Origin of the sequence: Marinobacter xiaoshiensis (assembly GCF_031631795.1) — a bacterium.
In the GTDB taxonomy this organism is placed as follows: Bacteria; Pseudomonadota; Gammaproteobacteria; order Pseudomonadales; family Oleiphilaceae; genus Marinobacter; species Marinobacter xiaoshiensis.
Genome location: NZ_JAVMBO010000017.1, coordinates 286460 through 342816 on the forward strand (window position 1 = coordinate 286460; position 56357 = coordinate 342816).

General features: G+C 55.2%; 55 protein-coding genes (1 of these 55 cut by a window edge). 24 read left to right on the forward strand and 31 right to left on the reverse strand.

Annotation, left to right across the window (positions count from 1 at the left end; genetic code table 11):
• Nucleotides 1–154: 154 nt before the first annotated feature.
• Nucleotides 155–583 (reverse strand): OsmC family protein, encoded by a 429-nt coding sequence (locus RKA07_RS13135; RefSeq protein ID WP_200202239.1) that lies wholly within the window; start codon nt 581–583, stop codon nt 155–157.
• Between the two features lie 264 nt (nt 584–847).
• On the opposite strand from RKA07_RS13135, the gene crp reads away from it, so the two are divergent.
• Nucleotides 848–1489, forward strand: coding sequence for a cAMP-activated global transcriptional regulator CRP (gene crp, locus RKA07_RS13140; protein ID WP_100638015.1), 642 nt, complete (start codon nt 848–850; stop codon nt 1487–1489).
• Here the strand turns inward: crp and RKA07_RS13145 are convergent.
• The 7 genes from RKA07_RS13145 to RKA07_RS13175 form a co-directional block, all read right to left on the reverse strand.
• Nucleotides 1486–2358: an alpha/beta fold hydrolase gene (locus tag RKA07_RS13145; protein WP_200369773.1), complete on the reverse strand. Its 873-nt coding sequence runs from the start codon at nt 2356–2358 to the stop codon at nt 1486–1488. The genes crp and RKA07_RS13145 overlap by 4 nt on opposite strands.
• Before the next feature lie 101 nt (nt 2359–2459).
• Nucleotides 2460–3539: a molybdenum ABC transporter ATP-binding protein gene (gene modC, locus RKA07_RS13150; RefSeq protein ID WP_310966747.1), complete on the reverse strand. Its 1080-nt coding sequence runs from the start codon at nt 3537–3539 to the stop codon at nt 2460–2462.
• Entirely contained in the window at nt 3539–4216 is a 678-nt protein-coding gene (modB, locus tag RKA07_RS13155; RefSeq protein WP_200202237.1) for a molybdate ABC transporter permease subunit, read from the reverse strand. The genes modC and modB overlap by 1 nt, the downstream gene beginning before the upstream one ends.
• Before the next feature lie 20 nt (nt 4217–4236).
• Nucleotides 4237–5016, reverse strand: a complete 780-nt coding sequence (gene modA / locus RKA07_RS13160) for a molybdate ABC transporter substrate-binding protein (RefSeq protein WP_227714719.1) — start codon at nt 5014–5016, stop codon at nt 4237–4239.
• A 95-nt stretch (nt 5017–5111) separates the two neighbouring features.
• Nucleotides 5112–5474, reverse strand: a complete 363-nt coding sequence (locus RKA07_RS13165) for a winged helix-turn-helix domain-containing protein (protein ID WP_310966513.1) — start codon at nt 5472–5474, stop codon at nt 5112–5114.
• Nucleotides 5467–6384: an alpha/beta hydrolase gene (locus tag RKA07_RS13170; RefSeq protein ID WP_200202235.1), complete on the reverse strand. Its 918-nt coding sequence runs from the start codon at nt 6382–6384 to the stop codon at nt 5467–5469. The genes RKA07_RS13165 and RKA07_RS13170 overlap by 8 nt, the downstream gene beginning before the upstream one ends.
• 47 nt (nt 6385–6431) lie before the next feature.
• A complete protein-coding gene (locus tag RKA07_RS13175; RefSeq protein WP_310966514.1) occupies nt 6432–7172 on the reverse strand; it encodes a glutathione S-transferase family protein in 741 nt (246 codons plus the stop codon).
• Nucleotides 7173–7348: 176 nt separating this feature from the next.
• On the opposite strand from RKA07_RS13175, the gene RKA07_RS13180 reads away from it, so the two are divergent.
• Nucleotides 7349–8326 carry an META domain-containing protein gene (locus RKA07_RS13180; protein WP_310966515.1) on the forward strand — a complete coding sequence of 326 codons (978 nt, stop codon included), beginning with the start codon at nt 7349–7351 and terminating at the stop codon, nt 8324–8326.
• Here RKA07_RS13180 and RKA07_RS13185 read toward each other — a convergent pair.
• The 4 genes from RKA07_RS13185 to RKA07_RS13200 all read right to left on the reverse strand — a co-directional run bounded on the left by RKA07_RS13185 (nt 8296) and on the right by RKA07_RS13200 (nt 12403).
• Entirely contained in the window at nt 8296–9135 is an 840-nt protein-coding gene (locus tag RKA07_RS13185; RefSeq protein WP_310966516.1) for a substrate-binding periplasmic protein, read from the reverse strand. The two genes, RKA07_RS13180 and RKA07_RS13185, sit on opposite strands and share 31 nt — an antisense overlap.
• A gap of 104 nt (nt 9136–9239) precedes the next feature.
• Nucleotides 9240–10271, reverse strand: coding sequence for an ATP-binding cassette domain-containing protein (locus RKA07_RS13190; protein ID WP_200202231.1), 1032 nt, complete (start codon nt 10269–10271; stop codon nt 9240–9242).
• A 9-nt stretch (nt 10272–10280) separates the two neighbouring features.
• Entirely contained in the window at nt 10281–11315 is a 1035-nt protein-coding gene (locus tag RKA07_RS13195; RefSeq protein ID WP_310966517.1) for an ABC transporter permease, read from the reverse strand.
• Nucleotides 11316–11437: 122 nt separating this feature from the next.
• Complete coding sequence (locus RKA07_RS13200) at nt 11438–12403, reverse strand: ABC transporter substrate-binding protein (RefSeq protein WP_200202229.1); 966 nt, start codon at nt 12401–12403, stop codon at nt 11438–11440.
• A gap of 342 nt (nt 12404–12745) precedes the next feature.
• On the opposite strand from RKA07_RS13200, the gene RKA07_RS13205 reads away from it, so the two are divergent.
• Nucleotides 12746–13363 (forward strand): glutathione S-transferase family protein, encoded by a 618-nt coding sequence (locus RKA07_RS13205; RefSeq protein ID WP_200202228.1) that lies wholly within the window; start codon nt 12746–12748, stop codon nt 13361–13363.
• Here the strand turns inward: RKA07_RS13205 and RKA07_RS13210 are convergent.
• Complete coding sequence (locus RKA07_RS13210) at nt 13335–14519, reverse strand: GGDEF domain-containing protein (protein ID WP_310966518.1); 1185 nt, start codon at nt 14517–14519, stop codon at nt 13335–13337. The two genes, RKA07_RS13205 and RKA07_RS13210, sit on opposite strands and share 29 nt — an antisense overlap.
• Nucleotides 14520–14615: 96 nt before the next feature.
• On the opposite strand from RKA07_RS13210, the gene RKA07_RS13215 reads away from it, so the two are divergent.
• The 7 genes from RKA07_RS13215 (at nt 14616) to RKA07_RS13245 (ending at nt 21433) form a co-directional block, all read left to right on the forward strand.
• The gene (locus tag RKA07_RS13215) at nt 14616–15230 is read left to right on the forward strand and encodes a DUF4202 domain-containing protein (protein WP_310966519.1); all 615 of its coding nucleotides are present in this window, start codon (nt 14616–14618) and stop codon (nt 15228–15230) included.
• Nucleotides 15231–15300: 70 nt separating this feature from the next.
• Nucleotides 15301–16005: a response regulator transcription factor gene (locus tag RKA07_RS13220; protein ID WP_200202225.1), complete on the forward strand. Its 705-nt coding sequence runs from the start codon at nt 15301–15303 to the stop codon at nt 16003–16005.
• Between the two features lie 123 nt (nt 16006–16128).
• Nucleotides 16129–18096, forward strand: coding sequence for a TonB-dependent receptor domain-containing protein (locus tag RKA07_RS13225; RefSeq protein WP_310966520.1), 1968 nt, complete (start codon nt 16129–16131; stop codon nt 18094–18096).
• Nucleotides 18097–18101: 5 nt separating this feature from the next.
• The gene (locus tag RKA07_RS13230) at nt 18102–19253 is read left to right on the forward strand and encodes an ABC transporter substrate-binding protein (RefSeq protein WP_227715228.1); all 1152 of its coding nucleotides are present in this window, start codon (nt 18102–18104) and stop codon (nt 19251–19253) included.
• A 20-nt stretch (nt 19254–19273) separates the two neighbouring features.
• On the forward strand, nt 19274–20344 hold the full coding sequence (locus tag RKA07_RS13235; RefSeq protein WP_310966748.1) for a FecCD family ABC transporter permease: 1071 nt from the start codon (nt 19274–19276) through the stop codon (nt 20342–20344).
• Nucleotides 20341–21126, forward strand: a complete 786-nt coding sequence (locus RKA07_RS13240) for an ABC transporter ATP-binding protein (RefSeq protein ID WP_200202222.1) — start codon at nt 20341–20343, stop codon at nt 21124–21126. Before RKA07_RS13235 ends, RKA07_RS13240 begins: the two co-directional genes overlap by 4 nt.
• Nucleotides 21127–21142: 16 nt before the next feature.
• Entirely contained in the window at nt 21143–21433 is a 291-nt protein-coding gene (locus RKA07_RS13245) for a DUF2218 domain-containing protein (protein WP_200202221.1), read from the forward strand.
• 1 nt (nt 21434) lies between these two features.
• Here RKA07_RS13245 and RKA07_RS13250 read toward each other — a convergent pair whose 3' ends face one another.
• From RKA07_RS13250 to rpe, 7 genes are all read right to left on the reverse strand, one after another.
• Nucleotides 21435–22802, reverse strand: a complete 1368-nt coding sequence (locus RKA07_RS13250) for an MATE family efflux transporter (RefSeq protein ID WP_310966521.1) — start codon at nt 22800–22802, stop codon at nt 21435–21437.
• A 21-nt stretch (nt 22803–22823) separates the two neighbouring features.
• Nucleotides 22824–23633 (reverse strand): indole-3-glycerol phosphate synthase TrpC, encoded by an 810-nt coding sequence (trpC, locus tag RKA07_RS13255; RefSeq protein WP_310966522.1) that lies wholly within the window; start codon nt 23631–23633, stop codon nt 22824–22826.
• Between the two features lie 15 nt (nt 23634–23648).
• Nucleotides 23649–24677, reverse strand: a complete 1029-nt coding sequence (gene trpD / locus RKA07_RS13260) for an anthranilate phosphoribosyltransferase (protein ID WP_200202219.1) — start codon at nt 24675–24677, stop codon at nt 23649–23651.
• A gap of 15 nt (nt 24678–24692) precedes the next feature.
• A complete protein-coding gene (locus RKA07_RS13265; RefSeq protein ID WP_200202218.1) occupies nt 24693–25274 on the reverse strand; it encodes an anthranilate synthase component II in 582 nt (193 codons plus the stop codon).
• A gap of 15 nt (nt 25275–25289) precedes the next feature.
• Nucleotides 25290–26777 carry an anthranilate synthase component I gene (gene trpE, locus RKA07_RS13270; protein ID WP_200202217.1) on the reverse strand — a complete coding sequence of 496 codons (1488 nt, stop codon included), beginning with the start codon at nt 26775–26777 and terminating at the stop codon, nt 25290–25292.
• 247 nt (nt 26778–27024) lie between these two features.
• Nucleotides 27025–27714 (reverse strand): phosphoglycolate phosphatase, encoded by a 690-nt coding sequence (locus RKA07_RS13275; protein WP_200202216.1) that lies wholly within the window; start codon nt 27712–27714, stop codon nt 27025–27027.
• Complete coding sequence (gene rpe, locus RKA07_RS13280; protein ID WP_200202215.1) at nt 27711–28412, reverse strand: ribulose-phosphate 3-epimerase; 702 nt, start codon at nt 28410–28412, stop codon at nt 27711–27713. Before rpe ends, RKA07_RS13275 begins: the two co-directional genes overlap by 4 nt.
• A 90-nt stretch (nt 28413–28502) precedes the next feature.
• Between rpe and RKA07_RS13285 the strand changes: the two genes are divergently transcribed.
• A complete protein-coding gene (locus RKA07_RS13285) occupies nt 28503–29450 on the forward strand; it encodes a DUF3530 family protein (RefSeq protein WP_200202214.1) in 948 nt (315 codons plus the stop codon).
• A gap of 14 nt (nt 29451–29464) precedes the next feature.
• Here RKA07_RS13285 and RKA07_RS13290 read toward each other — a convergent pair whose 3' ends face one another.
• The 3 genes from RKA07_RS13290 to RKA07_RS13300 are packed head-to-tail and all read right to left on the reverse strand — an operon-like array spanning nt 29465 to nt 31966.
• The gene (locus tag RKA07_RS13290; RefSeq protein WP_200202213.1) at nt 29465–30214 is read right to left on the reverse strand and encodes a co-chaperone DjlA; all 750 of its coding nucleotides are present in this window, start codon (nt 30212–30214) and stop codon (nt 29465–29467) included.
• A gap of 4 nt (nt 30215–30218) precedes the next feature.
• Nucleotides 30219–30926: an N-acetylmuramate alpha-1-phosphate uridylyltransferase MurU gene (murU, locus tag RKA07_RS13295; RefSeq protein ID WP_310966523.1), complete on the reverse strand. Its 708-nt coding sequence runs from the start codon at nt 30924–30926 to the stop codon at nt 30219–30221.
• Entirely contained in the window at nt 30923–31966 is a 1044-nt protein-coding gene (locus RKA07_RS13300) for an aminoglycoside phosphotransferase family protein (protein ID WP_310966524.1), read from the reverse strand. The genes murU and RKA07_RS13300 overlap by 4 nt, the downstream gene beginning before the upstream one ends.
• Before the next feature lie 354 nt (nt 31967–32320).
• Here RKA07_RS13300 and RKA07_RS13305 point away from each other — a divergent pair, with 354 nt between their 5' ends.
• The 9 genes from RKA07_RS13305 to slmA all read left to right on the forward strand — a co-directional run bounded on the left by RKA07_RS13305 (nt 32321) and on the right by slmA (nt 40908).
• Nucleotides 32321–34621 carry an LPS-assembly protein LptD gene (locus tag RKA07_RS13305; RefSeq protein WP_310966749.1) on the forward strand — a complete coding sequence of 767 codons (2301 nt, stop codon included), beginning with the start codon at nt 32321–32323 and terminating at the stop codon, nt 34619–34621.
• Nucleotides 34622–34696: 75 nt separating this feature from the next.
• Complete coding sequence (locus RKA07_RS13310; RefSeq protein WP_200202210.1) at nt 34697–36052, forward strand: peptidylprolyl isomerase; 1356 nt, start codon at nt 34697–34699, stop codon at nt 36050–36052.
• Nucleotides 36052–37077, forward strand: a complete 1026-nt coding sequence (gene pdxA / locus RKA07_RS13315) for a 4-hydroxythreonine-4-phosphate dehydrogenase PdxA (RefSeq protein WP_200202209.1) — start codon at nt 36052–36054, stop codon at nt 37075–37077. Before RKA07_RS13310 ends, pdxA begins: the two co-directional genes overlap by 1 nt.
• Nucleotides 37074–37937, forward strand: coding sequence for a 16S rRNA (adenine(1518)-N(6)/adenine(1519)-N(6))-dimethyltransferase RsmA (rsmA, locus tag RKA07_RS13320; protein ID WP_310966526.1), 864 nt, complete (start codon nt 37074–37076; stop codon nt 37935–37937). The genes pdxA and rsmA overlap by 4 nt, the downstream gene beginning before the upstream one ends.
• The gene (locus RKA07_RS13325) at nt 37930–38730 is read left to right on the forward strand and encodes a symmetrical bis(5'-nucleosyl)-tetraphosphatase (protein WP_200202208.1); all 801 of its coding nucleotides are present in this window, start codon (nt 37930–37932) and stop codon (nt 38728–38730) included. The genes rsmA and RKA07_RS13325 overlap by 8 nt, the downstream gene beginning before the upstream one ends.
• Nucleotides 38731–38773: 43 nt before the next feature.
• A complete protein-coding gene (locus tag RKA07_RS13330) occupies nt 38774–39148 on the forward strand; it encodes a DUF423 domain-containing protein (protein ID WP_200369936.1) in 375 nt (124 codons plus the stop codon).
• 7 nt (nt 39149–39155) lie between these two features.
• Nucleotides 39156–39356, forward strand: coding sequence for a sulfur carrier protein ThiS (thiS, locus tag RKA07_RS13335; RefSeq protein WP_200202207.1), 201 nt, complete (start codon nt 39156–39158; stop codon nt 39354–39356).
• An 84-nt stretch (nt 39357–39440) separates the two neighbouring features.
• Nucleotides 39441–40250: a thiazole synthase gene (locus RKA07_RS13340; protein ID WP_310966527.1), complete on the forward strand. Its 810-nt coding sequence runs from the start codon at nt 39441–39443 to the stop codon at nt 40248–40250.
• A 28-nt stretch (nt 40251–40278) separates the two neighbouring features.
• Nucleotides 40279–40908 (forward strand): nucleoid occlusion factor SlmA, encoded by a 630-nt coding sequence (slmA, locus tag RKA07_RS13345; protein ID WP_200369754.1) that lies wholly within the window; start codon nt 40279–40281, stop codon nt 40906–40908.
• On the opposite strand, the gene RKA07_RS13350 is transcribed toward slmA, so the two are convergent.
• The 4 genes from RKA07_RS13350 to RKA07_RS13365 form a co-directional block, all read right to left on the reverse strand.
• A complete protein-coding gene (locus RKA07_RS13350; protein ID WP_200202205.1) occupies nt 40875–41699 on the reverse strand; it encodes an inositol monophosphatase family protein in 825 nt (274 codons plus the stop codon). The genes slmA and RKA07_RS13350 overlap by 34 nt on opposite strands.
• A gap of 56 nt (nt 41700–41755) precedes the next feature.
• Nucleotides 41756–43051, reverse strand: a complete 1296-nt coding sequence (locus RKA07_RS13355; RefSeq protein ID WP_310966528.1) for a pyridoxal phosphate-dependent aminotransferase — start codon at nt 43049–43051, stop codon at nt 41756–41758.
• A 91-nt stretch (nt 43052–43142) separates the two neighbouring features.
• Nucleotides 43143–44492 carry a substrate-binding domain-containing protein gene (locus tag RKA07_RS13360; protein WP_310966529.1) on the reverse strand — a complete coding sequence of 450 codons (1350 nt, stop codon included), beginning with the start codon at nt 44490–44492 and terminating at the stop codon, nt 43143–43145.
• Nucleotides 44493–44610: 118 nt separating this feature from the next.
• A complete protein-coding gene (locus RKA07_RS13365) occupies nt 44611–44925 on the reverse strand; it encodes a DUF3301 domain-containing protein (RefSeq protein WP_200202202.1) in 315 nt (104 codons plus the stop codon).
• Between the two features lie 295 nt (nt 44926–45220).
• On the opposite strand from RKA07_RS13365, the gene RKA07_RS13370 reads away from it, so the two are divergent.
• Nucleotides 45221–46909 (forward strand): putative bifunctional diguanylate cyclase/phosphodiesterase, encoded by a 1689-nt coding sequence (locus RKA07_RS13370; RefSeq protein ID WP_310966530.1) that lies wholly within the window; start codon nt 45221–45223, stop codon nt 46907–46909.
• Between the two features lie 108 nt (nt 46910–47017).
• Here the strand turns inward: RKA07_RS13370 and RKA07_RS13375 are convergent, their stop codons facing one another.
• Together RKA07_RS13375 and RKA07_RS13380 are read right to left on the reverse strand one after the other, a co-directional pair.
• Nucleotides 47018–50095 carry an efflux RND transporter permease subunit gene (locus RKA07_RS13375; protein WP_200202200.1) on the reverse strand — a complete coding sequence of 1026 codons (3078 nt, stop codon included), beginning with the start codon at nt 50093–50095 and terminating at the stop codon, nt 47018–47020.
• On the reverse strand, nt 50095–51204 hold the full coding sequence (locus RKA07_RS13380; RefSeq protein WP_310966531.1) for an efflux RND transporter periplasmic adaptor subunit: 1110 nt from the start codon (nt 51202–51204) through the stop codon (nt 50095–50097). Before RKA07_RS13380 ends, RKA07_RS13375 begins: the two co-directional genes overlap by 1 nt.
• 172 nt (nt 51205–51376) lie before the next feature.
• Here RKA07_RS13380 and RKA07_RS13385 point away from each other — a divergent pair, with 172 nt between their 5' ends.
• On the forward strand, nt 51377–51871 hold the full coding sequence (locus RKA07_RS13385; RefSeq protein WP_310966532.1) for a J domain-containing protein: 495 nt from the start codon (nt 51377–51379) through the stop codon (nt 51869–51871).
• A gap of 3 nt (nt 51872–51874) precedes the next feature.
• Here the strand turns inward: RKA07_RS13385 and RKA07_RS13390 are convergent, their stop codons facing one another.
• Nucleotides 51875–52663: a secretin N-terminal domain-containing protein gene (locus tag RKA07_RS13390; protein WP_310966533.1), complete on the reverse strand. Its 789-nt coding sequence runs from the start codon at nt 52661–52663 to the stop codon at nt 51875–51877.
• A gap of 366 nt (nt 52664–53029) precedes the next feature.
• Between RKA07_RS13390 and RKA07_RS13395 the strand changes: the two genes are divergently transcribed.
• Nucleotides 53030–54082 carry a 3-deoxy-7-phosphoheptulonate synthase gene (locus RKA07_RS13395; RefSeq protein ID WP_200369750.1) on the forward strand — a complete coding sequence of 351 codons (1053 nt, stop codon included), beginning with the start codon at nt 53030–53032 and terminating at the stop codon, nt 54080–54082.
• Here the strand turns inward: RKA07_RS13395 and RKA07_RS13400 are convergent.
• Nucleotides 54027–54698, reverse strand: a complete 672-nt coding sequence (locus RKA07_RS13400) for a LysE family transporter (RefSeq protein ID WP_200202195.1) — start codon at nt 54696–54698, stop codon at nt 54027–54029. The two genes, RKA07_RS13395 and RKA07_RS13400, sit on opposite strands and share 56 nt — an antisense overlap.
• A 236-nt stretch (nt 54699–54934) precedes the next feature.
• Between RKA07_RS13400 and RKA07_RS13405 the strand changes: the two genes are divergently transcribed.
• Nucleotides 54935–56357 carry the 5' portion of a dihydrolipoyl dehydrogenase gene (locus tag RKA07_RS13405; RefSeq protein WP_310966535.1) on the forward strand. It continues 20 nt past the right edge of the window, so only the first 1423 of its 1443 coding nucleotides appear in the window; its start codon is at nt 54935–54937; its stop codon lies off the right edge, out of view.

Genomic DNA, 56357 nt, shown 5'->3' on the forward strand with positions numbered 1-56357 from the left:
TCCGATCTATGGAGATGAATGACGGCAGGGCGGTAGTAACACGCTCTGCGCAGGCCGCCGCCGACAAGGGTTCAGGTTGTTCACCTTTTGCACTAGCCGGCGGAGAAAGGGCGGTATTATGCACGCCCCGTTGTGCGTTGAATAGTGCTATGGGTCAGGCTTGATCCGCAGTGCGGATTTCGTGGCTGTGGGTGATTTCCACGCCGGCTTTTTCAAGCATGATCGAAGCAGAGCAGTACTTCTCGGCAGACAAACTGACGGCGCGTTTTACCTGGCTTTCTTTCAGGTTGTGGCCGGTCACCACAAAGTGCAGGTGAATCTTTGTGAACACCGAAGGCACGGCATCTGCACGCTCGGCTTCCAGCTCAGCATGGCAGGCAGTGACATCCTGGCGGCTTTTTTTCAGAATGCTCATCACATCAAAAGATGAACAGCCTCCGAGGCCCATCAGCAAAAGCTCCATCGGGCGGGGGCCCAGGTTTTCCCCACCGTGGTCAGGTGGGCCATCCAGCTGCACAGAGTGGCCAGTACCACTGGTAGCTCGGAAGCTGGCATTGCCGGTCCAGTCTACGGTTGCTTTCATCAAGGCTGTGCTCCTGTTGCGCGGTGGCGGGCAATGGCCCGCCTGGATAGTAGCGAATGGACAGGATGCTAGCATAACCGCTAGTCTCTGACAGTCGATGGCGAAAGCCCTTGATACATTTCGTATACTGTTTCCAGTTGCCCAGAGCTAACCTTCTTGTTATAAGTTGTTATGTTATTTGGCAAAAAAATAAACCCGCATGGAAAGCCGGGTGAACAACAAACATCGGATCCCGCCAGTATTTGAGGAGGCATAACCCGCACCATGGCCACAATCATTAAGCCAGTTGAGCAGAAAACAAAGCATCTCGACTATTTTCTTTCTCAGTGCCATCGCCGTCGCTACCCGGCCAAGAGCACCATTATTTACGCGGGCGACAAAAGCGACTCCCTCTTTTACATCGTTAAGGGTTCCGTCACGGTTATCATTGAAGATGATGATGGTCGTGAAATGATCATGGCCTACCTCAATGCCGGAGACTTCTTTGGCGAGATGGGGTTGTTCGATAATATGGATTCCCGCAGTGCCTGGGTGAAGGCAAAAACCGAGTGTGAGGTGGCTGAAATCAGCTATCCCAAATTCCGGGAAATTGCCCAGCAGGATCTTGGAGTTCTCTATTTTATTGGCGAGCAAATGGCGTCGCGCCTGCGTCAAACCACCCGTAAAGTGGGTGATCTGGCATTCCTGGACGTCACTGGTCGGGTTGCCCGTACCTTGCTTGATTTGTGCAAGGAGCCAGACGCCATGACTCACCCGGATGGCATGCAGATCAAGATCACACGTCAGGAAATTGGGCGAATTGTAGGCTGCTCCCGGGAGATGGTTGGCAGAGTGCTTAAAACCCTTGAAGATCAGGGGCTTGTGCGGGTAAAAGGCAAAACCATGGTGGTTTTCGGAACCCGTTAAGAGCGAATAAAGCTGCGTACTGCACTGGCAATGGCGTCTGGTTCTGTGAGCTGCGCCCAGTGCGGTGCGTTTAATTGCACTCGAGTAAGTTTGCCCACCCACTGGTTTAGCTGTCCGAACAAGTCGGCACCCACATAATTGTCTTGCTTCAGAATGATTAATTGCACCGGGCAGCTCGCGAACCTTGGTTGCGGCATGAGCAGACGGGACAGGAAGTTGGCCCGGTATAATCGCACTCCGTAACGTCCGTCATCCTTCTGAGTACTGCTGAAACAGGCATCTGCTACTCCCTCCCGCTTCTGCAATATGACCGGCCACTTTCTATCAAGCCCCAGGCTCCAGATAGCTTCCGGTACAACGGGTATCTGAAACAGAAATACGTACCAGGATTTAAGCAGCTGCCTGGTCATTCTCACTGGCCCACCACCGCTCAGGTTTGAAGACTGTGCTCTTAGCCAGGCCCCGACATGATCGAGACAGGGGCCGGAAATCGATGTGAAGGAGAGAATGCGCTTCTGAAGAGGGCCTGAGCCCACAGACTCCCAACTTTGTATGGAACCCCAGTCGTGGGCCAGCAGATGAAACCGGCGGTTAGGCAACAACTCATCCACAACGGCTTCAAGATCCTGCGCGAGCAACGACAAGCGATAGTCCCGTGTGCGAACCGGCTTGTCTGAAAGGCCTGCACCCCGAACGTCGTAGCGCACGAGAAAGAAGTCTGAAGCCAGAGCGCTAACAACCTTGTCCCACACGCGGTGGTTGTCCGGGTACCCGTGAACCAGCACCAGAGGTATGCCGTCAGGATTCCCCTCGGTCACGGCATGCAGTGAGATGTTGTTACTGGTGATGCGGTGGGTGTTGTACATCATTGCAGGCCCGTTATCAGGAGTTGAACGGTGTATGCAAGGAAGCTTACGTGTCTGAATCCCTAGAGGCTGTGGCCAAAAGGGCCATAACCCGGTCCGGTTGATCAATCGACAATGGCGACTGACTTGATCTGCATCCAGACTTGCTGTCCGGGCTCAAGGGCCAGAGTGTGTACGGCTCGGCTGGTAAGGCGAGAAAGAAAGGGGGTTTGCCCTGCCAGCAAGCGCACAATGGATGTGCCCGGGCTGACCTCGAAAGCTACTTCATCAACGATTGCAGGCAACAGATTCTGGATGCTCTGATCGGTTTGCTTGCTCCGGGCCAGGCTGATATCCCTTGCGAGCACCTGCAGCCGAATTTTATGCCCGATCATCAGGCTCTCATCTGCACGCAGCCAGAGGTGGCCGCCTCCAAAATCAGCACGGCACAGATGCCATTGCTCATCCCGTTCTGACAGGGTGGCATCGAGAATCACCCCGGCATCTTTCTCAAGCCCGAAGGGTTGGTTCGTGCGTGCCATGATCTGTTGCAGTGGGCCTTCAGCAACAACCCTTCCGCCATCCATCATCACGATGTGGTCTGCCAGTCGTGCAACTTCGGCTGTGGAGTGGGACACATAGAGCATGGGGATGGCCAGGGTGTCCCGCAAGGCTTCCAGGTAGGGCATGATGTCCAGTTTGCTGGCCTGGTCGAGGGCAGACAGGGGTTCATCCATCAGCAGCAACCTGGGGCTTGTGAGCAGTGCCCGGGCAATGGCTACGCGCTGACGCTCTCCGCCAGAGAGTTTTTCAGGCATACGGCCAAGCAGGCGCGAGAGCCCCAGCCATTCAACCGCCTGATCGAAGGATATTTGGCGGTCGCTTTGGGGAATGCGTTTGTACCCGTACATCAGGTTGCGCTTTACCGAAAGGTGGGGGAACAGGCTGGTTTCCTGAAACACGTAGGCCAGGGGCCGTTGATGGACGGGGCGGCTGCCAGTTTTGTTCTGCCATTCGTCACCGTTAACGCGCATGATTCCTTCTGCCGCCTGCAGGCCTGCCATGCAGCGCAGCAAGGTTGTTTTGCCGCAGCCTGAATGCCCGAAGAGGGCGGTGAGCCCGCTACCTGGCAGGTTCAGATCAACGTCCAGTTCAAATGTTCCAACCTTGCAGGCGAAACGTGCCTGTATTCCAGGTGCTGCCATCATTTCACCAGCCCCGACTGCAGCCGGCCATTGAGTGAATACAGGGTTACAAGTACAACAAAGGAGAAGACAACCATGCCCGCAGCCAACCAGTGAGCCTGGGTGTACTCCAGGGATTCCACATGGTCGTAAATGGCCACCGAGAGCACCTTGGTTTCGCCGGGGATGTTGCCGCCGATCATAAGTACAACGCCAAACTCGCCGATGGTATGGGCGAAGGTGAGCACGCTGGCGGTCAGAAAGCCCGGCCTTGCCAAGGGGATCACGATAGAAAAAAACTGGTCCCGGGGCGATGCCCGAAGCGTGGATGCGACCTCAAGAAGTTGCTGATTAATGGAAGCAAACGCATTTTGCAGGGGCTGAACGGTAAACGGCAGGGAATAGATTACCGATGCAATGACCAGACCTTCGAAGGTGAACGGCAACAAACCAAGCCCCAACTGCTCGGTGATCTGGCCAACCATGCCTTTCGGGCCCATCAGCACCAGCAGGTAGAACCCCAGAACCGTAGGCGGCAATACCAGGGGCAAGGCAACAATCGCTGCAATAGGCTGCCTTATCCAGTGATGGCTACGGGCCAGCCACCAGGCAATAGGTGTTCCTACAACCAGAAGTATGGCCGTGGTGAAACCTGCAAGCTTCAAGGTGAGCCACACTGGCTCCCAGTATATGTCCATGGAGTTGCCCGGTTTACGGTTTAATGATCGGTCTCATAACCAAAGCTTTCAATAATATTTCGGGCTTTGTCACCGCGCAGGAATTCAAGCCACTGATGGGCGGCATCGTTATTTTTGCTGCGAGTCAGAAGAATAGCCTGTTGGTTGATGGGGGAATAGTCGGCTTGCGGAATCAGCCATAGGGAGCCGCCTTTGTCATCCCAGGCGCGCACCTGTGAGAGCGCGACAAAGCCGGATTGGGCGTTGGTGGTTGCAACAAACTGGAAGGTCTGGGCAATAGAGTCGCCGCGTACCAGGCGATCCTGCAAGGCGTCCCAAACACCCATCTTGATGAGAACTTCCTGGGCCGCGAAACCGTAGGGCGCTGTTTTCGGGTTCGCAATCGCCAGGCGAGCAAACTCGCCAGACTCAAGCCAGGCCTTGGGGTCATCAAAGGTACCGGGTACCGGGCTCCAGAGCGCAAGTTTGCCGCGTGCATAGGTGAATCGTGTGCCTGCTACGCCTTGGCCATTTTTTTCAAGCAGTTCGGGGCGAAGGCTGTCGGCAGCAAGAAAAACATCGTACGGCGCGCCGTTATCAATTTGGGCGTAGAGCTTGCCGGTGGAGCCGTAGCTTGCAACTGCCTCCAGCCCGGTTGTTTCACCAAAGGCAGCAATGAGTTCACGTGTCGTGTCGGTAAAGTTGGCGGCCACGGCGATGCGCACATCGGCGGCGAAGGCAGTGCTGGCTGATGCCAGAGGTAGAAGGATTGTCAGGCATAGAGCTGCCAGCTGGCGATAGAGCTTTGTTTTCATGAGCATGGATCTTTCTCCTTGTATCCGCTCGGATATAACGCTGAGAATAATATAGTCGCCGTGGGTCGGATACAAGAGAATTAGCGTGTTGTCTGGAAAACTCAGGGCGCAGGCTTGTCTCTGAGTAAGGTCGCCAGCTCAACGAGTTCGGGGCGCTCTGCTACGGCTTTTTCGTACTGCCGATAGAGCATGAGCACCTTTAGCCCCTCTTCTGAAAGCTCAGCACCACCGCCCTGATTGCCACCTGTGGCGGTGAGTACCAAAGGCTTCTGGAAGCAGGTGTTCATGGTGTCTACCAGCAACCATGCGCGCCGATAGCTCATTTTTAAAGCTCGTGCGGCCGCAGAGATTGAGCGGTGCTGCTGAATCAATTCAAGCAATTGAGCCTTGCCAGGCCCGAGAGCGATGGCGTGGCCGGCTTTGAGTCTTAGCCTTGGAACCAGGCGTTCATTACTATCAGGCATCGGTTATATTTCTCCGGGTAAGCAGCGATAGCACGTGTTCCCGAACCTCTTCGGCGTTGGTTTCATTTAGCATCTCATGGCGGCCGCCTTCAAATAGCCGAAGGCTGGTATCTCTTACACCGGCTTGGCGAATGTCTTCAAAGTGCCGGGTAATGCCTTTGCTCATTTCCCCTACGGGGTCATCTGTGCCAGCAAACAGGTGAACCGGAAGATCTTTGCGCCACGCGGAAGGTCTGATTGTCAGCATCCCTTGAATGAAATCATGCCACAGGCCTGTGGTGCACTCGAATCCGCAGAGTGGGTCTGTAATGTATTTGTCTACCTGGGTAGTATCCCGGCTTAGCCAATCGCAGTCGGTCCGGTTGGGCTTGAACATACGGTTAAACTTGCCGAAGGACATTTTTGCAATCGTTGGGCTTCGGTGATGCTTGCCGTGGAATCGCCGGATGCCGTTAATCAGGATTCCGGATACCCATAGCTGTGGTCGGTGAATGCGGTTGGTGGCGCTGAGTATCAACATATCCAGAGAGGCCGGGTGTTGCTGTGCGCAACTTTGGGCTATGAACGACCCCATGCTGTGCCCAAGCAGGGCAAGAAGGATTCCGGGGAAGCGCACCCGGGTATCCAGTAATACGCGGTTCAGGTCGTCGACGACTTTCCCCCAGCCGTCTGTATCGCTGTAGTGCCCAAGCTGGTCAGGAGTGCAGCCAGGGCCATGCCCCCGGTGATTCATAGTCACAACGGCAATGTTCCGTTCTGTCAGCCACCGGGCGAAATCAGCGTAGCGCTCGGCGTGTTCTGCCATGCCATGGGCGATAACCAGGACTGAACGAGGCGTGTCCGGGGAAAAAATCGCGCCTGTAATGGTGTGGTTATTCTGGCCATTCAGGCTCAAAGATTGCTCTTGCATGGTGTGTACCGGATGCTATTGGGGGCAGTTAATGGTCTGCCACAAGGTTATCGGTGCTCATTATAAACCCGGTTGAGTATCAGCAACTGTGGCTGCCACTGGTTGAGCCAGGCTTTTATTTCTTTCGGTATTCTCGCTGGCTTTGGCCAGGGAACCGGGTAGGCCTCTGGTTGAAACAAAGGTGCAAACAGGGATGCGGCTGTCAGATCGGCGCGGGAGAACGCGTCGCCGGCCAGAAACGGCTGCTGACTGTAGATTTCTGCCAGTTCAGCGAGTAATTCTTCCAGTACCTTCCGGGATTGTTCGGCGGTTTTCTCATTGATCTTCATCCACTTCCGCATAACTTCGTTTACCCGGCTGAATGCCAGGCTTAGCAGGATGCGATTGTAGAAGGGGGTACCTGCAGCGAGTAACGGTACCACTATTTTCGGGCGCTGCAGAAAATGGTGGTAGGAATAGCAGCGCACGGCTGGCCCAGCCAGATCATCGAGGCGTTTTTCCCACGCCAGAGCCTGAGCTTTTGCCGGCTCATCAACTGGGGTAATGGGGTTGTCGGGGAAGGTGCGTTCAAGATAGTCGAGAATGTTGGAGGAACCCTGAATAACCTCACCCTCGTGGACCAGAACAGGTACAGATGCCCCCGCGCCTTTGGTGAGCTTTTGCATGGTTTTTATATGCTGCCCAGGCAGAAGGTTTGTGGTTTCATAATTGAGATTCTTGTAGTCCAGTGCCCAGCGGACTTTTTCGCAGTAGTGGGATATTGCAAATTGGTAGAGCCTGAGTGCCATGGGCTGCCTCCTGAGTGAGAAGGCTCAGCATAGCGTCGTGCCCGATAGATAAAAAGTGGAAAGGGGTACTCGGGTTGCGTGTTTTAATGGCTGCCGGGCCCCGGCAGTTGGTTTTTAGGCATATGAGACATTAAGATGCCACCATTCATTCACGATCTAACACTCAAGGTGTGTCTATGTATTTGCAGCGCTTTTTGAAGGCATCTGCCGTCGCCGCGACGGGGCTTTTTATCTCCGCGTGTGCCTCGGGGCCAAAGACCTCGGGTGCTATTGGCAGCTACCAGTGTGGTCAACTGGATGTCACGGTTGCCAACGCGGGCGATGGCGATTTACTGGGTGTTGATTACCAGGGCAAACGGCTACTCCTGAAACCAAAGCAAAGCGCGTCTGGTGAACTTTATGTGGCCACCGGAGATGATCAGACCCAGTTCTGGAGCAAAGGTGAGCGGGCCACCTTTACTGTAAAAGGCCAGACTTATCCCGAGTGTTTGCAGGCCGGAGCGCTGGAAATGCCGTTTGAAGCCACTGGCAATGAGCCTTTTTGGCACATCCGTGTAGATGGCGAGGAGCTGGTAATGAACCGCCCTTATGACACCGGAGAACCCGAAAGAGTTGCTCTGGAAACAACCGTTGCAAACCGCCACGGCCGGGAGTTTCGTGGCGAGCTGGAAGGCCAGGAACTTACGATGAAAGTTGCTCGCCAACTGTGTGAAGACAACATGTCGGGTGCCCAGTTTCCGGCTCAGGTTCGCCTTGAATTGAACGGTGAGGTGTTTCAGGGCTGCGGCGGTGATACGGACCGCCTGTTCCGGGGCGCTGAGTGGGTTGTTGAAGACCTCGCAAACGCGGGCATTATTGACCGCTCCCGTATAACCATCGAGTTTTTTGAGGACAACCGTGTTGCCGGCAGGGCTTCATGCAACCGTTACGGCGGGCAGTACGAACTCACAGCTGAAGGAGTGAGCTTTGACCACATGTTTGCCACGAAAATGGCTTGCGCGCCTGCTTTGATGAATCAGGAAGATCGTTTTCTGGAGCTCTTATCAAAAGTGAAGCGTGCTGCTATTGGGCGTAACGGTGAGTTGGTGCTGACAACGGACGCGGGCGAGACCATCACCGCGTTTCAGTCAACTGAGAGTAAAGGCACCCCGTAGCTGGCAAGAATGTCATCGAACTGACCTGATTGTCGCAGATTTCTGATGCCATCCGACAGGATGCGTGCCAGCTCGGCGGCTTTCGGGTTTGCAGGTGAAAACGCAATATAGAAGGGTGCGCGGTGGATTTCGCCGGCGTCCCGAGGCGCAGGCAACGCTGCCTGGTTCTGCAGTGCCCAGTTCATCACAAGCTCATCTTCTACAAAAATATCTGTCCGGCGTTGATCAAGTAGAACAACTGCACGGCTCAGGGGAGCGGGTCCGGACAATAGCCATACACTGCCCTGATTTTGGTGGTTGCGCTCAATGTAACTGTCCAGCTCAGGTGAGTAAGAGTAGCCGTTAATGGCCAGCAGTGTGCGCCCCTTCAAAGAAGCTATTCCGTTATAAACCCACTGGCTTTCAGCGTTGGTGTAGAGATGTGTTCGTGAAATTCCAATGGGTTCCAGAGGGAATATGAAATCCGGTACATCCCCCCTGAATGCGCCTACTACAGCATCTGCGTGATTTTCTTTGGCAAGCTGAATGGCTCTCGCCCAACCTGCATTCATGTATTCGACGCGGTACCCAGCGGAAGCAAAGACCGCTCTTGCTATATCTATGGCATAGCCCTCGCGGCCGGAACCAGCGATACAGTTGTGAGGACACCAAGGGTCTGCGGCAATGATAACGGTAAACTTGTCACGATTTGCAGACAGGGTTACATCAGGCGTGTCAGCGGATTGTGATGTAATGCTGGCTGGCTTTTCATCCGGGGGAGAACAGCCGGCCAGGCTGATAAATAAGACTGCAAGTATCGCTCGGAGCATGTCAGGGGCCAGAGTACTTTGGGCAGGAATATGGTGGAATAATAGACCACACACCCCATTTTGTATCGGCCCCGAATAATTAATCCAGGCTGTCGCGGCGTTTATTAGTCGCTTGAGGGCACCAGCGCTCTTGTCAGAGCTTTCATGCACAGGCTTCCGACTGCCTCGCCGTTGCGTACCACTCTGAATACCTTGTCAGTATCGCCACCAGACAGAGAAAGCACAGTTTCCAGATTGTCTTTTTCGGAAAGGTCTCCGGCATAATCTGTGTCCTTATCAACATCGCGGCTCATGATCGAGCGTACCCGAAGAACCCGTGCGCGATTTATGTCGTTTATAAAGGCGACTATGTAAGGGTCGTTGGGGTTGAGCAGGATGTCCTGGGGGTCACCTTGTTGCACTACTTCTCCATCTTTGAGTATCACCAGGTGGTCGGACAGCTTCAGTGCTTCGTCCAGATCGTGGGTGATGAACACAATGGTTTTTTGCAGTTCACCCTGCAGTTCCAGTAGCAGATCCTGCATGTCTGAGCGGATCAGTGGGTCCAGAGCCGAGAAGGCTTCGTCCATCAACATCACGGGCGAGTTGGAAACCAGCGCCCGGGCTATGCCTACCCGTTGCTGCATGCCGCCAGACAGCTGGTGGGGAAACTGGTTTTCGTTGCCCTCAAGCCCAACTCTGGCCAGCCACTTTACCGCCTCACTTTCGAAATCTGCGACTTTCGAACCTCGAATGTTGAGCGCCATACCGGCGTTCTCAAGTACCGTTTTGTGGGGCAGTAACGCGAACTTCTGGAACACCATGGACATCTGTTCCCGCCGCAGCTGGCGCAGTTCTTCCTCGTTCAAATCCAGAACGTTCTTGTCATCAAGGTGAATTTCACCGGCGGTAGGTTCAATCAGGCGGTTCAGGTGGCGGATCAGAGTGGATTTGCCAGAGCCCGAAAGCCCCATAATAACGGTGATCTTGCCACTGAGGATATCTACGTTGATATCCCTCAGTCCAAGAACATGGTTTTGCTGATCCAGAAGGTCCGCCTTGTTCATGCCCCGTTTTACATACTCAAGCGCCACGTCTGGCGTGGGGCCGAAGATCTTGTAGAGGTTTTTGATGGAAATCTTTATATCATTTGCCACGTGCTGTCCTCACTGCTTTTGGGTGGCATTGATGCGTGCCAGAGATGCTTTGGTAACCCGGTCAAGAACCACCGCCAGGATCACGATACCGAGGCCAGCTACCAGGCCAACGCCGAGTTCCAGGTTGCGGATACCGCGAAGTACCAGAACACCCAGGCCCGGTGCGGAAACAAGTGATGCAATAACAACCATCGCGAGACTCATCATGATGGTCTGGTTTACGCCAGCCATAATGTTGGGTAAAGCCAGGGGAATCTGAACCTTGAACAGCTTCTGTCTGGGCGTCATCCCGAAGGCATCCGCCGCTTCGATTACATCCTTGTCTACCAGCCGGATACCCAGGTTGGTCAGCCTCACCACCGGCACAATGGCGTAGAGAATAATGGCGATACCGTAAAGCTTGGATTCCGTCACACTGAACAGGAAGATCAGCGGAATCAGATAAACAAAAGGTGGCAAGGTCTGCAGCATGTCCAAAACCGGGATTGTCAGCCGTTGCAAGGTGTCACTTCTGGACATGGCAATGCCTATGGGCACACCAAACAGTACACAGAGGAAAGCGCAGACGAAAATGATGGCAAGGGTCTGCAAGGCGTATTCGTAGTAATCGATGAACGCCAACAGACAAATACTGACGCCCACAAACAGCACCAGTTTCCAGGATTTGGTGACCAGAAAAACCACCGCCAACATGATGGGGATGATGATCCACCAAGGCGTGTTGAGCATGCCGTAAAGGGCGCCATCAAGTGCCCAGCTTAGCGGCTGGGTTAGTGGGTCAAGCACCAGGCTCAGGTTGTCTTTTACTGCAAGGAAGCCCTCTTCAAGGCCTTTTGTAAGCTCTCTGGATTGGGGGAATGCGGCGCAGGAGTCGTTAAGCGCGTCCATCGACGGGAACGGAACGTCCCACAGGGATTCTGGCTCTGCATCTTTGCCCTTGGCTTTGGCGAGCAGATCAGCCATCGACATCGGGCCGTCTTCTTTACCTTTCGCGCACCAGTCTTTTAACCCAAGTGCTGAAAACAGGGAGTCGTAGGTTGCCATCTTTGTTTAGCCTCTTCTGCGCATGGGGAGCCATACGCCACAGATTCAGTTGTTCTCATTAACAGGTGTGCCCGGGGCAGATTTTTGCAAATGCTGCACCCGGGCAAGGGCGGGGCTGTCAGTTATTCAAGAATAGCAGCAAGCTTTGTTCTGGCTTCATCGTTCAGCCAGTCAGACCATTCTTCGCGGTGGGTGCTCAGGAAATACACCGCTGCTTCTTCCGCGGATGCGTTGTTGGAGTCCATCCATGCCAGAAGGCCACTCATGGTGTCTGTTTTGAACGTCATTTTGCTGAGCATTGCGGTCACTTCAGGCTCGCGTTTCTTGAAGTCGGTAGTGACTGATGTAAGAACCGTTGCCGCCGGGAACTCGGAAACACCCGGGTTGTCGGCGTTGGCGTTCTGGTTTTTCTCGTGCACCTTCTGCTTGTAATCGCCGAGCTTTACACGGGTCATGTCGTACTTGCCCATAGGCACGGTGGGGCCCCAATAATAGCCGAACCATGGTTCTTCTTTTTGTACGGCAGATGCCATTGAAGAAGCGAGGGTTTCGCCGGAACCATGGTTGAATACATCGATACCGGATTTTTCAAGATCCATGGCTCGAATCAGGTTGTCGTTTACAATTCTGCAGCCCCAGCCGTCCGGGCAGTTGTTGAAGCGCGAGCCTACCAGTTCGGGGTTGGCCATCACGCCCTCAATGGTCTTCAACTCAGGGTGTTTTTCAACCAGGTAGGTGGGCAGCCACCATCCTTCTTCGCCGCCGGGATCCAGTACTTTAGCCAGCCGCTCAATTTTGCCTTCTTCTTCGAGGCGCAGGTACGCCTCGCCGGCCGAGTTCAACCACAGTTCGGTGACAATGTCGGGTTCGCCGTTTTCTGCAACCGACGTCACAGCCGGGACTGTGTCTGACGGGATGACTGACACGTCGCAGCCATAACCTTGTTCCATGATGAACTTGGCTACGTTGGTGACCACTGTATTGGAAGCCCAGTTCATTTCTGTAATGGAAACTTCGCCACAGTTGGCTTGTGCCATGGCGGGCACAGATAGCGCACATAGCAGTGCAGCAGACGTAAGCTTTCGCATAGTCACTTCTCCGTTTGAGGGTTGGTGAAATCGGGTATCAGTTGTTTTATGGGTTGTTGTATTACTGATATGGAGTAACCGGGAACGGCTCTCTGGTTTGCAGTTTTCTGGCAAGGCCGGGAGTAGGGCAAAACGATTCATCTCGGTTACTACGTAGCTATAAGCATAAGGGTCCTGAGCTCAGTTACAAGGTTTTAACAAAAATGTGGCATTTATGAGGACGTATCCGGACCGCTGTTGGGGCTTCTGGCCAGTTGCTTGACGCAACCCTTTTTTCGGGCCAATCTCTCGAAGGCTTTTAACTTTGATTCATCCTGCTTTTCCGGAACGGAGCTGATAATAATGAAAATTTTCGAAACAAAAACCGCACCGAATCCTCGCCGCGTACGCATGTTTATGGCAGAAAAAGGGCTGCTTGAGAAAGCCGAATTCATCGAGATTGACCTGCAGAAGGGCGAAAACCTGACGCCGGAGTACGTGGCACGCAACCCTATGAAGAAAGTGCCGGTGATGGAACTGGACGACGGCACCTGCATTGCCGAAACCATGGCCATTTGCCGTTATTTTGAAGAAAGCTATCCGGAAACGCCCACTCTGCTGGGAGATACTCCACTGGAGAAAGCGCTGATTGAGCAGTGGGTCAGATGGGTGGAGTTCTACTTCTTTATGCCAACAGGCATGTGCTTTCAGCACACCAGTGGCTATTTCAAAGACAGAATGAACCCGATCAAGGAATGGGGTGAAGACTGCGGGAAGAGTGTTGGAAAGTTTATGGCATTTCTGAACAACCACCTCGCGGACAAGGAATATCTCTGCTGCGACCGGTTAACCGCTGCTGATATAAACGCGTTCACTACGGTAGCCTTCGCCCGTGTAGTGAATATCCGCATCCTGCCGGAGCATGCACATCTTCAAGCATGGTATGACCGTATCAAGGCGCGCCCGTCTGCGCAGGCTTGATATCGTCTGCGGTTACAGGCGGCTCCAAGCCAGGCGCAGCTATCACTTCAATGCGGTTGCGCCCATTTTCTTTGGCGAGGTACAAAGCATCATCGGCACGCTTTATGGCGCTTTCAATGTCATTGCCCCCCTGGCAGCTCGTCATTCCCAGGCTAATGGTTTGATGAATGCTGTGCTCTCCGGCTTCCATGGGCTCGTCTGCCAGGGCAAGACGAGCCTTCTCGGCTACATGCAGGGCGCCATCCAGACTCGTCTGTGGTAAAAGTATAAGGAATTCTTCGCCACCCCAGCGACATAAGGCATCCTCGGCGCGAATTTGACGTTTTAGCCTGTGAGCGGTTTCCTGAAGCACGATGTCACCAATATTGTGGCCGTAGCGGTCGTTTACCCCTTTGAACCGGTCCAGATCACCAAGAATAAGGCTATAAGTGGCGCCGTAGCGCTGCGCCCTGGCGTGTTCCTGCTCCAGCAGCTGGAGCATGGCGCGTCGATTCAGTAACCCGGTCAGTTGGTCGGTTGTCGCCTGTTCCCTGAGTTGTTGCCGGGCCAGAAACTCACCTTTCCGGAGTTGCCTCAGTGCTTCACTGAGCACGAAGCCAATAACCATCATAACCATCGGGTCAAACAAAAAGGGAAGCAGTGCCTTTGTAGCAATGCCCATTGCCAGCGCCACGGGTACGAAAATGGCCAGCGGCACCGCGAACAGGAGCCAAAACTCTTTTGGGCCTCTAACTGAGAGAACGGTAACCCCGAAAAAGCTGATAACCATTCCGTTGGTTACTTGATAAATATTTTCATGCTGCCCACTGTAGTGAACCAGAAACAGTGACAGTATCATGGTCATCACCGAGAGCCCCATGGCTCGGAGCAGATAGCGGCTCTGGCATCTGGGTTTTCCGGTGTAGTGGGAGACGAGCGTGAGCAATGCGCATAGCAAAACCGGTAACCGGCACGCCGCCTCGGTCAGCCACACGTCAGCGTTGTGGCCAAGGCGCAACTGGTGGGTAAACTGATAAAAAACCACGGTGATCAATAGCACCCAAGCCGCAACAACGGCAACTTGTCGTTCTACTATCTGGATATGCGCCTCATAGGCCGCGCGCCATGGGGCCGGGACCTTTCTATATGGTGTTTTGGGGATTGAAATATTCACCATGGTCTTTATCCGGCTGCCAGTAGTTTTGACTATCAGATAATACGAGGTTCGGCGCAATAGCCCTTGAGGGGTAATTGTGTCGTAAAAGGAGACAGTATGAGTGAGGCATCTCTTAAATGTGTTCTGGATGCGATTGATGGTGCAAATCGCGCAGACCCGAATGAGGAGGTTGTAGCAGGCGAGTCCATACCAAGGGAATATGCCTACAGTTTGCACATGACTCGCTGGCTGCATGAGCTGGAGCCAGCCCCCTCTGAACGAATGCAGATCGCCTGCCGTGCCCAGCATCTTGAGCGCTGGAAAATGCCCCGCAGTCATTACCCGGAGGGCCGAAAGTCCTATTACGAGTGGCGTCTGGCCTGTGGGCGTATGCACGGGCGCAGGGCCGCTGAGATTATGGCGGAGTGTGGCTACCCCGAGAGCGAATGTGAGCGGGTTGAGGTGATTGTGACCAAGCGGGAGTTGCGTAAAGACGCAGACACACAGCTGCTGGAAGACGTCGCCTGTATGGTGTTTCTCGAGAAGTATTTTGCCCAGTTCTATGCGGATAACGCGGAATATGATCGGGAAAAATGGCTCCGGATTGTGCGACGAACCTGGGGCAAAATGTCGCAGCGGGCCCATGAGCGGGCCTTGGCGCTGGCAGTGAACCTGCCAAGCCATCTGCAGGCGTTGTTACAGGAAGCATTGACCTCTGAGACAGGTGATTAAACACGACACTTGAGGCGCTTTTATCTGGTGCGTATGATACTCATTATCATTTGATATCCGGTATCATTAGATGGCTGTGCCTGCCAATAACAACCCAAAGATCCTGATTGCCGAAAATAACCCGGTCCTGAGGGGGCAGTTGGCAAGCGAGCTGTCCTCCCGCGGGTATCGAGTACTACAAAGCCATGAAGGTGATCAGGCGTTGGTTGCCGCTCTGGCTCAACGGTTCGACTTAATCCTTCTGGATGTTCTTTTACCAAAGATGACGGGTTTTGACGTGCTCAAAAGGCTTCGCAAAACCAGTCAAACCCCAGTCATGATGCTGACTGCGTGCGATGCCGAGGATGAGCGCATCATGGGCTATAGGGAAGGCGCCGATGACTGTTTGCCCAAGCCTTTCAGCTTTACCGAATTGTTTCTGAGAATTGAGGCGCTGCTTCGACGAACGCGAGGCGATACCGACCAAAGAGCTGAGCCATCAACATTGTTGATCGGTGAGCTGAAGCTGGATCGACAAAAACTACAGGTAAGCTTCCAGGGGAGGCTGGTGAGCCTCACCCCCATTCAGTTTCGCTTACTCTGGATTCTGGTTCTGCATCAACGAGAGTCTCTGAGCAAGCCCTACCTGTACCAAGTGGTGCTCGAAAAAGAGTTCAATCGGTACGACCGCAGCCTGGATATGCATCTTAGCCGCATCCGCCGCAAGCTGGTTGCGGCGGGGGTGGCCAGTGACCGCCTGCAAACCGTACACGGCAAAGGTTACTGCTTTCTGTAAAGCGATAGATACGTGACAGAGCGAGAGCAGATGTAACAAATGTAAAACCGGTTTCCTTAGCGACACAAGTTATCGAGAATGCATGCCAAATACGAATCATTATCATGATGGAGTTTGGTCGCTATGGCAGTTTTTTCCACAGTCGCACAACCGAAACACTTTCGCCGCAGTGCTCTTTGGTTGGCTCTTGTATCCAGCCCTGTTGTGTATGCTGAACCCGTTGCCCTGGAAACGATACAGGTAACAGCCGAGCGTGAGGCAGAGGCCGACGCAGTGGTGGATGCTAAAAGTATTGAGCGTTTTCTCTCTGCTGATCTGGAAGACATCTTTGCCGGCGAGCCGGAGGTGAGTGTAGGCAGCTCTGTGGGCGTCGCCCAGAAAGTCTACGTTCGCGGTTTGGAAGATCCACTGCTGAACGTCAGCGTGGATGGTGCCACTCAAGCAGGCGTATTGTTTCACCATACCGGCCGAATCGCGGTTGACCCGGATCTGCTGAAGCGAGTGGAGGTGGATACCGGTGCCGGGAAAGCCTCGGCAGGTGCCGGTGCTCTGGGTGGTGCGATCCGCTTTATTACCAAAGACCCGGAAGATCTCCTGCGTGAAGGTGAGAATGTCGGTGCTTTGGTCAAACTGGGTTCCTTCTCCAACACCAAAGGGTACAGTGCCAGTACCACAATTTTTGGGCGCCTGAACGATCAGTGGAGCACTCTGGTTTCTGTAAATCAGAGCGATCATGAGCGTTATGAAGACGGTAACGGTGACGAGGTGCCCGGCACTGATGCCCGCCAACAAGTTGGTATGGCGAAACTGGTTGGGCACTTCGCCAATGGCCAGACACTGCGCCTGAGCCACGAAATCCGCAACGATGAGGGTGAGCGGCCGCAGCGCCCTCAGTGGGCCGTCAGCAGCTTCAATAAACTCTACGACCTTGATGGCCGCCGGGATACGACCACTCTTAACTATGGTGTGGCGCCGGAAGGCAATCCCTGGTTGGACGCAGAATTCACTTTGTATCAGAGCAAAGCGGAGCTGGAGCAGAATGTGGCAGATCGCTGGGGCCGGTACTTCGGTTTTACTCGCAGCATCGGTGGGGATCTGCGCAATACCAGCCAGTTGGGCAGCCACAGCCTGACCTACGGCGTCGATTACCGTGAAGACAAAGTCAATGCCGGTGGGGAAGCTGATAAGCGGGCCGAAGAAGAAACCGGTGATGTCCTGGGCGTATACCTGCAAGCGGACGTTTGGCTTACACAGCAATTGTTGCTCAGCGCAGGCGCCCGTTATGACGACTACAACTTGCAGGATAACAACGACCAGACATTCAGTGAGGATGCCGTTAGCCCGAATGCAAGTCTGGCTTGGCAAGTTCTGAATGGTTTGACGCTGAAAGCTGGCTACGCCGAAGCTTTCCGCGGGCCTATGCCGCGTGACGCCTTCAAGGTAGATCTTGCGCAGAACGATCCTGACCTGAAAGGTGAAAAGGCGAAGAATACCGAAGTGGGCTTTGATTATGTTTACCAGAACTTCTCCCTGTCGGCGGAGGTTTACCGGTCTGAAATCAAGGATGCTATCGCCGATGTTCTGTTCGGGCCTGCCATCTACCGGAACATTGGCGATCTGAAATCTGATGGCTATCGCATTGCAACCGGCTACCAGTGGAATGCCTTGAGTGCCGGCTTGAGTTTTCACAGCAATGACGCCGAAGTCGATGGCCAGCCTTTGACCGTGTACGAGCATAACCTGCTGGGCAATACCATCGGTGATACCTGGGTCGCTGACCTGACCTACCTCTGGAGCCATAACCTGGAATTTGGGTGGCAGGGCCAATTTGTGCAGGGAATCGACGACCTTGAAACCACTGTGGGCACGATCGATAAGCCAGGTTACGGGGTGCACGACCTGTTCGTGAACTGGCTGCCAACGGGTAATGAAGATCTGCGTCTGACTCTGGCGGTGAAGAATGTTGGCGACAAGCAATACCTCGACCATGCCAGTAATGCCGATTATCAGGGCATAGCAGGATACGAAGGTGTTGTGGGTATGCCCGCACCCGGTCGGGATATTCGCCTTGGTTTGGCCATGCGCTTTTGAGGCCGATGATGTTACGCATTCGATGCATAGCCGCCCTGGTGGGCGGCCTTTTCTGTTTGTGGGCTGACCTCTCTCTGGCTGCCCGCACGGTCACTGATTTAGCAGGTCGTTCGGTTGAGTTGCCAAGTGAGGTGAATCGGATCGTGCTGGGTGAAAGCCGCTATATCCCGGCGCTTGCCATACTGGACGGAGACGCGCTACCCGACCGCTTGGCCGGTATGCTGCCAGATTTCGAGATGACCGATCCGGGCGGTTACGCCCAGTACCTGAAAGCCTTCCCGGCACTGGCGGATGTGCCCCGGGTGGGGCACACCTCGGCCGACAGCTTTAGCCTGGAAAGCGTGCTTGGTCTGGGTGCTGATCTGGCTATCTTCAGCCTGGAGGGACACGGCCCTGGCGCCCGTAACAAGATGTTGATTGATCAGCTTCAGCGAGCCGGTGTAGTTGTGGTGTTCATTGACTTCCGCCAGAACCCCTTGGTGAATACACCCAAAAGCATGGCGCTTCTGGGTGAGGTGCTCGGGCGACAGGAGGAAGCGCAAACGTTCAACCGGTTTTACCAGCGGGAACTGGCAAAGGTGACCGATGTGGTTGCGCAGATTCCCGAAACTGACTGGCCGAGGGTCTTCCTCCATAGCCGTTTGGGATTGCACGACAGCTGCTGTGAAACCATGGTAGAAGGCATGATGGGGCATTTTCTCAAGGCCGCGGGCGCGCGCAACGTGGCGGAAGGGAAGGTGCCGGGTGTGAGCGGGGTGCTGAACCTGGAATACCTGATCAGCAACCCGCCGGACTACTATGTGGCGACCGCTATCGGCTCCCGCAAATACACCACCTCGGAATCCGACTACAGCTACGTGATGCTGGGCGCTGGTATCGATACGGCGACAGCCCGGGCCTCACTGGCACAAGCCACTGACAGACCCGGACTGCGAGCGGTAGAACCCATCCGCGAAGGCCGCGCGATGGCCATTTGGCACCACTTTTACAATACCCCGATGAATGTGATCGCCGTTCAAGCACTGGCCCGCTGGTTTCACCCGGAAGCCTTTTCGGAACTGGATCCGGAGGCCACACTGGCGGAATTCTACCAGCGCTTTCAGCCGATCGAACTGGATGGTATCTACTGGGTTCGCGCCCGGGAGCCAGCTGAATGAGTTCAGTGTCGCCGGCGCAAATGACTAAATTGGGCGACTCTGCCCCTCACACAACACTGGCAAGCGAATACCGGCGTTTTGTCTTGCGCCGTGTTGTGTGTCTGGTGGCTTTGGCAGTGGTGGCGGTGGTGGCCTTGCTGGTGGACATAGCCAGTGGGCCCTCCATGCTGGGCTTGGCCGATGTGGTTCATGGTTTGTTGAACCCTGAAAGCATCGACGCCGGTACCCGCGTCATCATTGAGGACATTCGTTTGCCTTATGCCTTGATGGCCGTGGTGGTAGGGGCTTGTTTAGGCCTCGCGGGGGCAGAGATGCAAACGGTGTTGAACAACCCGCTTGCCAGCCCCTTTACCCTGGGCGTGGGGGCGGCGGCTACGCTTGGTGCGTCGCTGGTGATTGCCTTCAATATTTCCTTTCTTGGGCTGGCGGCCCATATTTTGCTGCCGTTGTCGGCCTTTGTGTTTGCGGCCGTGGCATCGCTGTTGATTCTGATTCTGTCGCGCTCTCTGGGTGCCTCGGTGCATGCCGTAGTGTTGTTCGGCATTGCTTTGCTGTTTGGTATTAACGCCGTGGTGGGGTTGATCCAGTTTGTTGCAGATGCCGAATCAGTGCAGCAAATTGTGTTCTGGACCATGGGCAGTCTGGCCCGGGCGAGTCTCGATAAAGTACTGATTGTGGCGTTGGTGCTGGCAATCTGTTTGCCCTTTTCATTGCGTAATGCCTGGGCCATGACTTTGTTGCGCAGCGGTGAAGAACAGGCCCGGAGCCTGGGTATTCGCGTTGAGCGGCTGCGCCTGACGGTGTTGATGCGCGTCAGCCTGCTCACTGCCGCAGCCATGTGTTTTGTGGGGGAAATAGGGTTTATTGGCTTGGTGGCGCCCCATATTGCCCGCCTGATGCTGGGCGAAGACCATCGGTTTTTGCTCCCGGGCAGTGCCCTTGCCGGTGCGGTGCTGCTGTCGCTGTCATCCATTGCCAGTAAATTGCTGGTGCCGGGCGTAGTGTTGCCGGTGGGCATTGTCACCGCATTGGTGGGGATTCCGCTGTTCATCCTGCTGATCATTGGCCGCAGCCGGAGGGTCGCCTTGTGACCCTGAAGCTGGAGTCCGTTACCGCAGGCTATCGAAATCGCGCTGTATTCAGCAACCTGTCACTGCCGGAAATACCTGCGGGTGCATTGGTGGCCGTGATTGGGCCGAATGCGGTGGGTAAGTCGACATTGCTGAAGTCCATCGCGGGTTTACTGCCCATCTCCGGCACCATGACCTTCGCCGGGGAAAATCTGGCGGGGCTCACATCCCATCAGCGTACCCGCCGTGTTGGCTATCTGCCTCAGCCGTTGCCGCAAGCTATCCCGCTGGTGGCCTACGAAACCGTGTTCAGTGCCTGCCGCTCGGCCCGGGGCGACTGGTCCCGCGAAGAGACCGAACAGGCCATCGAAGAGGTGTTCGACACACTGGGCATACGGCAACTGGCCCTGCGACGTCTGTCTGAAATGTCCGGTGGCCAGCGGCAAATGGTGGGTCTGGCCCAGGTGTTGGTACGCCAGACGCCGTTGATGCTGCTGGATGAACCCACCAGTGCGCTGGACCTGCATTGGCAATTGAACGTGTTGAACGCCGTGCGCGATGCCACCACCCACGCAAAGTCTATCGCGCTGGTGGCGTGCCACGACCTCAATCTGGCCCTGCGCTATTGCGATCAGGTTCTGGTGTTGTCACCGGGCGGGCAAGCCGTGCTGGGCACCCCGGAACAGGTGCTAACGCCGGAGCTGCTGGCCCGCACCTACGGCATTGAAGCCCGTATTGAACGCTGTTCGCAGGGCCAACCCATTGTGCTGGCGGACCGCCCGTTGCCCGCCAGTGTTCGCTGAACCCACGGAGATTGTTATGCCGTTTATGAGCGCAAGCGTATCCACTACGAATCCAAGCCGTTTGATTAACCGCTTATGCAAACATTTCAGCCATAAGATTGAAGCTGAGTGGAGCGAAACCAGCGGTTTTCTGACCTTCTCTATTGGCGAATGTCAGCTGAGTTCTGAAAACGGGGCGCTGACGTTGGTGTGCGAGTCTCCAACAGCAGAAGAATTGGAAGATCTGGGAAAGGTTGTGTCCTCCCACCTCATCCGCTTTGCTGGCGAGGAGGTGGCAGAAGTTAACTGGCAACCTGGTAGCGCCTGACTCAGTTGGTGACGGGACCTACCAAACGCCGGGGACGAAAACGGAAAAATAGCGCGAGAGCAAGGCCGAAGGTGAGCCACTCAGCCAGCGGCAGTGCCAGCAGGAGTGGCCAGTCCGGTGCAAACTGCGCAAGGCCCATCAGCAACAGGGCCGGCAGTACCAGGCTTCGAGAGAAGGCTACAAGGGCAGAGGGCAGGGCGTGATGTGTGGCAGTGAGATATACTGACAGCAGCACGTTAATTCCGTTGACCACAAATAGTGGCCAAAGGATAGTCAGGAACTGATCTGCCAGCAGGGCGATGGCCGGGTCGCTAGAAGTGTCGAGGAAGAGCCGGACTAACTGGTTGCCGAATAACCAGACACTGCTCACCAAAGCCAGGGCCAGAGTCAGAATCACCGTGACACCGCAACCCATGAACTGACGTATACGCTCGGTGTTGCCGGCCCCGAGGTTGTGGCTAATCAATACGTGCATAGCATCTGATATTCCGTAAAACAACATCAAGCTCAGAAAAATCAGATAGTTAACTACGGTGAACGCTGCAACGCCTGCCAGCCCCTGAGAGGTGATCAACAGCCAATTGATCAACAGCATCACCAGGCCTACAGACATCTCGTTGATCCATTCAGACACGCCGTTGGTGAAGGCCTTAGCCACCTCGCACCAGTTGTGCTGACGCAGCCGGAATACCAGCTTGCGAGAGGGTTTGTGGAAATAGAGCATCAGCACGGCAAGCTGCAGCAGCTGGGCCAGCCCGGTGGCGGTGGCGGCACCGCGCAATCCGTAATCCAGATAACCCACCAGAAGGGCGTCCAGTACAATATTGCCGGCAGCTCCCAGCACCAGTGCGGTGGTGGCCAGCTCGGGGAATCCATCTACACGTACGAAGTAATAAAGCACCATGGTGAACAGCTGCAGCACCATCACCCATATGATCACCAGAAAATACTCTGACATCAGTGGGAAAACAGCAGGGGAGGCGCCCAGTAGACGATAGATGGGCTCGTGACACAGTAACCCGAGTAGCGCCCCGGCCAGCGCCAGTGCAACTGTAGCCATCAGGCATTTGCTGAATATCGCCGATGCGGCGTCACGCTTGCCTTCACCAAGATAGCGGCCAGCACGTACGGTGCCGCCGATAGCTAGCGCCAGAGCCATGCCAAACAGTAAGGTAAACCAGGGAATCAGCAGGTTCAGTGCTGCGAGGGCATCGGCACCGGCGAAATTACCAATGAAAATGCCATCGACTATGTTGGCAGTCGTCAGTGCGAGCAACCCGGCGACAGACGGAATGGTGTAACGGAAAAAGGCCGGCCAGCAGGGGCCGGCCAATATCGGGTCTGAAGCTTGGTTGGGGGTGTTGGCCATGAAGCTGAAGTTTTGTGCGGATCAGCCGAACAGTTCTTGCAGCTTCTCGCCCGGGTCAGCAGCGCGCATGAAGGATTCTCCTACGAGAAACCCATATATTCCGCGGCCGGTCATGGCTTCCACATCGGCGCGGGTCATAATGCCGCTTTCGGTAATGGCCAAACGGTCAGGTCCAATGCGCTGATGCAGATCGAAGGTGGTGTCCAGCGACACGTCGAAGGTGTGCAAGTCGCGGTTGTTGATGCCCACAAGAGGTGTGGTCAGCGTGAGTGCATCGTCCATTTCTTCGCTGTTGTGCACTTCTACCAGTACGTCCATGCCAATCTCATGGGCGATACCTTCCAATTCCTGCATCTGGTCTTTGGTGAGGCACGCTGCAATGAGCAGTATGCAGTCGGCACCGATGGTGCGGGCTTCGTATACTTGATAAGGCGCAACCATGAAGTCTTTGCGGATAACGGGCAGGCTGCATGCGTTGCGGGCGGCTATCAGGTAATCTTCGTGGCCCTGGAAGAAGTCGTGGTCAGTGAGAACTGACAAACAGGCGGCACCGCCTTTTTCGTAGCTTTCGGCGATTTCGGCGAGCTCAAAGGGGTCGCGAAGTATGCCTTTGCTGGGTGAGGCTTTTTTGATTTCGGCAATGACGGCTGGTGTGCCGGCTTCGATGCGCCGGCGCAGGGCGTTGGCGAAGCCCCTTGTCGCAGGCTGGTCGCCAGACATGGCCTTGAGATCTTCCAGGCTCGTTTGCCGTTTGCGAAAGTCGATTTCTTCCCACTTTCTTTCTACGATTTTGCGCAGGATGGTGGGGGTTTTGTCGTTTTGCTTGTTCATTCGAGTTTTCCTGACTCAGAAGCAGTGTGAAAAATCTGCGAGTTCTGCGAGTTTTCCAGCTGCGAGGCCGGAGCCCATGGCATCCAGGGCCATTTCAACGCCCATCTTCGGGGTTGGTGTCAGGCCGGCAACATAGATTGCTGCGCCGGCGTTCAGGGCGATCATGTCTCGGGCTTTTTCGGCCATTTCGTCGTGGCCTCGACCGAAGGCGGCTTTGATCAGGTTGAGGGATTGCTCGGCAGTATCAACAGACAATCCCACCAGAGTCTGGCTCTTTATGCCCAGGTCTTCCGGGGTGAGCTGGTATTCGGTGATCTCGCCATCTTTCAGTTCAGCCACGTGGGTGACGCTGGCCAGGCTGATTTCGTCCAGGCCGTCTTTGGAGGCGACCACCATGATGTGTTCGGAGCCGAGTTTTTGCAGCACTTCGGCCATGGGGCGGCAGAGGGCTTTACTGAATACTCCCACCAACTGGCGTTTAACGCCCGCCGGGTTAGTCATGGGGCCGAGGATGTTGAACAGGGTGCGGCAGCCCATTTCTTTACGTGGGCCCACGGCGTGTTTCATGGCACCGTGATGGGATGGAGCGAACATGAAGCCTACGCCGATTTGTTCTACGCAGCGGGCGACTTGTTCAGGCGTCAGGTTCAGGTTGATGCCTGCTTGTTCGATCAGGTCGGCACTTCCGCTTTTGGAAGACACCGCGCGGTTACCATGTTTGGCAACAAAGCCGCCAGCGGCAGCAACAACGAAAGCGGAGGCGGAGGAGACGTTGAACAGGTTGGCGCCGTCACCGCCGGTGCCCACGATATCAACCAGTGGCTCGGCTTTAATAGTTACGCCAGAGACCAGTTCGCGCATAACTTCCACAGCGCCGGTGATTTCATCGACGGTTTCACTTTTTATCCGCAAACCCATGAGCAGGGCGCCAATCTGGGCATCGGTGGCTTCCCCGTTCATAACGATGCGCATCACGCTTTTCATTTCTTCCCGGGACATATCGAGGTTTTCGGCCACCCGGTTCAGTGCGTCTTTCATGTTCATTCGTAGTGCCTTTTCTTATTGGGTTCGCAGGAAGTTGCGGAGCAGCTCGTGGCCCTGTTCGCTCATGATGGATTCGGGGTGGAACTGTACCCCTTCAATGGCCAGGGTTTTGTGGCGCACGCCCATGATTTCTTCCACGGTGCCATCGCTGTTGCGAGTCCATGCCGTCATTTCCAGGCATTCCGGGAGGCTGGCTTGCTCGATTGCCAGGCTGTGGTAGCGGGTAGACTGCAAAGGGTTGTTGAGGCCACGGAATACGCCAGTGCTGTTGTGAAACACCGGGGATACTTTGCCGTGCATGACACGCCCGGCGCGGATAATTTTACCGCCGAATACCTGCCCAATGGCCTGGTGCCCGAGGCAGATACCGAGAATGGGAATCTTGCCGGCAAAGTGGCGGATGGCCTCCATGGAAACCCCCGCTTCATTTGGTGTGCAGGGGCCTGGAGAGATTACCAGCCGTTCGGGTTTAAGCGCCTCTATCTGTTCCACGGTGATTTCGTCATTGCGGTGCACCTGTACATCGGCGCCCAGTTCCGCAAGATATTGCACCACGTTGTAGGTGAAGGAATCGTAGTTGTCGATCATTAGTAGCATGATGTATCCCTCGCCTCAGTGGTTAAAATCGTTGTAGGTCATGGCCACCGCGCGGAAGATGGCGCGGCCCTTGTTCATGGTTTCTTTCCACTCAAGGCGAGGAACTGAATCGGCAACTATGCCGGCGCCGGCCTGTATGTGCAGGGTATTGTCCTTGATAACGGCGGTGCGGATAGCGATTGCGGTATCCATGTTGCCATTGAACGAGAGATAGCCCACAGCGCCGCCGTATACACCACGCTTCACCGGCTCCAGTTCATCAATGATTTCCATGGCCCGGGTTTTCGGGGCGCCGCTCAGGGTGCCTGCAGGCAGGGTGGCCTTGAGTACATCAAGGCAGCTGATGCCGTCTTTTACCTGGCCAGTCACGTTGGACACAATGTGCATCACGTGGGAGTAGCGCTCTACCGCCATTTTTTCGGTGAGCTTCACGGTGCCGGTTTCCGATATGCGGCCGGCGTCGTTGCGGCCCAGGTCTATCAGCATCAGGTGCTCGGCGATTTCTTTCGGATCGGCCAGCAATTCGGCTTCAAGCGCTCGGTCTTCTGCATCGGTGGCGCCGCGTTTGCGGGTGCCGGCGATGGGGCGAACAGTGACTTCCCGGTCTTCCATACGCGCCAGGATTTCCGGGGAAGAGCCCACAATGTGGAAATCGTCCAAATCCAGGAAGTACATGTATGGAGATGGGTTAAGTACCCTGAGTGAGCGATAGAGATTAAGTGGCGGTGCTTCAAACGGAATCGACATGCGCTGGGAGATGACGGTTTGCATCACGTCGCCGTCCAGCACGTAATCCTTGATTTTACCAACAGCGGCTTCGAACTTTTCCTGGCTGAAGCCTGATACAAACTCGCTTTCATCCACCGTTTTCCCGCGCAGATGAGCTGGCGTTTGTGGAGCATTGGCGGTTTGCCGGTGTAGTTTCTGTTCGAGTTCGTCGAGCCTTGATTGTGCTTGTTCGTAGCTACCGTCATCCGCCGGATTCACATGCACTATCAGGTGCAGCTTGCCCCGCAGGTTGTCGAATACCACCAGTTCGTCGGAGACCATCAGCAGTATATCGGGGGTGCCTATGCGATCCGGGGGGCAGCTGGTAGCCAGGCGCTTTTCGATATAGCGAACCGTGTCATATCCGAAATAGCCCACCAGACCGCCATTGAAACGGGGTAGCTCTTCCAGATCCGGGGCGTTGAAGCGTTCCTGGTAACTGGCTACAAATGCCAGAGGGTCTTCTACTTCAGCAGCTTCGATTAGTTCGCCGTGCCGACGAATCTCGATACGGTGGTCGAACACCTTGAGCACTTCCTGGCTGGGCAGACCAATGATGGAGTAGCGGCCCCATTTTTCGCCACCCTGAACGGATTCAAACAGGTACGAATATGGCCCGCTGGCGAGCTTGAGGTAGGTGCTTAAAGGGGTGTCCATGTCCGCGAGGACTTCACGATACACGGGGATACGATTGAAGCCGGCCTGTGCCAGCTTGCGGAACTGTTCGGAGTTCATGGTCGGGTTTCCTGGGATCTGATCTGCGTTCGAGCAGGCAAACGGTACTGTAGGTTTCGCCTGTCGGGTGGTGGCGTTAAGCGGGCAGGGGCGCGCTTTTCGCCGGGCTGAGATTATTCAGCCGGTACGCCATCGCCACCATCGTGTTGCGCGGGTAGTCAGGATGCCTCGCGCGGCAGTCAGATTCAGTCCCTGCACGGCAGGAATCTCCCGAATTGAAAAGAATTAAAGTCCAAGAGTTGAGAGGTTACAAAAGCTCGCTCAGGGAATCAACCACAGCGTCCGCTCCAAGCGCATGTACTCGTCGGCCAAAATTGTAGCCATAGGTGACAGCAACACAGGGAATACCTGCAGCCTGGGCAGCGGTGACATCTGCAGCAGAGTCACCAATCATTACGGTGGTGCCTCGACTGCCTTTCAGTGCTCCCATGGCGTGAAGCAAGGGGCCAGGGTCTGGTTTTCTTGTTTCCAGCGTATCGCCACCAATCACCAGTTTAAAGTGGTAATCCAGCCCCAGCTGTTTCAATAAAGGGCCCACAAACTGTTCTGGCTTGTTGGTTACTACGGCCATGGGGCAGTTACGCTCACTCAGGAATTCCAGGCAGGCTTTAACACCGGGGTATACCACCGCATGTTGGCCGTTGAACTCCCGATAGTTGGCATAAAATAGCGCCAGCGCGTCGTCAAAAAGAGCATCGTCGGCTGCACGTGCAGGTTCCCAGTCGGCTTTGCCAGCCAGGGCACGACGCATCAGAATGGGGGAGCCGTGACCCACCCATTGGCGCACCTGTTCAAGGCCGGCGGGCTTGCGCCCAAGCTGCTCGAGGGTGCGGTCAACCGCCGCGGCAAGATCCGGTGCACTGTCTACCAGAGTGCCATCCAGATCAAACAGGGCAACCCCGGGCCAGCGGGCGTTAAACAGGCCAGCCAGGCTCATTGGTTTGGCACCTGGTGACCCAATGCAGTGCGGGCCTGCTCCAACTCCTGACGCATGGCGTCAATGGTGGCTTTATAATCGTCAGTATTAAAAATAGCGGAGCCCGCAACAAAGGTGTCTGCACCGGCTTCGGCAATTTCACGAATATTGTCGATTTTTACGCCGCCGTCGATTTCCAGCCTGATGTTGTAATTGCTGGCGTCGATGCGCTTGCGGGCATCCCGAAGTTTGTCGAGGGTGCCAGGAATGAACTTCTGACCGCCAAAGCCCGGGTTGACCGACATCATCAGCACCATGTCGAGCTTATCCATTACATGGTCCATGTAATGCAGTGGTGTGGCGGGGTTGAATACCAGGCCTGCTTTACAGCCGCCCTCACGAATCAGTTGCAGTGAGCGGTCAATGTGCTGGGACGCCTCCGGGTGGAAGGTGATGTAGCTGGCACCGGCGTCGATAAACATGCGGATCAGGTCATCCACCGGCGATACCATCAGGTGTACATCGATGGGTGCGGTAACACCATGTTTACGTAGGGCTTCGCATACCATCGGCCCAATGGTCAGGTTGGGCACATAATGGTTGTCCATAACGTCAAAGTGCACCACGTCTGCGCCAGCGGCCAGTACGTTATCCACTTCTTCGCCCAAACGAGCAAAATCAGCAGACAAAATGGATGGGGCAATCAGATAAGGATTCATCACGGTTCTCGCAAACAATTGGCAGCCATTAATAATAATGACAGTCTAACAGCACCAGAGCGTGTTTTCGTAGCCAGAGGAGCTGGAACTGTGCGCCGAATCAGAACAATTAGTAAAAGCATATACCCTGGGCGCATTACCGGTTGCCTGTTGGCCTTTATGCTGGCAGTTGCTGGGACGTCAGCATTAGCGCAGGATCAGGACAAAGATGCAGAGCCCGCGCCATCTGCTTCTACCGAAGTGCGGGGTGTCGTCTCTTCCGGACAGGGTGAGTGGGGTTTGAGCCAGCGATTTCCGGATTCTGCGCTCTGGCTTGAGCTGGAGGACGGCACACGCACGCTGGCGCTGTTCTGGCCCGAGATGGAAACGCCGGCACGAGGCGCCGTGATCATTCTGGCGGATGAAGGCGAGAACGCGGAATCGGGGCTGGCTGGTGCTCTTGCCCGGGAGTTGACCCATCGTAAACTGGCTGTGCTCAGCCTGGGGCTGGAAACACCGCCAGCGGCCCTCAAGAGGATACTGGAACGTCCGCAGCTTGCACCGGAAGCCAAGCCGGAAGGGCAGAGCCCGGAAGCTGCCATTCCGACCACGATTGACGTTATGGCGGTGGAAGCCCCGGGAGATCAGGAAACCGCCTATCGGGAGCGAATTCGCGATGAACTTGCGGCCGGAGCCGCGGAACTTAACACGCGTGAATACGAGCTGGTAGCCCTGGTCGGTATAGGGCGAGGCAGTAATCATGTTGTGTCCTACGCAGCTGGGTTGGGGACACCTCCTGCGCTGATATGGGCTGGGCCAAAGTTTTATCCGGGTGATGCTGAGCGGCTTGCCCCCACACTTGAGAAAGCCTCGGTGCCGCGTATTCTGGAGTTGTCGTCGTCTGGTGAAGGTAGCGACCGAAGGGCAAGTTTGGCGAGAGCCGGAGTGCAAGGCTTTAGCCTGCAGCCAGTGGGTTCGGGAACGGGATTTGTCCCGCGAGATGGGAAGGCTCTTGCGGGCAGGATAGCCGCCTGGTTAGCACCGGATGCACGACAATAGCGGATGCTGCGACTTCAGAGGCGACGCCGGATCATCTCCCAGGCTTGTTGGTAGGCTAGCAGCCGCTCTTTGGCCAGGGCCCGTTCGGCGGAGGTGAGTTGCTGTTGCGCCAGCTTGTCCGGATGGCACTCGGAGACTTTTTTACGGTATGCGCGCTTGATGGTTGCCACAGGGTCCCGCCGTGTAACGCCCAATAGGGCGCAGGCCTGCTCGAGGTTGACTGGCGTGGACGGCGCGTTGCTGATGTCACCCCATACCCGGCTGGCGTAACTGTCGAAAATGTCTTCGCTGATGCTGACCGGCATGCCAATGTGGTCAATCGTATCCTCGCAGCGGTAGCGGCGGGGTTTGCCTGGTCGGCCTTTGAGTTGGGCGGCATGGCACAGGCAAATGGCCATTTTCAACGCAGGGGCTGGCCAGACGCGATGGCTGAGCCTGAGTGTCAGCCCGGTAAGCGGAGGCAGCGTTTCCGATGCTTTGCCTTGCTGGAAGCTGCTGATGGCCTTGCGTCTTTGGCGCTTGGACAGCCTTAGCGCTGTAATAAGGTTTTCTGCAAACCCTATGTCCTGCTCCGAAACTCGACCCTCCGATTTCGCAATGTAACCCAGAAAGAAAAACAGAGGGCGCCGGCACCAGCGGGGCAGGCTGGTTTTGCCAATCAGAGTGTGCGCCTGGTGGCTGGATGCTGAAAGCTTGTGCAGCAGGGTAGAAAATTCAGCTTCCATTCGCGGCGGCAGGGCGGGTTGCGCTGAATGAGTTCCCATCGGGCTATGGCTCCTGAGCGGCCAGTTGCTGATCCAGCGCCCGCAATCGCTCAGGTGTTCCAACATCAACCCAGCTGCCAAGGTGGTGCAGGCCGGCTACCCGGCTTTTAGCCATAGCTGCCCGCAAGACGGGCCCGAGTTTTCCGGCCTGATCCGTCAGCCCCTCAAACAACCTTCGGTGAAGAAGGCTGATGCCGGTAAAGGTCAGCTTCTCGCCCTCTTTGCCAGCACATTCTTCGGAAAGCAGGCCGTTGTCGTTCAGGCAAAAATCACCTTTTCGGTGATGCACCGGGTTGTCTGCCATCACCAGAATTGCGTCGAGAGACGCTTGTTCACCCGAGGCTGGTGGCTGTAACCGGGTCAGGTCGAAGTCGCTCCAGATGTCCCCGTTGATAACCATAAACCACTGGGTGTCGCTGGATTCAAGTAGCGGTAAGGCGCGGACAATGCCGCCGGCAGTTTCCAGTGGTTCGCCTTCTCGTGAGTAGTGCAGGGACAGGCCGAACCGATCACCTCCACCCAGGGTGTACTCAATTTGCTCGCCGAGCCAGGCATGGTTGATGACCACGTCCCGGAAACCGGCACGGTTCAGATGCTCAAGATGATGCTCGATGAGCGGTTTGCCGCCTGCACTGAGTAAGGGTTTTGGCGTGGTCAGGGTGAGTGGCCGCATGCGCTCTCCCTTGCCGGCTGCAAGAATCATTGCTTTCACTGAGTATGCTCCTGGGCCGGAATTGGGCCAATCAACTCTTCAATCCGCGGCACAGCAACTGCAGCCAGCCAGTCATGGAAATGCCTCAATGCAGGTTGCCGCTGGCTGGCGGTGAGCAGGTAGCCGACAGTGCGGGGAATGTCTTCAAGATAGCGAGTTTTGCCGTCACGCATGGCCAGGCGGGCAAAAATGCCGGCGGCTTTCAGGTGGCGCTGCATGCCCATCAATTCAAACCACTGGCGGAAAGTGTCCTGGTCTGCACGATGCAGTCCTGCTTGCTGGCTCTTTTTGCGGAAGCTTTCCAGCCACTCACAAATACGCTCCTCAGGCCACTGGATGTAGCAGTCCTTGAGCAGTGACACTGCGTCGTAGGTTACCGGGCCGGATACGGCATCCTGAAAATCAATCACACCAGGGCGAGTGTCCTGTTCTCGCACCAGCAGATTTCGGGAGTGGTAATCCCGGTGTACGGTGACCTCCGGTTGGGCCAGAGCGCTCTCGCGGAGCAGTGCAAAGGTGGTGTCGAGCATGGATTTCTCAACATTATCGAGCGTCAGCCCGAGGTAGCCTTCCAGCAACCAGTCCCGGAATAGAGCCATTTCGCGGTTCAGCAGTGCTGCATTATAGGCTGGCAGAGGGTGGTGGGGTTGTGGGGGGATTTGCTGGATACGAACAAGCTCGTCCAGAGCGCCCTGATAAAGAGAGTTTGCTGTATCCGGGGTTAGCTGACCCAGCATTAACCTGTCGCCAAAGTCCTCCAGCAAGAGAAAGCCGCGCACCGGGTCGGCTTCGAATATCCGGGGAACTGCAATTCCGGACTGACGCCAATACCTGCCGATGAGCACGAAGGGTCCACAGTCCTCCAGCTCGGGGGGTGAATCCATAACAATAAATGGGGTTTGGTTGCCGTTCGCCTCCGTTTTGCAGACCCGAAAGTAGCGCCGGAAACTGGCATCGCCGGAAACGGGTTGGGCTTCGGCGTTCTCAAAGCCGGGGAACTGGCTGACCCAGGCGGTCAGCATCTGCAGGCGGTTATCCATAGCTCGGGCTGTTATCCTGGAAAAGTGTGCATTGTAAACATAACGTTGGTTAGCCGGAGTTGCACCGATTAAAAGCGCTCTCCTGTTGGCTTCTTTGCATGGAGTATAAAGAGGGTAAGCCGGATTTGCAGCGGAGTTTCGTTTATCCGGTCCCGTTTCCGTTAACAAGCCTTCGGGGCACGTGTAAACTAGGCCGCTGTTGTTTGTGTTTAGGCGCTCTGTTGCACTATCCACACTCCTTCATGCACCTGGAACAGGAACCTCGCTACCGTGCCAATGTCCGACAGCTATCTGCAGGCGCAGAAAGGCACGTTGCAACGCCGGTTTGCGAGCCTGTTTGCCGGGTTTGCCCTGATGTCGGCTGCCAGTTTGTCTGCTGGCGCAGATACGCCATCTGCGGCCGAGCTGGATTGGCGCCCGAAAAGCCAGCTTCCCGATGCGGTCAGGGATTCATTGCCGGTATTTTGCTCCGGCGGGTACCTGCCTTCGGGCTTTGGCGAAGATGACTCAGCTGTTTTTGGTGAAAGCCCTGATGGCGCAGCTGCCCTGCAAGCCAGCGGCTTGAACGCCCGTTATGAAATAGATCGGGAACTCTATCTGCAGGGCGATGTCCAGGTGCGCCAGGGTAGCTTTCAGGTGACCGGCTCTGAGGCCCGGTATAGCCAGAGTGCTGGCCAGGTGTCGATTCAAGGCCCCTTGGTGAGCCGTGGTGACGGGTTTTTGTTGACTGGTGAGCGCGCTGAATACAGCGTCGACTCCGGGCGATTTGATATCAATACCGCGACTTTTCTGCTGCATGGCCCGGAAATGCGGGGCAGTGCCGGAAGCCTTTCCCGGGTGGATGATTCCCGGGTAGAAATTCACGACGGCATGCTCACCACCTGCGGCCCGCAGCAAAATGACTGGGCGATTGTGGCCTCCGAAATCGAGCTGGATCAGGCAGAAGGTTTTGGAACCGCCAAGCATGTTCGCCTGGAGGTTCTGGATGTTCCGGTGTTTTACTGGCCCTACGCCAGCTTCCCCATTGATGACCGCCGCAAAACCGGTTTTCTGTACCCGCAGTTTGGTTCCTCCAGCGCGGGCAGCGGCGCATTCATTGCCACGCCTTATTACCTGAACCTGGCACCCCATTACGATGCCACATTTACGCCCCAGTACATCCATGGACGTGGATTGTTTAACGAAGTGGAAGGCCGGTATCTCAGTGGACTGGGCGAGACCACTTTGCAGTTGGGGTATATAGATAACGATTCTGCCTACGCAGACGACAACCCTGCGGAGTCCGGTCAGCGTTGGGCTTTGGATGCTTCTACGCGGGCTGCGTTTGGCAGTGGTTGGAACGGCTATGGTGATTTTTCTGTAGTCAGTGATGAGGATTACCTGAGCGATCTCAACCGCAGCCTGGAAATTAATCAGGCCACGCACCTGCAGCGCAAAGGAGGCGTGCGCTATCAGGGGCAAAACCAGTATTTTGATGTGTATCTCAATGATTATCAGACCGTCAGCGACCGCATTGCCCAGGCAGACAGGCCCTATGCTCAGCTACCGGATGTGGTGTATGCCGGAACCGCCAAAGCCGGCGTGTTTGAGGCAGAGCTGGAAAGCCAGTACACCTGGTTCTATCGCGACAACGACACACTGACAGGGCTCGACAAAGCAAATGGCCAGCGCTTCCGTGCACGCCCGGAGCTGGCCCTGCCAATGCGCGCCCTCTGGGGTTTCAGTCGTCCATCGGTGAGTCTGGATTACACCCGCTACGAGCTGGAAGACTACAGCGCCGGCACGAATGGATTTGATCGTACGGTGCCTGTGGTGGAATGGGACAACGGCCTGTATTTTGATCGTCAGGCGAGCCTGTTTGATGTGCCCTACAACCAGACCCTTGAGCCCCGGTTGTATTACGCCTGGGCCGATGCAGAAGCAGATCAGAACTACATTCCGTCGTTTGATACGGCCTTGCAGACGTTTCGCTTTGAACAGCTGTTCCGTCCAGATCGATTTGTTGGGGGCGACCGTGTAGGGGAGGCTAATCAGTTGACGGTGGCGTTAACCAGCCGTTTCAACGATTTGCTTACCGGCGCCGAGCGGGCTCGTTTCAGCATTGGCCAGGTCCAGTACTTCGAGGATCGTGAGGTGACGCTGTTTGGTGAAGGCGGAAGTGATCGCAGCCGTTCGCCACTGGCGGGAGAGGTGGTGCTGAATCCCTTGCAGAATTTACAAATCCGGTCTTCCGGGTTGTGGGACCCTGAAACTGGAGATACAGAAGAAGGTCGCAGTCAGTTGATTTTCCATTCAGAGGACTACCGGTATCTGGCGAGTGTTGGCCACAGTTACAGCAAAGGCGAGCTGGATCAGTCTGATATTGCGGCGGTTCTCCCGGCAACAGACCGTGTTAGTCTGATCGGCCGCTGGGTGTACGATTCAGATCTGGATCGTACCGTCGGCTCTTTGGCCGGAATTGAGTACAACAATTGCTGCTGGAGTGTTCAGGTGGTTCACCAGAATTACCTGACAGATGATCAGCAGCTGGACAGCCGTATACTGTTCCAGATTCAGCTAAAAGGCCTGGGTGGTAGTGGTGGGTCCTCTACGTCGATCTCCGAAGCTATATATGGGTTTGATGAGCGCGAGCGGCGCCGTTTCGGAACCCGCTGATTCGTTTTGCCCTGACGGTAACCGTGCCATTCCGGTACCCTGTCCGCAGGCTTATTTCTTCATTATGAGGTGATTATGAAGGCGACGATTCGCCAAGGTTTTCAGGCACTGCTGATGGTGTTTGCGGTGGTGCTGTCTTTTTCGGCTCACGCTGAGCGCAAATTGCTCGACCAGGTGGTCGCCATTGTGGATGACGACGTGGTTCTTCAGACTGAACTGGAAGCGCGGGTCAGCACCATTACTGGTCGCCTTGCGGCTCAAGGCACTGGCTTGCCGCCACGTCGCCTTCTTGAAGAGCGGGTTCTGGAACAGCTGATTACCGAGTCTGTCCAGTTGCAGATGGCTGACAAAATGGGCATGCGCATCAGTGATAACGAGCTGAACGAAACCCTCGTCAACATTGCCAAGAGTAACGGCATGAGCCTGTCTGAGTTTGAAAGCCAGCTGGCCGAGGAAGGCGTAAGCTACCGACAGGCCCGGGAACAGATTCGCCAGGAAATGCTCACAGGCCGCGTACAGCAGCGGCTGGTTGGTAACCGCGTTCGCGTGACCGACCGGGAAGTTGAGAACTATCTTCTGGCTTTGGAGTCTGGTGGTGGTAACGACGCTGAGTATCGCCTGGCCTACATATTTATCCAGCTGGATAACCCGGCTGACGATGCGGCAGTAGATGCCACTCGCGAGAAAGCTGAAGCGCTCCGTACCGCTATACTGAATGGACGTGATTTCCGTGAGGTGGCGGTGGCTGAATCCGATGCCAGCAATGCTCTTGAAGGTGGAGATATGGGTTGGCGCCCTGAAAGCCAGTTGCCATCACTGGTTGCGCCAGTTGTACCTGCGCTTGAAATTGGCCAGCCTTCGGAGGTTTTGGAGAACAACAGCGGCTTCCACATGGTTATGGTGATGGACAAGCGCGGTGGTGCCCAGAAAAAGGTCATACAGCAAAATCGTGTGCGCCATATCCTGATTCGGCCTTCTGGAGCGGTCACCGAAGCGGAGGCGGAAGCTACCATTAGGGAGCTTTATCAGCAGTTGCAGGACGGTGCTGATTTTGCAGCCCTGGCGCGGCAGTATTCTGACGACCCGGTTTCCGGATCTGACGGTGGTAATCTGGACTGGGTGAGCCCAGGGCAGATGGTGCCAGCATTTGAGCAAGCCATGCAGGAAGCCGAAGTCGGTGAGATCAAAGGACCGTTCCGTTCCCAGTTTGGTTGGCACATCCTTCTGGTTGAAGAGCGTCGCCAGAAAGACATCAGTGTTGATGTGAAACAGGCGGAAGCGCGCCAGGCTATCTATCGCCGCAAGTTCGACTCCGAGTTGCAAAACTGGCTGAGGGAAATCCGGGATGAAGCCTTTGTTGAACTTAAAGGTGAGTATGCAACCGACACTGTGGAAGACGAACCAAGTGACTCTCAGGATTCTTCAGAATAATGAGTGATGAGATTGTTCTGGCGCTCACGGCGGGTGAGCCTGCCGGCATAGGCCCCGAGCTATGTCTGCAACTGGCGGCAGCTCAACGTGACGCAGGTGTGGTAGTTATCGCCAGCCAGCCGCTGCTGGAGGCTCGGGCCCAGCTTCTGGGCATCAACGTCAAACTGCACCTCTGGCAACCCGGCATGATGCCAAAAAAAGGTGCGGGAGAGCTTTCTGTTTTGCATGTTGAGGGCTGTGCATCGTTTCAGGCGGGCAAGCTGGATGTTGCCAACAGTCACTATGTGCTGGAAACCCTCAAAGTTGCGGCCAACGGCTGTCTTGCGGGTGATTTTGATGGCATGGTTACTGCGCCCGTTCACAAAGGCATCATCAACGAAGCCGGAATTGAGTTCAGTGGCCATACCGAATTCCTGCAAGAACTCTGTGGGGTTGAGCGAGTGGTCATGATGCTTGCCACAGAAGAGCTGCGAGTAGCGTTGGTAACAACTCACTTACCCTTGAAGGACGTATCTGCGGCGGTTACACCAGAGCGGATTACTCAAGTCACCAGGATTCTGAATGCCGATCTGAAAAAGTTTTTCGGCATTGAGAGGCCAAGAATTCTCGTTACCGGTCTGAACCCCCATGCCGGGGAAGGTGGCCATCTTGGTCGGGAAGAAATTGACGTTATTGAGCCAGCACTTGAGAAACTTCGCGCTGAAGGCATGCAGCTGATTGGTCCGCTACCGGCGGATACACTGTTCACACCGCACTGGCTTGATGATGCTGACGCAGCTTTGGCCATGTACCACGATCAGGGGCTGCCTGTTCTCAAGTTTCAGGGTTTTGGGCGAGCTGTAAATATTACCCTGGGTTTGCCCATTGTGCGCACATCGGTAGATCACGGCACAGCGCTGGATCTCGCCGGTACAGGCAAGGCAGACTCCGGCAGTCTGTACACGGCTATCCGGGTGGGTGGGCAAATGGCTCGCTCCCTCAAGTCTGCGAATCGCAAAGCCCCCAACAAAGAGACATCTGAGTGAGTAAAAAAGCCGGCCATCAGGCCAGGAAACGGTTTGGCCAGAACTTCCTTCACGATCCGGGCATCATCGAGCGTATCATTCGGGCCATTCACCCAAAGCCGGATGATGCCATTGTTGAAATCGGCCCCGGCCTTGGTGCGATCACTGAGGAAATCCTGGCGGTTAATCCAAAACTGCAGGTTGTGGAGTTGGATCGAGACCTGATCCCTGTGCTGCGCACCAAGTTTTTCAACTACCCGGAATTTCGCATTCACGAAGCTGACGCACTGAAGTTCGATTTCAGCCAGCTTGTGGATGACAAGCCTCTGCGCATTATTGGCAATTTGCCCTATAACATCTCTACGCCGCTGATATTCCACCTTCTGGCGCAATCGGGTGTGGTGCAAGACATGCACTTCATGCTGCAGAAAGAAGTGGTGCAGCGGATGGCAGCGGTACCTGGTGATAATAATTATGGCCGGCTGGGCATCATGACCCAGTACTTCTGCAAGGTTCAGCCGTTGTTTGAAGTGGGTCCTGGTGCATTCCGGCCCGCTCCAAAAGTGGATTCCGCCATTGTACGGCTGGTTCCTCACAAGGAACTGCCGCATCCGGCCAAAGATCTGGTTACATTGCAGGCGGTTGTAAGAACTGCATTCAACGCTCGCCGGAAAACCTTGCGTAAGGCCTTGGCCGGCATGGTGACCCTGGAGCAGTTGCAGGCTCTGGGTATTAACGACGGCTTGCGGCCCGAAAACCTCAGCCTGGCGGATTACGTTAGCATTGCGGATTTGCTGGCAACTGAAAAAGGTAATGACCCAGCAGCTGTTCAGACTGGTGAAGCTGGCGCAGGAGACGTAAGCGGAGATAGCCATGACTGATTACGCCATAGGCGATATTCAGGGCTGCTATGACCGTTTGCAGGATGTCCTGGCCAAGGTGGGCTTTTCGCCTTCCCGTGACCGCCTCTGGGTGGCGGGAGATTTGATTAATCGTGGCCCATCCTCCCTTAAAACCCTGCGTTACATCGAGAGTCTTGGCGATTCTGCCGTGGTGGTTCTGGGTAATCACGACCTGCACCTTTTGGCAGTAGCGTTTGGCGGCCACGAGCCAAAGCGCAAGGACACGCTCAAGGGAATCCTGAAGGCGCCCGATCGCGATAAGCTCTTGGGGTGGCTACGACAGCAGAATCTGTGCGTGCATGATCCTGAGCGCAACCTCATCATGGCCCATGCGGGCGTGCCTCACATCTGGACTGTTGAACAAGCTTTGGCCAGCGCCCGGGAGGTGGAAGAGGTCATTCGTGGCGAGCACGCCAAGGAATATTTTGCGTTGATGTACGGGAATATTCCGGAAGGGTGGGACGCAAGCCTCACAGGCATGGATCGCTGGCGGGTGATAACCAATTACTTCACCCGGATGCGTTTTATTGCACAAGACGGCAGGCTTGAGCTCACCGCTAAAGAGTCCGTTGGCAGCGCGCCCGAGGGCTATGCCCCCTGGTTTGAATTTCCCCGCCCGGATGACTTGCGCGTGATCTTTGGCCATTGGGCCGCTATCGAAGGTGAGACAGGCAAAGACCGCTTTATAGGCCTGGATACTGGCTGCGTTTGGGGCGGAGCGCTCACCATGATGAACCTGGATACCGGAGAAAAAATCCACTGTGACTGTTGAAGCCTCAAAGCCACACACCTCGGGCCTTATGCGCCTGCCCATTATGATCGGTTCGTTTTTTGCCCTCACTGCGGTCATGGCTGGAGCATTTGGTGCCCATGGCCTGCGTAACCTGGTGAGCGAGCGCAGCCTGGAAGTCTTCCAAACGGCGGTTACCTATCAGATGTATCACGCCATTGCGCTGGTACTGGTTGCTTTGCTGGCAGGCTTTGGGCTTTCGCGGCGATGGCTCGGGCTGGCTGCTGGATTCTTTGTGGCAGGCATTCTGTTGTTCAGTGGCAGCTTGTATACACTGGTGCTGACCGAAATACGGTGGATTGGCCCGGTTACACCCATGGGCGGTGTATGTTTTATGATCGGCTGGCTATTGTTGCTGACCGCTGGCGTGGGCCAGCAAACGAATCAAGAGAGAGGTTAGGGGCGTTATGCAGGTTCAGGTAAATGGCGAAGCCATGGTGCTCACAAAAGGCGCCACCGTTTCATCATTGTTAGAAGAAATGGCACTGACAGGTAAGCGACTGGCGGTGGAAGTAAATGAGGACATAGTGCCTCGCAGCCAGCACGTCGAGTTTACCCTCAATGATGGAGACCGCGTTGAGGTGGTACACGCCATAGGGGGCGGTTAATCCCCATTTAGCCAGGCTGGCTCCTGGCTGTGTTATGCATGTTCAAGAGATTACATCCTTACGTTTTACCAATCCGGAAACACTATGACCGACACACCAGAAATCCTGTTGCCCGAAGATAAACCGCTTGAAATTGCTGGTCGCGTTTATCAGTCGCGGCTGCTGGTTGGCACCGGCAAATACCGTGACCTGGCGGAAACAGGCCGTGCCATCGAAGCGAGTGGTGCTGAAATTGTGACTGTGGCGGTTCGCCGCACAAACCTGGGCCAGAATCCGGATGAGCCTAATCTTCTGGATGTGATTTCCCCGGACCGCTACACCATCCTGCCCAACACGGCAGGCTGTTATACCGCCAAAGACGCAGTGCGCACCTGCAAGCTGGCGCGGGAACTTCTAGACGGTCGCGATCTGGTAAAACTGGAAGTGCTGGGCGAACACAAAACCCTGTACCCGAACATGCCGGAAACCCTGGCAGCTGCGGAAGAACTGATTAAAGACGGTTTCAAGGTAATGGTTTACTGTTCCGACGATCCTTTGCTGGCCACAATTCTTGAGGAAATGGGCTGTATCGCCATCATGCCTTTGGGCGCGCCTATTGGCTCCGGGCTGGGTATTCAGAACCGTTATAACATCCGGTTGATCGTCGAAAATGCCAAGGTTCCAGTGTTGGTGGATGCGGGCGTAGGCACAGCCTCCGATGCCACCATCGCCATGGAACTGGGTTGCGACGGCGTATTGATGAATACCGCCATCGCGCAGGCCAAAGACCCAATCAGAATGGCCAACGCCATGCGTTTGGCCATTGAAGCGGGCCGTGAAGCCTATCTGGCAGGGCGGATGCCCAAAAAGCTGTACGCCAGTGCATCTTCGCCTCTTGATGGTACTTTCTTTTAAGTCAGGCTCTGATTGAGAGAACTGTAGTATGGCTGTAACCGATCAGAAACCGAGTCGCCGGGAGGCTATCCTCCACGCTCTTCTTGAGTTGCTGGAAAAGGAACCTGGCGCCAGGCTTACCACCTCTGTGCTCGCCAAGTCCGTTGGTGTAACAGAGGCGGCGCTGTACCGCCACTTTCCCAGCAAGCGGAAGATGTTTGAAGCGCTTCTGGAGTTTGCGGAGGAAGCGGTATTCTCCCGCTGCCAGGTAATCCTGCAGGAGCAGGAAGATGTGCGCGTGCGTTTGCAGCAGTTAGCCCATCTGGTTTTGGTATTCGCCGAGCGTAATCCGGGCTTGTGTTGTGTGCTGACGGGCGATGCTTTGGTTGGCGAAAACGAGGCGCTGCGCAAGCGTGCTTCCCAGTTTTTCGAGCGCCTGGAAACCCAGGTTCGGCAAACCCTGAAAGAAGGCGACATCCGTCAGGGCTTGCGGCCGCGTACCAGTGCGACTCGGGGTGCGGATTTTGTTCTGGTGTTTATGGAAGGCCGAATTCAGCGGTTTATCCGCTCATCGTTTTCTCGTTTGCCCACGGCTGAGTTTGACGAGAGTTGGGAGTTGGTTGCTGAAGCTGTTTGGCCCAAGCCTCACTCATACCCGGAAGCAGACCGAAGAATCTGACGTATGGGCTCCCAGATGGCAGGCGCCGAAATCAGAATGTCACGGCCCCAAAGGTCTGCCGGGTAACCCTCAGGCACTTCGCTGAAGTGGCCGGCTGTGGCACCAGCCTCGAGGGCGATCAGGCGCGCAGCGGCGAAATCCCAGGGGCTGACGTTTTCGTAGTAGATATCCAGTCTGCCGCAGGCTACCCAGCAAATATCCAGGGCGGCAGAACCGATTCGGCGCAGGTCGCGGCATTCATGGATCATTGCGTTCAGGCGGTTAACCAGTGGGGCCAGGTTGTCTTTGGTGTAAGGGAAGCCAGTTGCAAAGAGTGAGTCTCTGGGAACCGTTGCACCGCTATTGTGAATAGGATTACCGTTGAGCGTGGCGCCGTCGCCGCGGGTGGCGCGGAAGGTTTCGCCGGGGAAGGGTGCATGTACCACGCCGGCTTGCACGCGGCCGTTTTCTGCGTAGGCAATGGACACGGCAACCTGCGGATGGCCGTAGGCGTAGTTTACGGTGCCGTCAATCGGGTCAACGATCCAAAGAGGTGTTTCGAGGTTCTCGGCCTGGCTGAGGTCCGGAGTGTTTTCCTCAGACAGAATACGATGATCCGGGAAGCGTTTCTGAATGGCGCTGGTGATGAATTCATCGGCCATTATATCGGCATGAGTCACCAATTCAGCTTCGTATTTGTATTCAGTGCGGAGGGTGGTTTTATCACGCTCCCTGCGAATCAACTCTCCGGCTTCAGTAGCCAGATCTTCTGCGAAATCGGTAATGTCCCGCAGGGAAACAGAATCAGACATGGCGCCCCCTTTGAACCTTCTCTGAAGAGTGAGAGCGCCAGTCTACCACGGCTGGATCAGAGGCTGTTCAGCCAGGCTTCCATCTTGTCCATAGCCTTCACCAGGCGTGGGCACGCCTTTTCGATAAAGTCGTTGCCCAACTCCTGACCTGTCTGGTCTTCACCGGCCAGTTGCAAGGCGTCAGCACCGTCAAAATCAACGAACGCCAAGCGCGCGCCCAAGTGGTCGGGTGCAAACCCGAAGTCGCTGGCAGGCAGAATGGCGACACCGGTGTTCTCCAGTAAAGACTGGCAAAACGCCTGGCTGGTCTTGATGTCTTTTCTTGCAAGCTCGTCCCGGAAGTTGGAGAAGTCCGGGAATACATAGAATGCACCTTCGGGCTTTTGCACAACCGCGCCCATGGCGCTCAGGCGGGAGTGCATGTACTCACCAACCACCTTAAGCACACGGCGGGATTGCTTGAGGTACTCCTCAATGTCATCACCACCGTCAAAAGCAGCGATGGCAGCGTACTGTGTGGGTGCGCTGGTGGAGGTGTAGGTTTCGCTGGCGATGATGGCCATGGCGTCCTGCAGGGCATGCAATTCCTTCGGGAAAATGAAAGTACCCAGTCGCCAGCCGCCTGCGCCCGCCCACTTGCTCAGCCCGGTGCTGATGATGGTGCCTTCCGGGTAGTAGCGGGCGATGGACTTGTGCTTTCCATCAAACTGCACTTCACCATAGATCTCGTCGGAGAGCAGGATTAGCCGGTACTTTCTGGCCACATTGGCAATGGCCAGCAGCTGGTCGTCCGTGTAAGTACAACCGGTTGGGTTGGACGGGTAGTTGAGTATCAGAATGCGCGGACGAGAGGCATCGTCCCGGCAAATGATGTCCAGCTCTTCAGCGGTCAGCTGCCAGTTGTTTTCGGCATGGGTGGGCAGCCAGTGTACTGAACGGCCAATAATGCGTGCCTGGGGCGCATAGGAAACCCAGCTTGGGCGTGGGATAAGCAGGTCGCCGTAGTAGGCCAGCTGCAGAATAAACAGCAGCTCCTTGGAGCCAGGGCCGATCAGAACATCTTCCCAGGTGCACCGCATGCGCTCACTGCGGTTAATGTAACCGGCAATGGATTCACGCAGGCTTTTCAGGCCCTTGACCGGCAAGTAGTCTTTTTCGTGAGCATGGTCTTTAAGAGCATCCACCACGCGCTGGGGAACCGGGAAGGGCGATTGGCCCAGCCCAAGCTTGATGATGTCCTTGCCTTCGGCTTTGAGCTGGTTGCTCAGCTCGTTGATCCGAAGCGTGGCGGAAGGCTGAATGCCTCGAACGTTCAGGTTAATTGCAAAGCGCTGGTCGTTATGAATGTCCATTGTCTCTGTCTGTTGGTTGGGAGTGGCCCCGACAGTATAGGAAACCCAAACATATCTGTGAGCGCTATAAGGATAGGTGATTGCCGAAGTGTCACCTCGCTTGGCGGTCGCGAATCCATACCTCCACTCGCCCATTACGCAGTTGGCCGCTTTTTCCACCTGCCATGCCCACAGGCATATAGTGTCCGTAACCGGTGTAGCGGACATCCCGAACGCCGAAGTCAGCGAGTGCCTTGCGCACAGAAAGCGCCCGCAGTTCCGAGATCATCTGTGCACGTAACTCATCTGTTTGCTGGTCGGCAAAACCGATAAGCATCAGATCATTTGAGGTGAGGCCTTTCTTGCTGAGGAAGTCAGCAATTCGTTGTAAATCTCTCTGCGCCTTGTTGTCCAAAGTAGTCCGCCCCTCAGAGAAGCGGAAGTTGACTGTCAGTCGACTGTAATTCCGTGTTAACACTTTAAAGGTGGGAGGGGTGCTTTCAGCCAGGTCGGGTTTAACTGCAAGCGGGTTTTGGGAAACAAAGCCAGAGGTTGATACAAGGGCCTGACCTTCTTCACTCAACACGAACTCAACAAAGTCCTTCGCAATAGTCGAGGCGGAATTGCCATGGGTGTACATAAACAGGCGCCTGGAGAGCGGGTAGTCTTCACTGGCAACGGTTAGTCTGGAAGGTTTTAGTGCGGGCGCCTGGCCATCAGAAATCGCCAGCACTTTGCTATCGCGAACAGAAGCAAGCCCGGAAAAGCCAATGCCGCCGGGGTCGATGCTGACATCATCCGAGAGTTGGTCATTTGATTCATAACGCCGGGCAGAAGAGTGAAGGGAGTGCGGCTCGCTCAGAACCAGGCTTTTGAAGGTATCCCAAGTCCCGGAGCGATCATCCCGGGCGTACAGGTTGATGTGTCGGTTGGCGCCGCCGACCTCTGACCAGTTGCTGATTTTGCCCGAAAATATTCCGGCCAGAGTATTGATGTCCAGTTGATCGACTGGGTTTGACTGATGAACCAATACCGCGAGGCCGTCTATGGCAACCACATGCTCGCTACCGGAATCCCTCAGGTTGGTTTGCCCGGCCATTTTTTGCACCTCAGCCGGTTTGACGGGGCGGGAGGAGGCCCACACATCTGCCTTTCTTGCCTCCAGTGCTTTGAAACCAGTGCTGGAGCCATGGGCGGCTACCAGGATTCTCAGGGGTGTGCCGCTCTGATTTCCAATCAGGAGTTTCTCATTATCTTTGCCATTGGCAAGAATCCGTACCGGATCGCTACCACGATTTTTCAGGAAGCCTTCAACAAGCAGAGGGGCGAGTTCGGCGCCAATGGTATTGGAACCGTGAATCTCCATACCTTCGGCCTGGATTACAGGTGCATTGAATATCAAAAAAAGGCAGAACACGCCCAACAGGGCGCTCTGCAGATGGAGCGGGTGGTGTTGCAGCATCGTAAAACCTCATAACAACAGATAGTTAGCGTTGCGGGAAGAATGAGGCAGAATTATTACAGGGATGTTTCAGTGATGATCTGAGATGGTTTTAGATCGGGAACTGCAGTTATACAAGTCAGGAAAACCGGTGAGGGTCCAGTTCCATGTGCAGGATGCGCGGGCCAAGCATGACAATCCGGCCGCTGTAGCGCTCTTCACCCGTGGATGTGAAATCGAACAGGAAGCGCCGCCAAACGCGGAGTTGGCCCTGATCATCCCGCTTGAACCAGATCCCCCTGAGATAGATAGCATCATCAAGGAGCATCACGTCCATTGTTTTGCAGTAGCGGTGAGCAGCCTGTAGCACCGAGTCCTTAATGGCCTTGGCACGCCACCAGTACCAGATAGCAAAACCAGCTGTAAACAGCCAGAACAGTGTCCCAAGAGTCATAATAACAACACGATAGTGGCAGATTTCCGAAAGTGATAGCGGGTCGAGTTCCAGCCTACCTTAATTGTGGGTGTTTGGGGAATCACTATGGGGCGGACTGGCTGCAAACCTGCATTGGGAAATTGCTTGCGCCTGTAGAATGGTGAATCGTTGTTCATTTGGTTACTATTTACCATTACAAGGAAGTTCATCCAGCTTACATGCAACACGGAATGTTAAGCGGGCTGCTTCCCTCTAGAGTGAATAGTGCGCAGAAGAGAGCATTGCGGACTGAAGTACCAGGAGCATGTAGTTCATGCAAATTGAGCAGCCGCACGATTTCAGGGCATTGGTGGATCAGTATCCGCGCGCAATCATGATTGCTACCAAAGAGCCCAGAATTACCTACGTAAACCACATGTTCTACTCTGTCACTGGCTACCAGTCTGACGACGTGGTGGGCAAATCCCCTTCGGTTTTGAGTTCCGGGCTTCATACGCCAGAGTTCTACAGAGTTATGTGGCAGTCTCTTGCCAGTGACGGGCGTTGGGAAGGGCTGATCTGGAACCGGAAAAAGAACGGTGAAGACTACCCACAGTGGCTCAGTATTTACGCCATGGAAGACAACGGCCAGCATGTGTATGTCGGAATGTTTATGGATATGGGCGAGAGAGCAGGGGCAGATGAGCGCCTGGCCTCACTTGCCTATTATGACCCGCTTACGGAACTACCTAACCGCTCGTTATTCAAGGAGTTCCTGAACGCTCGCGTCAGCCAGCACAGACGGGGTGAAGCCTGCTTCGCTGTTCTGTTTGTTAATCTCGATTTTTTCAAAATGATCAATAGCTTGCATGGCCACGAACGTGGCGATGGTGTGCTGAAGCAGGCGGCAAGCTGCATCCAGAGTGTTGTGGGCAAGGATGACATAGTAGCCCGGCTTTCAGGTGATGAATTTGCCGTCATTGTGGAGCTTCAGCAATACAGCATGCTGCATGAGATATGCGAGCGCATGATTCAGGCGTTTCGTGCCCCCGTGATTGTTGGCGAGCGTGAGTGTTTCATCTCGGCATCTGCAGGGGCTGCGGTATATCCGGTACATGGTGAAAATGGTACAGAACTTCTGCAAAAGGCAGATCGTGCCATGCACATGGCCAAACTGGCAGGGCGCTCGTGTTATCGCATTTACAGTGAAGAGGACGACGAGAAAGGCCGCCGTGAGCATGAGCTTTCTGAAGCTCTGACGGTTTCGCTTAAAACCGCATCTGACGAGTTTTATGTGGTTTACCAGCCACAGTACGACCTCTGCTCAGGGCAGGTTGTGGGAGTTGAGGCCTTGTTGCGCTGGGAACACCCGGCGTTCGGGCCTGTGTCCCCCGGCGATTTTATTCCGTTGGCGGAACGCCGTGGTCAGATTCATGAAATCACCCAGCAGCTGGTGCGCGGCATTATGGGGGATTTACGGGATGCACGCCCGGCGTTGCAGGGCAGGCCTGGCCTGGCAATCAACATATCTGCGCGCCAGATCACGGATGCCCGGTTGGGCTTAGCGATAGGCCCTTTATTTGATCGTATTCGTGAACTCGGCTGGCGCCCGGAAATAGAGATCACAGAGACCCATGTGATGAACCTTTCTGACCAATGCCTGGAAACACTGAGAGCGTTGCGTGAGCAGGGGGTCGGGATAGCGATTGATGATTTTGGAACCGGTTATTCATCGCTGGCGTATCTGCAAAACCTGCCAGTGCAAGTTCTCAAGATTGATCGCCAGTTCATTAGCAGTCTTGGCGGCCAAAGTGGTGGTTCACAGATTGTAACGGCGATTCTGGGAATAGCCGAGGCGCTAGATCTTGATGTGGTTGCAGAAGGTGTCGAAACCCAGGCGCAGTATGAGGAACTATGTGAGTTGAAGTGTCAGCGTGGGCAGGGCTTTTTGATGGCCCGGCCGCAGCGTTGGCAACAAGTACAAGACATAATTGCTGATCCCTATCGTAGTAGCCCTGCTTGAGCTTTAGCCAATACCGGCGCTTGGCCATTCTTCTCTTATAAAAGCCTTTCATAAAAAAACCCGGCTCACCGTTCAGTGAGCCGGGTTTTCCTACTTATCCGCTACCCGTCAGGACGTCACGGGCAGGGGTTTTGGATCACCATCCTGTTGGTCTTTACCTTCGTTGTGATCACGCGCCAGCAGAATGTAGAACGCTGGCAGCACGAAAACAGTGAACAGTGTGCCAATGCCCAGGCCGGCACAGATGGTCAGGCCGATAGCAAAGCGGCTTTCTGCGCCTGGGCCAGCGGCCAGCAACAGAGGCACCATGGCAAAGATCAACGCCAGCGAGGTCATGATGATTGGGCGCAAGCGAATGGCCGCTGCCTCAATAACAGCATCCGTTTTGTTCATGCCTTTGTCTTTCTGCAGCAGGTTGGCGAACTCTACAATAAGTATGCCGTTCTTGGAGACAACCCCGATCAGGGTAATCAAGCCTACCTGCGTATAGATATTCATGGTCGCAAAGCCAAGTACGATAAACGCCATTGCGCCGGCGATCGACATGGGAACCGAAACCAGGATGATGAACGGGTCGCGCCAGCTCTCAAACTGCGCCGCAAGCACCAGATAGATGACCAGTAGCGACAGGAAGAAAGTAACAACCAGTGCGCTGCCTTGAGTGGCCAGCTGTCGGCTTTGACCGGTGTAGTCGTAAGTGAAGCCCAGAGGGAACACTTCGTCAGCGGTTTGTTCCATGAAGTCCATGGCTGTACCCGCAGCGACACCTGGCATAACCACGCCCTGCAGAGTGAGGGAGTTCTGCTGGTTGAACTGTGTGCGGTTGGACGGCTCAACATCGTGGGTGAAGCTCACAACGCTGCCCAGTGGCACCAGATCGCCCTTGCCGGTACGAATGTAATAGTCGTTCAGCGCCTGCTCATCCAGGCGGAACTTCTGATCCACCTGCGGGATGACCTGATAGGAGCGGCCTTCCATGCTGAAACGGTTGATATAACCGCCACCCAGCATACTGGAAAGCGACTGCCCTACGTCCTGCATTGATAGCCCGAGATCGGCAACCCGGTCGCGATCCACGTTGATACGCGTAACCGGACGGTCGAAGTTGATGGATTTTTGCAGGAACATAAAGTTGCCGCTGGCCATTGCCTTGCCCAGCATCTCGTCGGCCACCTGGTCGAGCTGCTCATAGCTGCTACCTGTGGTGATCACGAACTGGAACGGCAAACCGCCACCAGATCCGGGAAGCGCGGGAGGCGCAAATGCTGCGGTTTGCAGTCCTGTTACTTTCTTGAGGGCAGCATCAAGCTGTGGCTGAACCTCAAACTGGCTCACGTCACGCTTGCTCCAAGGTTCCATTTTGAAACCACCGAATACGGCGTTGGGTGCGGTTATGCCCACGATCATAAAGTCTTCAGCATAACCCGGGGTCGCAGCCAGGCGGCCCTGTACTTCCTCACCATGCTCAAGCAAGTAGTCTAGCGTGGCTGTCTGGGGCCCAAGACCCTGGTAGAACAGAATGCCCTGATCTTCAGTGGGCGCCAGCTCGTTTTGGCTCATCATGGCCATGAAGTAGATGGAGCCCAGGACAATCAGTGCAAAGAACACCACAACGGATTTGGTTTCCATCAGAGAGCCAAGGGCCGACTTATAGCCAGAAGCAATGCCGTTAAACGTGCGTTCTACCAGTTTTTCAAACTTGCCGGGGTTGCCGTGGGGCTTGAGTACCATGCCAGAAAGCATGGGAGACAGCGTCAGGGCAACGATGCCTGAAACAACGACCGTGCCCGCAAGGGTGAAGGCGAATTCAGTAAACAGAGAGCCCACAAGGCCGCCCATGAACCCGATGGGTGCGTAAACGGCTACCAGGGTGGTGGTCATTGCAATGATTGGCACGGCCATCTCACGGGCACCGTGTAGTGCTGCCTCATACCGCGATTCACCCGCTTCAATATGCCTGTGTACGTTCTCTACCATGATGATGGCGTCGTCCACCACCAGGCCAATGGCCAGAACCATGGACAGTAATGTGAGCAGGTTCAGCGAGAACCCGAACATCAACATGATAAAGGCACCGCCAATCAACGACAGCGGCACGGCGACCGAAGGAACGATTGAAGCACGAATTGAGCCCAGGCAAAGGAAAACCACCACAAGCACAATACCCATGGCTTCAAGCAGGGTACGGATGACCTCGTTTATGGAGTCTTCAATAAAGTCTGACGCGTCATAGGCCAGGCGCACATCCAAATCGCCTGGCAACTGGCTTTTGATTTCGGGGAGGTCGCCTTTAACCAAATCAGCCACGGTTAGCGGGTTGGCGCCGGGCGCCAGTTCGATAGCGACATAGGTTGCCGGCTGTCCTTTATACAGGGCCAGCGAGCTGTAGGTTTCTGATCCCAGCTCTACTCGGGCAATGTCCTGTAGGCGAATCTGGGTGTCATTAACCTGTTTGACCACCAGATTTCGGAACTCGTTCGGGTCCGCCACATCTGTGTCACTGGTCATGCTGACTTCGGTATAGGTGCCCTTGGTGTTGCCAACAGCGGCCTGATAGTTGTTCGCGCGCAGCTTGGCGACCACTTCCTGGGGCGTCATGTCAACAGCTGCAAGGCGTTCCGGGTCGAGCCAGACCCTCAAAGCAAACTTACGGCCAAGGAGTTGTGCCTTACCTACGCCCGAGAGTGCCTGAAGCCTGGGTTGAACCACCCGGGTCAGGTAATCGGTAATCTGCGGTACGGCCATTTCCGAGCTGTAAAAGGCAATGTACATCAGGGCCGTGGAGTCACCGGTGGTAGAGGTAATAACCGGGTCTTGGGCGTCTGCAGGAAGCACGTTACGCTGGCTGGCGACTTTTGCCTGAATTTCAGCAAGAGCTGCGTTGGCGTCGTAGTTCAACTCCATCTTGGCTTCAATGGTCGACACGCCCTGAGAGCTGGTAGAGGTCAGGTAGTCGATGCCGCTTGCTTCGGCGATTGCCTGTTGCAGCGGTGTGGTAATGAAGCCCTGGATGAGGTCTGAGCTGGCGCCAGGATAGGCTGTTGTAACCGTAACCGTTGTACTTTCGAGCTCCGGGTATTGCCGGATCTCCATTTCCATGGCGGCACGGGCACCGAGCAGCAGGATAAGTAGGCTAACCACCGTCGCCAATACGGGACGATGGATGAAAATGTCGGTGAATCGCATTACTCAGATGCCTCCTGCGGCTGCTTTTCCTGACCTTCGTCCTGAATCTTGACCTTCTGGCCTGCACGGAGTCTCAGCAATCCTTTGGAAACTACTTTCTCGCCAGCTTCGAGGCCGGAGAGAATAGCCACATAGGTGTCTCGGGTTTGACCTGTGGAGACGCTGCGGCGATTGACCGTCAATTCACCTTCGTCATTTTCTTCAATAACAAATACGAAATCACCGTAGGTGTTGTAAGACACAGCTGTGCGGGGCACGGTCACCACTTCGTTATCGTTTGGCTGCAGGGTCTGAATGGTTGCAAACATGCCTGGCCGCAGCAGTTTCTGCGGATTGCTCAGGGTGGCGCGCACACGCACGGTGCGGGTTTCCGGATTCACCGAGGTATTGATGGCGCTGACCTTACCCTCAAATTCCTGTTCAGGAACTGCAGCAACGGTCGCGACAACAGAATAGCCTCGGGCAACACCCTGCAAGTTCTTTTCAGAGAGAGTGAAGTCGACGTAGATCGGGTCAAGCATGTTAATTTCGACAATCGGCGTGCCTGTGGGAATGTATTCGCCCTGGTCCACCATACGAATGCCCAGAGTACCGTTAAAGGGTGCTCTGATAATCTTCTTGCTCAGTTGCGCTTCAGCTTCATTTACACGTGCCGAAGCGGCATCAAAGTTCGCCTTGGATTCATCATACTGGGACTGTGACACGGCACGTTTTGGCAGCAGATCGGAGATGCGCTTGAACTCTTGCTCAGCCAACTGTGCTTCTGCACGGCGGGTGCGCACCGCTGCTTCATCAATTGCGGTGTTAAGGCGAATGAGTATATCGCCCTGTTTTACGACGTCGCCAGACTCAAAGTTAATGGTTTCGATAACGCCCGGCATCTCATTCGCCACCTCTATGCCATTTACCGCCTTGATGCTGCCTACCGCTTTGATCGACGGTGTCCAGCTTTCAGTGCGGGCGACAGTGGCAGCGATTTCTGCAGGCGGTTGGGGTTTGGACAGCATTTCTCCCATTTGGCCGAACTGGTAAAACTTGTAGCCGAAGATGCCACCAAGCACCACGCCAAGGAAAATAATTGCGATCAGGAAGCGGGAAGCAGTGCGCATAATTCTGGTCCTGGAAATCTCTGTTTGGATGCGGGAAGGATTGATTCGCGACAAAACATAGCATGCTACAAAATTCCGCGTGCTGTTGTCACCGGTTTGTAGGTACTTTTGACGAACATTGTCGTTACACTAGGTGCCAGAATTACGTTCTTTTAGCGGCAAGGGATCATTCATGCATTGGATATTGGGAATTGCGCTGGCGGCAGCCGTCTTTGTAATTCTGAAACAGTGGGGCAGATTGTCTGCGGAAAAGAAGAAAGCCGCAACCTGGAAGCTCGTACTTATTGTTGGCGGGGTGTTTCTGCTTGTAATGGTTTTAACCGGCCGGGTGCATGTGCTGACAGCCTCCGTTGCAGCACTGATCCCGTTGCTGCGTAAATTGCCCGAGCTTGCCCGTTTCTTTCCGGCGCTTAATCGCCTGTTTACCGGAAAGGATAGTGTCGGGCCAAATGCAGATCACGCCGGGGCCGGGCAAACGCCAGGTAATGGCATGACAGAGCGAGAGGCTTGCGAAATACTGGGTGTTACAATGGCTTGCTCAAAAGAGGATGTTGTTTTGGCGCACCGCCGCCTCATACAGAAGCTGCACCCGGATCGCGGCGGGAGCGATTATCTGGCCGCAAAAATCAACGAAGCCAAAAGTGTATTACTGCGTACCAGGGAGTGAAGGTTAGTGGATGACGTCGACCTTGACTTCAAAGCTGCGATTATCAGACCGGCTACTATTCACGCTGTAAGCAATGCCTGATTGCCTGCTGGTAGATTCCGTTGACGTGCTGCCAAGGGAAATCCACTGTCCAGGCTCTACTCTGCGAATGGTGACAACTGCTTGAGTATCATAACCCTTCAGTTCGGCAGGGTCGGCCTCGAAAGACACAATGTTCAGTTCCACCGAGCGATCTGAAATCACCTGTGGGCTAACCACGAACCCACTGCGCGTTTCTACCTGGGTCAAAATAGCGGCAGGGTTTCGGCCACCGCGCACTGCGAAGGGCAGGGTGCGTACCTGGCCTGAGCTGATATGAGCAGACTGCCCATCCATAACCACAAGGCTTCTTTCCCGGGAGCCGCCGGTGCTGGTAACCTTGTGCTCTGCGGTTACGCCAATTTCGTTGCGTGTTGAGGTAACACCAGCGCCGGAGCGCTTGCCGCCAATATCTTCTGTAGACCGCACAGTGATTCGGAGTTGTGCAGGGGCCACATCGAGTGTGTCAATCAGGGTTGCTATTTCATCCAGCAGTTGCTGTTCGCCGCGGATAACCAGCTGTTGGTCCCGGGTGGTAATAGAGATGGGCTCACCCTGGTAGAGCTCCCTTACCTGGCTGGCAACGTCTGTCGCGGGCCGGTTTTTGAGCTGATAAGCCCGGGATTCAGCGTGTGCAGTGCCAGCTCCGGAAAAAAGTACAAGCGCAGTTATAAAAAGGAGCAGGAAGCTGAGATTCCTTGATTTCAGTGCCATAGCTGGTTCCCATCCTTCTGATAAAGCCGGTTTGTTTGTTAAATAATCCGGTTTACGGGTTGCCAAGTTGAAAACCCGGGGTATATATTGATAAGCATGAAGACGACACAAGCGATCTGTCAATTGAATGTTTTGCAAGCTTTCGGCCAAAAACCGTTGGCGGCAGTCGCTGCTGTATTTTTTTGGTGGTTTGGTTATGGCTTTTATTATAGCCAGAGCCAGGGCCGCCCATAACATCTTCAAAAAACGAACAACGAGGATGGCAGCCCGGCGAAAAAACCAGGCTGCCGTCGGAATCAAAAAAGCCCCGACTGTAGCCCAGCCGGGGCTTTTTTGATTCTGAAGCAAGGAAACGGGAACACAGACATGAACATGCCTTTAAACACTGTTGGGGAACGTCAGATGCAGAGTGCCGCCGCAACACATCGGCAGGAAACTGCATTACCAACGCCGGCTGAGCTGCGCCAGCGCCTGCCTGTCGATGAGCGACTTGCCCGGCAGGTGGGCAGGCACCGGCAAGCTGTGCGGGATATTTTACACGGCTCAGACGAGCGCACGCTGATTGTAGTGGGACCTTGCTCGGTTCACGATGAGGTAGCCGCGCTGGAGTATGGTGAAAAACTCAAAGTTCTGGCCGATGCGCTCAGCGACCGTTTTCTGATTGTGATGCGAGCCTACCTGGAGAAGCCAAGAACGACAGTAGGCTGGAAGGGGTTGCTGTACGATCCCGAACGCACGGGATCGGGCGACCTTAACGAAGGTTTGCTGCGCTCGCGCCGCCTGCTTCTGAATCTGGCCGAGATGGGATTGCCGCTTGCCACAGAAGCGCTGAGTCCCTTTGCCATGGACTATCTGGGCGATCTCGTAAGCTGGACGGCGATTGGAGCCCGCACCACTGAATCCCAGATTCACCGTGAAATGGTTAGCGGCTTGCCCATGCCTGCCGGGTTCAAGAATGGTACCGATGGCGGGATCAGCGTGGCTATCAACGCGATGCAGTCTGGTGCTCATCCGCATCACCACTTGGGCGTATCCAGCCACGGAACACCGGTTATGGTCAGCACTCGTGGTAACCCGGACACTCACCTTGTGTTGCGTGGCGGCCGTGGCATCACCAATTATGACGAACAGAGCATTCAGCATGCCACGAAGAGTTTGTCTGATGCCGGCCTGTGTGCCGCAATCATGGTGGATTGCAGTCACGATAATGCCTGTAAGCAGGCTGAGCGACAGATCGACGTAGCCCGTGAAGTGATGCGCCAGAAGCATGCGGGTTCTGCAGGTATTCGGGGCCTGATGCTGGAAAGCTTTTTGGAGGCCGGCCGGCAAAATGATGGCGACGACCTGCGTTATGGCTGTTCTATTACTGACCCATGCCTGAGCTGGGATCAGACGGAGGCTCTGCTCCGCTCACTGTAGAGAGCAAAAGCTGGCCAGCTAACAGCAGCAGCACACCGCCCATGAGCCGGTCCAGCCAGTGGCCAAAGCGGTTAAAGTTTTTGCGCACGGCAGGCAGCGTGAAAAACACAGCAACCAGGGTGAACCAAAGCCCGGTTGCCAGCGCCATATAAGCGCCGTATCCGGCCTGCACAGCAACAGGTGTGCCTGGGCTTATGATCACCGAGAATAGCGAGACAAAGAACAACGTAGCCTTTGGGTTCAGGGCATTGGTCAGAAAACCAAGCCTCAGAGCAGCAAGTCCTGTCTGTTGAGAGCTGTTTTTTGTGTCCACGTAAACCCCACCTTCCTGGGCTCTCAGGCACTGCACAGCGATCCAGGTGAGGTAGAGCGCACCTGCAATTTTGAGAATGGTGAACAACAAGATCGACTGCTGGATGATCAAGCCAATACCCAGCAGTGAATAGCTGACGTGCACCAGAATACCGACCCCGATGCCGGCTGCGGTGAGCAGCGCATTTCTCCGGCTCTGGCACAGGGCCTGCCTCAGCATTACAGCAAAATCCGGCCCCGGGCTTGCAACAGCGAGCAGGTGAACGAGTGCCACAGTAAAGAATTCCGGCCAGTAACTGTTCATACGCAAATTTCTCTCTGGGTTCTTTGTATCTGGACTAGGCTGTATCAGGCATTGGCGCAAAGGCTTGTGGGGAATCAGAGTGTGTCAGAACCTTTGCAAGCCTGTCAGCATAAATCCAGCCGTCGGTTTTTTCACGTACCGAATAAAATAATTCCGGCTTCTATACTGGTGTCATCACGATAGGAAATTTCACCCACGTTCCCGGCTCCCGGGAATAACGGTCTGGAGACTGTTTTATGGAAAAGCGAGAAGTTGACGTTGCCATTATTGGTGCAGGTACGGCGGGAATGGTTGCCTACAGTCGTGTGCGAAAGGTCACTGATAAAGTAGTGCTAATTGAGGGTGATCAGTATGGCACTACCTGTGCTCGAGTGGGTTGCATGCCGAGTAAACTGCTACTGGCCGCTGCAGACAGCGCATATCAGATGGCACACGCAGGCCAGTTTGGAGTATCCCCAGGCAAAATTTCAGTGGATGGCAAGCAGGTTATGGAGCGGGTTCGTTCGGAACGTGACCGCTTTGTTGCTTCGGTTATTCGCACAGTGGAGGCGTTCTCCGAGGAGCATAAGATTATGGGCCACGCACGTTTTGCTGGGCCCAACCGGCTCATCGTAGACAACAAAATCGAAATTAGCGCTCAGCGCATTATCATCGCAACCGGTTCCCGCCCGAATATTCCGGGCTTTCTGAAAGAAGCAAAAGATCGTCTGGTGATAAATGACGATATTTTCGATTGGCAGGACTTGCCAGAGTCTGTGGTGGTTTTCGGGCCGGGTGTGATCGGGCTGGAGTTGGGCCAGGCGCTCAGTCGCCTGGGTGTTCGGGTACGCATGTTCGGAGTGGGCGGCGCTGTGGGCCCGATTCAGGATGACAGTATTCGAGAGTATGCGCTCAAACGCTTCAATGAAGAGTTTCCCCTGGACCCGGATGGCGACGTGAAGCGGGTCGAGCGTGTGGATGGTGGAGTGGCCGTTACATTTAGCGATGGTGATGCGGGCGAGAAAACCGAAACCTTTGAGTACCTGCTCGCGGCCACGGGCCGCAGACCCAACGTAGATAACCTGGATATACAGAATGCGGATATAGAGCTGGATGACAGGGGCATGCCTTTGTTCGATGCGCACACACTGCGTTGCGGCCAGAGCCATATCTTTATTGCCGGGGATGCCAACAACAATTTGCCGCTGCTGCACGAAGCCGCAGATGAAGGGCGAATTGCCGGAAATAACGCGGCGTCTTACCCGGAGGTAAGGGCCGGTAAGCGAAGCACGCCCCTTGCAGTTGTGTTTACCGACCCCCAGATAGCCAGTGTGGGCTTAACAATCAATGAGGTGGACAAGCGCTGTGGAGGCTGCTTCGCAGTTGGCGAAGTGTCCTTTGAAAACCAGGGCCGGAGTCGGGTGATTGGTAAGAACCGAGGCCTGCTTCGAGTCTACGCCGAGCATGGCAGTGGGTTGTTCATGGGGGCTGAGATGTTTGGCCCGGCAGCGGAGCACATTGCACACCTCTTGGCCTGGTCGGTACAGCGGCGGTTGACGGTCAGTGAAATGCTGGAAATGCCGTTTTACCACCCGGTTATTGAAGAAGGAGTTAGAACGGCGCTCAGAGATCTGAATCAGAACCTCAACATTGGGCCGGTTCCAGAGGGTGATTGCACGG

Bases quoted from the DNA above. Each gene is read 5' to 3' on its own strand.
- RKA07_RS13360 (WP_310966529.1), bottom strand. From the start codon at position 44,492: ATGCTGCAACACCACCCGCTCCATCTGCAGAGCGCCCTGTTGGGCGTG.
- RKA07_RS13275 (WP_200202216.1), bottom strand. From the start codon at position 27,714: ATGAGCCTGGCTGGCCTGTTTAACGCCCGCTGGCCCGGGGTTGCCCTG.
- RKA07_RS13235 (WP_310966748.1), top strand. From the start codon at position 19,274: ATGACTAAATTGGGCGACTCTGCCCCTCACACAACACTGGCAAGCGAA.
- RKA07_RS13350 (WP_200202205.1), bottom strand. From the start codon at position 41,699: ATGTCTGATTCTGTTTCCCTGCGGGACATTACCGATTTCGCAGAAGAT.
- RKA07_RS13305 (WP_310966749.1), top strand. From the start codon at position 32,321: ATGTCGGCTGCCAGTTTGTCTGCTGGCGCAGATACGCCATCTGCGGCC.
- RKA07_RS13220 (WP_200202225.1), top strand. From the start codon at position 15,301: ATGGCTGTGCCTGCCAATAACAACCCAAAGATCCTGATTGCCGAAAAT.
- RKA07_RS13325 (WP_200202208.1), top strand. From the start codon at position 37,930: ATGACTGATTACGCCATAGGCGATATTCAGGGCTGCTATGACCGTTTG.
- RKA07_RS13355 (WP_310966528.1), bottom strand. From the start codon at position 43,051: ATGGACATTCATAACGACCAGCGCTTTGCAATTAACCTGAACGTTCGA.
- RKA07_RS13385 (WP_310966532.1), top strand. From the start codon at position 51,377: ATGCATTGGATATTGGGAATTGCGCTGGCGGCAGCCGTCTTTGTAATT.
- RKA07_RS13175 (WP_310966514.1), bottom strand. From the start codon at position 7,172: ATGGCACTCAGGCTCTACCAATTTGCAATATCCCACTACTGCGAAAAA.
- RKA07_RS13135 (WP_200202239.1), bottom strand. From the start codon at position 583: ATGAAAGCAACCGTAGACTGGACCGGCAATGCCAGCTTCCGAGCTACC.
- modB (WP_200202237.1), bottom strand. From the start codon at position 4,216: ATGGACATATACTGGGAGCCAGTGTGGCTCACCTTGAAGCTTGCAGGT.
- RKA07_RS13145 (WP_200369773.1), bottom strand. From the start codon at position 2,358: ATGATGTACAACACCCACCGCATCACCAGTAACAACATCTCACTGCAT.
- RKA07_RS13230 (WP_227715228.1), top strand. From the start codon at position 18,102: ATGATGTTACGCATTCGATGCATAGCCGCCCTGGTGGGCGGCCTTTTC.
- RKA07_RS13215 (WP_310966519.1), top strand. From the start codon at position 14,616: ATGAGTGAGGCATCTCTTAAATGTGTTCTGGATGCGATTGATGGTGCA.
- RKA07_RS13170 (WP_200202235.1), bottom strand. From the start codon at position 6,384: ATGCAAGAGCAATCTTTGAGCCTGAATGGCCAGAATAACCACACCATT.
- RKA07_RS13265 (WP_200202218.1), bottom strand. From the start codon at position 25,274: ATGCTACTAATGATCGACAACTACGATTCCTTCACCTACAACGTGGTG.
- RKA07_RS13380 (WP_310966531.1), bottom strand. From the start codon at position 51,204: ATGCGCACTGCTTCCCGCTTCCTGATCGCAATTATTTTCCTTGGCGTG.
- RKA07_RS13395 (WP_200369750.1), top strand. From the start codon at position 53,030: ATGAACATGCCTTTAAACACTGTTGGGGAACGTCAGATGCAGAGTGCC.
- RKA07_RS13210 (WP_310966518.1), bottom strand. From the start codon at position 14,519: ATGGTGAATATTTCAATCCCCAAAACACCATATAGAAAGGTCCCGGCC.
- RKA07_RS13370 (WP_310966530.1), top strand. From the start codon at position 45,221: ATGCAAATTGAGCAGCCGCACGATTTCAGGGCATTGGTGGATCAGTAT.
- RKA07_RS13340 (WP_310966527.1), top strand. From the start codon at position 39,441: ATGACCGACACACCAGAAATCCTGTTGCCCGAAGATAAACCGCTTGAA.
- RKA07_RS13400 (WP_200202195.1), bottom strand. From the start codon at position 54,698: ATGAACAGTTACTGGCCGGAATTCTTTACTGTGGCACTCGTTCACCTG.
- RKA07_RS13205 (WP_200202228.1), top strand. From the start codon at position 12,746: ATGAAAATTTTCGAAACAAAAACCGCACCGAATCCTCGCCGCGTACGC.
- RKA07_RS13165 (WP_310966513.1), bottom strand. From the start codon at position 5,474: ATGCCTGATAGTAATGAACGCCTGGTTCCAAGGCTAAGACTCAAAGCC.
- RKA07_RS13250 (WP_310966521.1), bottom strand. From the start codon at position 22,802: ATGGCCAACACCCCCAACCAAGCTTCAGACCCGATATTGGCCGGCCCC.
- slmA (WP_200369754.1), top strand. From the start codon at position 40,279: ATGGCTGTAACCGATCAGAAACCGAGTCGCCGGGAGGCTATCCTCCAC.
- thiS (WP_200202207.1), top strand. From the start codon at position 39,156: ATGCAGGTTCAGGTAAATGGCGAAGCCATGGTGCTCACAAAAGGCGCC.
- RKA07_RS13330 (WP_200369936.1), top strand. From the start codon at position 38,774: ATGATCGGTTCGTTTTTTGCCCTCACTGCGGTCATGGCTGGAGCATTT.
- crp (WP_100638015.1), top strand. From the start codon at position 848: ATGGCCACAATCATTAAGCCAGTTGAGCAGAAAACAAAGCATCTCGAC.
- RKA07_RS13310 (WP_200202210.1), top strand. From the start codon at position 34,697: ATGAAGGCGACGATTCGCCAAGGTTTTCAGGCACTGCTGATGGTGTTT.
- RKA07_RS13225 (WP_310966520.1), top strand. From the start codon at position 16,129: ATGGCAGTTTTTTCCACAGTCGCACAACCGAAACACTTTCGCCGCAGT.
- trpC (WP_310966522.1), bottom strand. From the start codon at position 23,633: ATGAACAAGCAAAACGACAAAACCCCCACCATCCTGCGCAAAATCGTA.
- pdxA (WP_200202209.1), top strand. From the start codon at position 36,052: ATGAGTGATGAGATTGTTCTGGCGCTCACGGCGGGTGAGCCTGCCGGC.
- modA (WP_227714719.1), bottom strand. From the start codon at position 5,016: ATGCTCATGAAAACAAAGCTCTATCGCCAGCTGGCAGCTCTATGCCTG.
- RKA07_RS13180 (WP_310966515.1), top strand. From the start codon at position 7,349: ATGTATTTGCAGCGCTTTTTGAAGGCATCTGCCGTCGCCGCGACGGGG.
- RKA07_RS13195 (WP_310966517.1), bottom strand. From the start codon at position 11,315: ATGGCAACCTACGACTCCCTGTTTTCAGCACTTGGGTTAAAAGACTGG.
- rpe (WP_200202215.1), bottom strand. From the start codon at position 28,412: ATGAATCCTTATCTGATTGCCCCATCCATTTTGTCTGCTGATTTTGCT.
- RKA07_RS13375 (WP_200202200.1), bottom strand. From the start codon at position 50,095: ATGCGATTCACCGACATTTTCATCCATCGTCCCGTATTGGCGACGGTG.
- RKA07_RS13185 (WP_310966516.1), bottom strand. From the start codon at position 9,135: ATGCTCCGAGCGATACTTGCAGTCTTATTTATCAGCCTGGCCGGCTGT.
- RKA07_RS13245 (WP_200202221.1), top strand. From the start codon at position 21,143: ATGCCGTTTATGAGCGCAAGCGTATCCACTACGAATCCAAGCCGTTTG.
- RKA07_RS13390 (WP_310966533.1), bottom strand. From the start codon at position 52,663: ATGGCACTGAAATCAAGGAATCTCAGCTTCCTGCTCCTTTTTATAACT.
- RKA07_RS13200 (WP_200202229.1), bottom strand. From the start codon at position 12,403: ATGCGAAAGCTTACGTCTGCTGCACTGCTATGTGCGCTATCTGTGCCC.
- RKA07_RS13365 (WP_200202202.1), bottom strand. From the start codon at position 44,925: ATGACTCTTGGGACACTGTTCTGGCTGTTTACAGCTGGTTTTGCTATC.
- RKA07_RS13290 (WP_200202213.1), bottom strand. From the start codon at position 30,214: ATGGGAACTCATTCAGCGCAACCCGCCCTGCCGCCGCGAATGGAAGCT.
- RKA07_RS13300 (WP_310966524.1), bottom strand. From the start codon at position 31,966: ATGGATAACCGCCTGCAGATGCTGACCGCCTGGGTCAGCCAGTTCCCC.
- trpE (WP_200202217.1), bottom strand. From the start codon at position 26,777: ATGAACTCCGAACAGTTCCGCAAGCTGGCACAGGCCGGCTTCAATCGT.
- trpD (WP_200202219.1), bottom strand. From the start codon at position 24,677: ATGAACATGAAAGACGCACTGAACCGGGTGGCCGAAAACCTCGATATG.
- modC (WP_310966747.1), bottom strand. From the start codon at position 3,539: ATGGCAGCACCTGGAATACAGGCACGTTTCGCCTGCAAGGTTGGAACA.